This window comes from Pseudomonas sp. WS 5051, from assembly GCF_012985715.1.
Classification (GTDB): domain Bacteria; phylum Pseudomonadota; class Gammaproteobacteria; order Pseudomonadales; family Pseudomonadaceae; genus Aquipseudomonas; species Aquipseudomonas bubulae.
This window is the reverse complement of the sequence record NZ_JAAQWV010000001.1, coordinates 115344-171868: the sequence shown is the minus strand read 5'-3', so window position 1 is coordinate 171868 and position 56525 is coordinate 115344. Positions and strand designations below refer to the sequence as shown.

Annotated in this window: 53 protein-coding genes and 2 tRNA genes (2 of these 55 cut by a window edge); 27 read left to right on the top strand and 28 right to left on the bottom strand. The window is 59.3% G+C overall.

Features of this window, described 5'->3' with window-relative positions:
• Together HBN79_RS00740 and HBN79_RS00735 are read left to right on the top strand one after the other, a co-directional pair.
• A protein-coding gene (locus tag HBN79_RS00740) for an adenylosuccinate synthase (protein WP_016783309.1) crosses the window boundary here: on the top strand, nt 1-381 show its 3' portion. 909 nt of this gene lie to the left of the window's left edge; 381 of the gene's 1290 nt are visible here — the last part of the coding sequence; the start codon falls outside the window, past its left edge; it ends in the stop codon at nt 379-381.
• A 134-nt stretch (nt 382-515) separates the two neighbouring features.
• Nucleotides 516-2450, top strand: coding sequence for a methyl-accepting chemotaxis protein (locus HBN79_RS00735; RefSeq protein ID WP_095000957.1), 1935 nt, complete (start codon nt 516-518; stop codon nt 2448-2450).
• 125 nt (nt 2451-2575) lie between these two features.
• Here the strand turns inward: HBN79_RS00735 and HBN79_RS00730 are convergent, their stop codons facing one another.
• The 8 genes from HBN79_RS00730 to HBN79_RS00695 all read right to left on the bottom strand — a co-directional run bounded on the left by HBN79_RS00730 (nt 2576) and on the right by HBN79_RS00695 (nt 11403).
• The gene (locus HBN79_RS00730; protein WP_095017680.1) at nt 2576-4129 is read right to left on the bottom strand and encodes an iron ABC transporter permease; all 1554 of its coding nucleotides are present in this window, start codon (nt 4127-4129) and stop codon (nt 2576-2578) included.
• Complete coding sequence (locus tag HBN79_RS00725) at nt 4129-5154, bottom strand: iron ABC transporter substrate-binding protein (RefSeq protein WP_095000959.1); 1026 nt, start codon at nt 5152-5154, stop codon at nt 4129-4131. The genes HBN79_RS00730 and HBN79_RS00725 overlap by 1 nt, the downstream gene beginning before the upstream one ends.
• A 233-nt stretch (nt 5155-5387) precedes the next feature.
• Nucleotides 5388-6479 (bottom strand): cytochrome c peroxidase, encoded by a 1092-nt coding sequence (locus tag HBN79_RS00720; RefSeq protein WP_262372152.1) that lies wholly within the window; start codon nt 6477-6479, stop codon nt 5388-5390.
• Nucleotides 6476-9250, bottom strand: a complete 2775-nt coding sequence (locus HBN79_RS00715) for a TonB-dependent receptor (protein ID WP_262372151.1) — start codon at nt 9248-9250, stop codon at nt 6476-6478. The genes HBN79_RS00720 and HBN79_RS00715 overlap by 4 nt, the downstream gene beginning before the upstream one ends.
• A gap of 145 nt (nt 9251-9395) precedes the next feature.
• Complete coding sequence (locus tag HBN79_RS00710; protein WP_095017677.1) at nt 9396-10364, bottom strand: FecR domain-containing protein; 969 nt, start codon at nt 10362-10364, stop codon at nt 9396-9398.
• The gene (locus HBN79_RS00705; protein WP_095017676.1) at nt 10357-10863 is read right to left on the bottom strand and encodes a sigma-70 family RNA polymerase sigma factor; all 507 of its coding nucleotides are present in this window, start codon (nt 10861-10863) and stop codon (nt 10357-10359) included. Before HBN79_RS00705 ends, HBN79_RS00710 begins: the two co-directional genes overlap by 8 nt.
• Nucleotides 10864-11055: 192 nt before the next feature.
• Nucleotides 11056-11142, bottom strand: a tRNA-Leu gene (locus HBN79_RS00700).
• Between the two features lie 174 nt (nt 11143-11316).
• Nucleotides 11317-11403: transfer RNA gene (locus tag HBN79_RS00695), tRNA-Leu, on the bottom strand.
• Nucleotides 11404-11630: 227 nt separating this feature from the next.
• On the opposite strand from HBN79_RS00695, the gene rnr reads away from it, so the two are divergent.
• The 8 genes from rnr to HBN79_RS00655 all read left to right on the top strand — a co-directional run bounded on the left by rnr (nt 11631) and on the right by HBN79_RS00655 (nt 21499).
• The gene (gene rnr, locus HBN79_RS00690; RefSeq protein ID WP_095000963.1) at nt 11631-14294 is read left to right on the top strand and encodes a ribonuclease R; all 2664 of its coding nucleotides are present in this window, start codon (nt 11631-11633) and stop codon (nt 14292-14294) included.
• Complete coding sequence (rlmB, locus tag HBN79_RS00685; RefSeq protein ID WP_095000964.1) at nt 14291-15055, top strand: 23S rRNA (guanosine(2251)-2'-O)-methyltransferase RlmB; 765 nt, start codon at nt 14291-14293, stop codon at nt 15053-15055. Before rnr ends, rlmB begins: the two co-directional genes overlap by 4 nt.
• Nucleotides 15056-15361: 306 nt before the next feature.
• Complete coding sequence (gene rpsF / locus HBN79_RS00680; protein WP_003439045.1) at nt 15362-15787, top strand: 30S ribosomal protein S6; 426 nt, start codon at nt 15362-15364, stop codon at nt 15785-15787.
• Nucleotides 15788-15815: 28 nt separating this feature from the next.
• Nucleotides 15816-16046, top strand: coding sequence for a 30S ribosomal protein S18 (gene rpsR / locus HBN79_RS00675; protein WP_003171373.1), 231 nt, complete (start codon nt 15816-15818; stop codon nt 16044-16046).
• 36 nt (nt 16047-16082) lie between these two features.
• Entirely contained in the window at nt 16083-16979 is an 897-nt protein-coding gene (locus HBN79_RS00670) for a hypothetical protein (RefSeq protein WP_095000965.1), read from the top strand.
• A gap of 19 nt (nt 16980-16998) precedes the next feature.
• On the top strand, nt 16999-17445 hold the full coding sequence (gene rplI, locus HBN79_RS00665; RefSeq protein ID WP_003439047.1) for a 50S ribosomal protein L9: 447 nt from the start codon (nt 16999-17001) through the stop codon (nt 17443-17445).
• 120 nt (nt 17446-17565) lie between these two features.
• A complete protein-coding gene (dnaB, locus tag HBN79_RS00660) occupies nt 17566-18960 on the top strand; it encodes a replicative DNA helicase (RefSeq protein WP_016783319.1) in 1395 nt (464 codons plus the stop codon).
• A 232-nt stretch (nt 18961-19192) separates the two neighbouring features.
• On the top strand, nt 19193-21499 hold the full coding sequence (locus HBN79_RS00655; protein ID WP_095000967.1) for a YgiQ family radical SAM protein: 2307 nt from the start codon (nt 19193-19195) through the stop codon (nt 21497-21499).
• A 350-nt stretch (nt 21500-21849) separates the two neighbouring features.
• Here the strand turns inward: HBN79_RS00655 and HBN79_RS00650 are convergent, their stop codons facing one another.
• Nucleotides 21850-22050 (bottom strand): hypothetical protein, encoded by a 201-nt coding sequence (locus HBN79_RS00650; RefSeq protein ID WP_095000968.1) that lies wholly within the window; start codon nt 22048-22050, stop codon nt 21850-21852.
• A gap of 332 nt (nt 22051-22382) precedes the next feature.
• On the opposite strand from HBN79_RS00650, the gene azu reads away from it, so the two are divergent.
• A complete protein-coding gene (azu, locus tag HBN79_RS00645) occupies nt 22383-22829 on the top strand; it encodes an azurin (protein WP_095000969.1) in 447 nt (148 codons plus the stop codon).
• 57 nt (nt 22830-22886) lie between these two features.
• Here the strand turns inward: azu and HBN79_RS00640 are convergent, their stop codons facing one another.
• The 4 genes from HBN79_RS00640 to HBN79_RS00625 form a co-directional block, all read right to left on the bottom strand.
• Complete coding sequence (locus HBN79_RS00640; protein WP_095017675.1) at nt 22887-23909, bottom strand: DUF1338 domain-containing protein; 1023 nt, start codon at nt 23907-23909, stop codon at nt 22887-22889.
• A gap of 214 nt (nt 23910-24123) precedes the next feature.
• The gene (nadE, locus tag HBN79_RS00635; RefSeq protein WP_095000971.1) at nt 24124-24951 is read right to left on the bottom strand and encodes an ammonia-dependent NAD(+) synthetase; all 828 of its coding nucleotides are present in this window, start codon (nt 24949-24951) and stop codon (nt 24124-24126) included.
• Nucleotides 24952-24954: 3 nt separating this feature from the next.
• A complete protein-coding gene (gene pncB / locus HBN79_RS00630) occupies nt 24955-26169 on the bottom strand; it encodes a nicotinate phosphoribosyltransferase (RefSeq protein WP_095000972.1) in 1215 nt (404 codons plus the stop codon).
• 141 nt (nt 26170-26310) lie between these two features.
• Nucleotides 26311-27207, bottom strand: a complete 897-nt coding sequence (locus tag HBN79_RS00625) for a LysR family transcriptional regulator (protein WP_169916124.1) — start codon at nt 27205-27207, stop codon at nt 26311-26313.
• A 154-nt stretch (nt 27208-27361) separates the two neighbouring features.
• Here HBN79_RS00625 and HBN79_RS00620 point away from each other — a divergent pair, with 154 nt between their 5' ends.
• The 10 genes from HBN79_RS00620 (at nt 27362) to HBN79_RS00575 (ending at nt 38297) form a co-directional block, all read left to right on the top strand.
• Nucleotides 27362-28852: an aldehyde dehydrogenase family protein gene (locus HBN79_RS00620; protein WP_095000974.1), complete on the top strand. Its 1491-nt coding sequence runs from the start codon at nt 27362-27364 to the stop codon at nt 28850-28852.
• Nucleotides 28853-28994: 142 nt separating this feature from the next.
• A complete protein-coding gene (locus HBN79_RS00615) occupies nt 28995-30278 on the top strand; it encodes an FAD-binding oxidoreductase (protein WP_095024339.1) in 1284 nt (427 codons plus the stop codon).
• 363 nt (nt 30279-30641) lie between these two features.
• Nucleotides 30642-31778, top strand: a complete 1137-nt coding sequence (locus HBN79_RS00610) for a branched-chain amino acid ABC transporter substrate-binding protein (protein WP_095000976.1) — start codon at nt 30642-30644, stop codon at nt 31776-31778.
• Nucleotide 31779: 1 nt separating this feature from the next.
• Nucleotides 31780-31935 carry a hypothetical protein gene (locus HBN79_RS00605; protein ID WP_153327708.1) on the top strand — a complete coding sequence of 52 codons (156 nt, stop codon included), beginning with the start codon at nt 31780-31782 and terminating at the stop codon, nt 31933-31935.
• Nucleotides 31936-31944: 9 nt separating this feature from the next.
• The gene (locus HBN79_RS00600; RefSeq protein ID WP_095000977.1) at nt 31945-32859 is read left to right on the top strand and encodes a branched-chain amino acid ABC transporter permease LivH; all 915 of its coding nucleotides are present in this window, start codon (nt 31945-31947) and stop codon (nt 32857-32859) included.
• A gap of 2 nt (nt 32860-32861) precedes the next feature.
• Entirely contained in the window at nt 32862-34145 is a 1284-nt protein-coding gene (livM, locus tag HBN79_RS00595; protein WP_095000978.1) for a high-affinity branched-chain amino acid ABC transporter permease LivM, read from the top strand.
• Entirely contained in the window at nt 34142-35029 is an 888-nt protein-coding gene (locus HBN79_RS00590) for an ATP-binding cassette domain-containing protein (protein ID WP_095017673.1), read from the top strand. Before livM ends, HBN79_RS00590 begins: the two co-directional genes overlap by 4 nt.
• Entirely contained in the window at nt 35026-35742 is a 717-nt protein-coding gene (locus tag HBN79_RS00585; protein ID WP_095000980.1) for an ABC transporter ATP-binding protein, read from the top strand. Before HBN79_RS00590 ends, HBN79_RS00585 begins: the two co-directional genes overlap by 4 nt.
• An 811-nt stretch (nt 35743-36553) precedes the next feature.
• Nucleotides 36554-37321, top strand: coding sequence for an SDR family oxidoreductase (locus HBN79_RS00580; RefSeq protein ID WP_095017672.1), 768 nt, complete (start codon nt 36554-36556; stop codon nt 37319-37321).
• A 70-nt stretch (nt 37322-37391) separates the two neighbouring features.
• Nucleotides 37392-38297 carry a cation diffusion facilitator family transporter gene (locus tag HBN79_RS00575; RefSeq protein ID WP_095000982.1) on the top strand — a complete coding sequence of 302 codons (906 nt, stop codon included), beginning with the start codon at nt 37392-37394 and terminating at the stop codon, nt 38295-38297.
• A gap of 110 nt (nt 38298-38407) precedes the next feature.
• Here HBN79_RS00575 and HBN79_RS00570 read toward each other — a convergent pair whose 3' ends face one another.
• The 6 genes from HBN79_RS00570 to HBN79_RS00545 all read right to left on the bottom strand — a co-directional run bounded on the left by HBN79_RS00570 (nt 38408) and on the right by HBN79_RS00545 (nt 42751).
• Entirely contained in the window at nt 38408-39541 is a 1134-nt protein-coding gene (locus tag HBN79_RS00570; RefSeq protein ID WP_169916123.1) for an AGE family epimerase/isomerase, read from the bottom strand.
• Nucleotides 39542-39711: 170 nt separating this feature from the next.
• A complete protein-coding gene (gene ureG, locus HBN79_RS00565) occupies nt 39712-40323 on the bottom strand; it encodes an urease accessory protein UreG (RefSeq protein WP_095000984.1) in 612 nt (203 codons plus the stop codon).
• Nucleotides 40324-40332: 9 nt separating this feature from the next.
• Nucleotides 40333-41007, bottom strand: a complete 675-nt coding sequence (locus tag HBN79_RS00560) for an urease accessory protein UreF (RefSeq protein WP_169916122.1) — start codon at nt 41005-41007, stop codon at nt 40333-40335.
• Nucleotides 41004-41504: an urease accessory protein UreE gene (ureE, locus tag HBN79_RS00555; RefSeq protein WP_095017669.1), complete on the bottom strand. Its 501-nt coding sequence runs from the start codon at nt 41502-41504 to the stop codon at nt 41004-41006. Before ureE ends, HBN79_RS00560 begins: the two co-directional genes overlap by 4 nt.
• 161 nt (nt 41505-41665) lie before the next feature.
• The gene (locus HBN79_RS00550) at nt 41666-42298 is read right to left on the bottom strand and encodes a TetR family transcriptional regulator (protein WP_095000987.1); all 633 of its coding nucleotides are present in this window, start codon (nt 42296-42298) and stop codon (nt 41666-41668) included.
• A 180-nt stretch (nt 42299-42478) separates the two neighbouring features.
• On the bottom strand, nt 42479-42751 hold the full coding sequence (locus tag HBN79_RS00545; RefSeq protein WP_095000988.1) for a hypothetical protein: 273 nt from the start codon (nt 42749-42751) through the stop codon (nt 42479-42481).
• 253 nt (nt 42752-43004) lie between these two features.
• Here HBN79_RS00545 and HBN79_RS00540 point away from each other — a divergent pair, with 253 nt between their 5' ends.
• Nucleotides 43005-45071 (top strand): AsmA family protein, encoded by a 2067-nt coding sequence (locus tag HBN79_RS00540; protein WP_095000989.1) that lies wholly within the window; start codon nt 43005-43007, stop codon nt 45069-45071.
• Between the two features lie 148 nt (nt 45072-45219).
• Here HBN79_RS00540 and HBN79_RS00535 read toward each other — a convergent pair whose 3' ends face one another.
• The gene (locus HBN79_RS00535) at nt 45220-46095 is read right to left on the bottom strand and encodes a DMT family transporter (RefSeq protein WP_169916121.1); all 876 of its coding nucleotides are present in this window, start codon (nt 46093-46095) and stop codon (nt 45220-45222) included.
• A gap of 97 nt (nt 46096-46192) precedes the next feature.
• Between HBN79_RS00535 and HBN79_RS00530 the strand changes: the two genes are divergently transcribed.
• The 3 genes from HBN79_RS00530 (at nt 46193) to HBN79_RS00520 (ending at nt 48522) form a co-directional block, all read left to right on the top strand.
• Complete coding sequence (locus HBN79_RS00530; protein WP_169916120.1) at nt 46193-46978, top strand: helix-turn-helix transcriptional regulator; 786 nt, start codon at nt 46193-46195, stop codon at nt 46976-46978.
• A gap of 63 nt (nt 46979-47041) precedes the next feature.
• Nucleotides 47042-47323, top strand: coding sequence for a PsiF family protein (locus HBN79_RS00525; RefSeq protein WP_095000992.1), 282 nt, complete (start codon nt 47042-47044; stop codon nt 47321-47323).
• A gap of 188 nt (nt 47324-47511) precedes the next feature.
• Nucleotides 47512-48522 (top strand): AI-2E family transporter, encoded by a 1011-nt coding sequence (locus tag HBN79_RS00520; RefSeq protein ID WP_095000993.1) that lies wholly within the window; start codon nt 47512-47514, stop codon nt 48520-48522.
• Nucleotides 48523-48570: 48 nt separating this feature from the next.
• On the opposite strand, the gene HBN79_RS00515 is transcribed toward HBN79_RS00520, so the two are convergent.
• Nucleotides 48571-49836, bottom strand: a complete 1266-nt coding sequence (locus HBN79_RS00515) for an Hsp70 family protein (protein WP_095000994.1) — start codon at nt 49834-49836, stop codon at nt 48571-48573.
• A 269-nt stretch (nt 49837-50105) separates the two neighbouring features.
• Here HBN79_RS00515 and cbpA point away from each other — a divergent pair, with 269 nt between their 5' ends.
• Both cbpA and HBN79_RS00505 read left to right on the top strand, forming a co-directional pair.
• Nucleotides 50106-51017: a curved DNA-binding protein gene (gene cbpA / locus HBN79_RS00510; RefSeq protein ID WP_095000995.1), complete on the top strand. Its 912-nt coding sequence runs from the start codon at nt 50106-50108 to the stop codon at nt 51015-51017.
• Nucleotides 51018-51019: 2 nt separating this feature from the next.
• Entirely contained in the window at nt 51020-51325 is a 306-nt protein-coding gene (locus HBN79_RS00505) for a chaperone modulator CbpM (RefSeq protein WP_095000996.1), read from the top strand.
• 127 nt (nt 51326-51452) lie between these two features.
• On the opposite strand, the gene HBN79_RS00500 is transcribed toward HBN79_RS00505, so the two are convergent.
• From HBN79_RS00500 to HBN79_RS00470, 7 genes are all read right to left on the bottom strand, one after another.
• Nucleotides 51453-52586: a HAMP domain-containing sensor histidine kinase gene (locus HBN79_RS00500; RefSeq protein WP_095017665.1), complete on the bottom strand. Its 1134-nt coding sequence runs from the start codon at nt 52584-52586 to the stop codon at nt 51453-51455.
• A gap of 105 nt (nt 52587-52691) precedes the next feature.
• The gene (ureC, locus tag HBN79_RS00495) at nt 52692-54392 is read right to left on the bottom strand and encodes an urease subunit alpha (protein WP_095025263.1); all 1701 of its coding nucleotides are present in this window, start codon (nt 54390-54392) and stop codon (nt 52692-52694) included.
• 35 nt (nt 54393-54427) lie between these two features.
• Nucleotides 54428-54736 carry an urease subunit beta gene (locus tag HBN79_RS00490; protein WP_095000999.1) on the bottom strand — a complete coding sequence of 103 codons (309 nt, stop codon included), beginning with the start codon at nt 54734-54736 and terminating at the stop codon, nt 54428-54430.
• Nucleotides 54733-55266, bottom strand: coding sequence for a GNAT family N-acetyltransferase (locus HBN79_RS00485; protein ID WP_169916119.1), 534 nt, complete (start codon nt 55264-55266; stop codon nt 54733-54735). The genes HBN79_RS00490 and HBN79_RS00485 overlap by 4 nt, the downstream gene beginning before the upstream one ends.
• Nucleotides 55263-55796: a GNAT family N-acetyltransferase gene (locus tag HBN79_RS00480; RefSeq protein ID WP_095001001.1), complete on the bottom strand. Its 534-nt coding sequence runs from the start codon at nt 55794-55796 to the stop codon at nt 55263-55265. Before HBN79_RS00480 ends, HBN79_RS00485 begins: the two co-directional genes overlap by 4 nt.
• Before the next feature lie 8 nt (nt 55797-55804).
• The gene (ureA, locus tag HBN79_RS00475; RefSeq protein WP_016783355.1) at nt 55805-56107 is read right to left on the bottom strand and encodes an urease subunit gamma; all 303 of its coding nucleotides are present in this window, start codon (nt 56105-56107) and stop codon (nt 55805-55807) included.
• A gap of 81 nt (nt 56108-56188) precedes the next feature.
• Nucleotides 56189-56525, bottom strand: partial view of an urease accessory protein UreD gene (locus HBN79_RS00470; protein ID WP_095024333.1) — the final stretch only. It continues 503 nt past the right edge of the window; 337 of the gene's 840 nt are visible here — the last part of the coding sequence; its start codon lies beyond the right edge, outside the window — the gene reads right to left on this strand; it ends in the stop codon at nt 56189-56191.

The window sequence follows — 56525 nt, the reverse complement described above, 5'->3', positions numbered from 1 at the left end:
CGTGCCCGTCGTTGCGGCTGGTTCGACGCCGTTATCCTGCGTCGCGCTATCGATGTGAACAGCATCTCGGGCATCTGCCTGACCAAGCTGGACGTACTCGACGGTCTGGAAACCATCAACATTTGCGTTGGTTACAAAGACGCAAACGGTGTTGATGTTGCACCGACCGACGCTGACAGCTACGTAGGCCTGCAGCCTGTGTACGAAGAAGTGCCGGGCTGGACTGAATCGACCGTGGGTGCCAAAACCCTGGAAGAGCTGCCAGCCAACGCTCGCGCTTACATCACGCGCGTAGAAGAGCTGATCGGCGCTCCGATCGACATCATTTCGACTGGCCCGGACCGCAACGAGACCATCGTTCTGCGTCACCCGTTCGCTTAAGTCGCTGTTGATGTAAAACAAAAGGCCCTTCGGGGCCTTTTGTCGTTTCTGCCTGTTGTGCGGCACGACCCTTGCTGTGAAAACCGTCAATAAGCGTGCTATCAAAATAATGGCACCTAAGTGGAGGGTTTTCCGTGTCTGCCGTTCTCTCACTGTTACAAAGCCGTCTGCTGCGGCCTGTATTCGTTACCCTAGGTATCGCTCTTTTGGTGCAGGTTTTGGTGGCTGTTGCACTGACACGGAGCACGGTGACGGCGTTGGAGTCTGATCTGGATGCGCGTCTGGGGGCAGACAGCCAAAAGCTCACCGCGGAACTGGAGCAGGCCGGGCGTGAGGTTAAAAGCAGCCTGGATGCGTTGTCTGCCAGCACCCGGCAGCGTTTGACCGCGGGCCTGGAGCCACGCTTGAAAGACGAGCAAATGCAGCTCAGGCAATCGCTGGAGAAGAACCTGCAGGACTCGGCCAACGACATGGCGCAACTGCTGGCAGCTGTAGCGCCGCGTGCCATATGGGATAGCGATGTGCCCACGCTGTCCGATTTCGCCCGACGCGCTCAACGTAATCCTAATGTGTTATTCGTGGTGTACGACGATGCCACGGGGCAGCATCTGACCCGCTATCTCAATCGTGATAACCCGATCAACCAGGCGCTTTTGGCCAAGGGCAATGGCGAGCGGGCGCTGGATAAAGTGCTCGATGCGGCCCGCCATGATCCGTCTGTGTACTATCTCGAAGCCTCTATCAACCCCAATGGCGTCGAGATCGGCAAAGTGCTGATGGGGGTTTCCACCGCCTCGGTTGAGCAGGACCTGGCGGCCCTCGACCAGCGCTTTTCGACGTTGATAGCCAATAGCGGGCAACTGGTCGGCGAAAGCTTGCAAGGTGCTGCCAGCGACAGTTCGGCAGCACTGGGCGCGCGTTTGGAGTCGGCGCAGGCAGCGGCGGCGCAGATGCAGGCCAATACCGCGCAGACCGTGCGCGAGGCGGCGGACACCTTGCGCTGGCGTATTGGCATGGGGCTGGCGATTGTCGGATTTGGTGTGTTGCTGTTACTGGCGGTGGTGCTGGGGCGGCGGGTGGTCAACAAGTTGCTGCTGCTGATTGCCGCGCTGGATGACCTGGCCGCAGGCGAAGGTGATTTGACCAAGCGTGTAGGCCTGAACAGCAAGGATGAAATCGGCGATATGGCGGCGGCGGTTAACCGCTTTGTCGACAAGCTGCAGCCCATCGTGCGTGAGGCGGGTGATGTGGCGCAGCGCACCGGGGTGGAGATCGGTGTGATGACCTTGCGCAATGCCGGGGCCGATGCTGCCGCGCAGTTACAGCGCGATGAAGTAGCTCAGAGCCTGCATGCACTGTCGACCATGGCAGATGCAGCCCAGTCGGAAAGCCAGGCGATGCAGGCGGCGCTCCGGCAGGTGGTTGATATTCGTCAGGCTACTGATGAAAACACTCGCACCTCGGCCAAGGTCGGGGGGCTGATCGAGGCGCTGGCCGGACAGGTGGGCGAGGGAGCCAAGGTGATCGAGCGTCTGGCGCAGCAAAGTGAGCAGATTGAAGTGGTGCTGACGGTGATTCACGGCATCGCCGAGCAAACCAATCTGCTGGCTTTGAACGCGGCCATTGAAGCCGCGAGGGCGGGGGAGACTGGGCGTGGTTTTGCTGTGGTAGCCGATGAAGTGCGGGCTCTGGCCAGCAAAACCCAAAGCTCTACCGGTGATATTCAGGCGCATATCGTGGCCTTGCAGCAGGGAGCCAGGGAAGCCGTGGCGGCCATTGGCTTGGCGGGGCGTCAGGCCGATGAGGGCCTGGCGGTGCTGCGCGGCAGCGTGCAGTTGCAAAAGACCATGCAGGTATCGGTCGAGCAGGTGCATAGCGCGATTGGTGATGCGACCAAAGCTGCCGAGCATCAGGCGCAAGGAGCGTATGCGGTGCGTGGGCGGGTGGAAGTGATCCATGCCCAGGCCGAGCGTGCGGCCGAGGCGGTGACCCAGACCACGGCCAGCGGCAAGGTGCTGGACGGGTTGGCGGCGCAGCTCAAGGCGAGTCTTGGGCAGTTCCGGGCGTAGAGAAGCGGGGCTGCCCCTGTGGGAGCGGGCTTGCTCGCGATGCGGGCAGCGCGGTGAATCTGCATGCCCCCGTCGATGCCATCGCGGGCAAGCCCGCTCCCACACGGGGTATGCTGGATCCGCTGTCAGCGGCTCAAATACATCCTGGTGGTGAGCAAGTACACCGGCAGCCCCGACACCAGAATCAACAACGCCGCATAAGGCGCCGCTGCCGCAAACTCGATATTCGAAGTATGCGACCACACTTGTGTTGCCAGGGTGTTCAGCCCGGTCGGACTCAGTAGCAAGGTGGCGGTCAATTCCTTCATCGCATCCAGAAACACCAGGGCAAAGGCCGCCCCCAGCGCGGGGAAGATAATCGGCAGGGTCACCCGGCAAAATGCCGTAAACGAAGTGGCGCCCAGGGTCCGTGCTGCTTCTTCCAGTTGCGGAGCCGCCTTGTTCAGCGCCGTGCGGATGGGTGCCTGCGCCAGTGGCAAAAACAGCAGCGCATAGGCAATCAGCAGCAATGCCGAAGTCTGGTACAGCGCCGGCACATAATGCAGGGCGAAGTAGACCAGCGCCAAGGCAATCACCAGCCCGGGCAGTGCATGTAACAGATATGGCAAACGCTCCGCCCAGATGGCCAGCGGGCCTTTGTAGCGCACCACCAGCAATCCGACCGGCACAGCCAGCACCAGGCACAGCGCCGCACCGCCCAGGGCCAGTGACAGCGACGAGAACAGAGCCTCGCCAATCTCGGCCAGCGGGAATGCTGCCGAGCTGCCCTTGATCAGCCAGTACGCCAGCATGCCCAGCGGGATGCCGCTGCCAATCACCGCCAGCGCCAGGCAATACAGTTGCCCCGGTAGCGACCACTTGCCCAGGTTCACTTGTTCCGCATGCCGTGCAGCGCCCTGGCCGATACGAATATGCCGGCCTTTGCCACGAACCTTAAGTTCCAGCCATAACAGGCTCAGGCACATCACCAGCAGCACCGCAGACAGCATCGCCGCATTGGCATTGCTGAACTCCAGCTCGAACTGCTGATAAATGGCTGTGGTAAAGGTCTGCAGGCCGATGATCGACAGCGCGCCGAATTCCACCAGCATATGCAGGGCAATCAGCAACGAGCCGGCCAGCAGCGAAGGCCAGAGCAGTGGCAGGGTGATCTTGAAAAACACCCCCCAGCGGTTCTGCCCCAGGGTTCGAGCCGACTCTTCAAGGGCTGGGTCGAGGTTGCGCAGGGTCGCCGCCACCGGCAGAAAGATCAGCGGGTACTTGGACAGGCTCATCACCAGAATGGCACCGCCCAGGCCCTCGAAACTGGCGCTGAGCGATACCCAGGTAAAGCTGCTGACAAACGCCGGCACGGCAAATGGCAGGCACAGGATCACGCCCCACAGGCGCCGCCCCGCCAGGTTGCTGCGCTCCAGCAGCCAGGCCAGGCTCAGGCCGACCAGCGCGCAGGTCAGTGTGACGCCGATCATCAGCAGCAAGGTGTTGCGCATCAGGCCAAAGACATAAGGCCGCCACAACAGGTGCAGGGCTTCAGACCACCCGGCTTGCCAGGCCTTTGTGCCGACATACAACAGCGGCAACAGGCTCAGGCCCACCAGTAGCAGTACGGGCAACAACAGCCAGATCGAAGGCTTTTTGCGAGTGGGCGTAAAGCGTGCAGGTTGAGCGGCTGACAACATCAGAGCAGGCCTACATCACGTTCAAGGTCCAGCGCTTCTTCAGCGTTACCCAGGTCGGCAGGCGTCACTTTCGGCGGTTGCAGCTCTTCAAACGGTTTGAGGCCACGTTCCGAGACCATGCCTTTGCGCATCGGGTATTCAGCGGTGGTGTTGGTGATAACGCGCTGACCTTCTTCACTGGCCATGTAAGCCAGCAGTTGCTGGGCTTCCTTGGGGTGTTTGCTGGCCTTGATCACGCCGGCGCTGGACACGGTGATCAAACCGCCCGCATCACCATCGGTGAAGTAGTGCAGTTTGGAGTCCAGCTGGCCTTTTTCGCGTTGCAGGGCAAACCAGTAGTAGTTGTTGACCAGTACTGCGGCGACTTCACCGTTTTCTACGGCTTTGAGTGCCACCATGTTGTTGGTGTAGGTCTTGCCGAACGCACGCAGACCGGTCAGCCATTCTTCGGCGGCATCGCGCCCGTGCAGCTTGATGATTGCTACGGCCTGTTCCTGGAAGGCACCGCTGGTGGGTACAAAGCCGATCTTGCCTTGCCATTGCGGGTCAGCGAAATCCAGAACCGACTTGGGCAACTGGTCTTCGCTGATCTTTTTCGGGTTGAAGGCGACAACGCGGGTACGCGCAGTCACGCCGATCCAGGTGCCATTGGCGGCCACGTACTCTTTGGGCAGCGCTTGCAGGGTGCTGTCATCGGCCTTGGCCAGAAAGCCCTGTTCGCCCAGGCTGTTCAGAGGCGGCGACTCTTCGGCGTAGAACACGTCCGCAGGCGAGCGATCGCCTTCTTCCATGATCTGGCTGGCCAGCTGGTTGCTGCTGCCTTTGCGCACATTGACGTGAATGCCGGTCTTGGCTTCAAAGGCGGCAGCGAGGTTGTCGCCGACCTCTTTGTGCTGGCCGTTGTACAGGGTCAGCGTCACAGGATCGGCAGCGTAGGCGGCGGGAGCAAGCAGGGTCAGGCCAAGTGTTGCGATGGACAAACTGCGCAGTAGAAATGTCGCAAGCTGGGTATTTCGGAGCATCATTCGCTGGTTTCCTCGCTTGGGTACTACAAAACTTGTAACAATAATAAACGATATCGTTTCTCAAGTGCGCTTGACCCAGCGTCCAATTGCACCAGTGCGACGAAATGTGATGCTGCCGGCCTGTTCTGCTTTTGTGGGAGCGGGCTTACCCGCGATGGGTATGCTGCCGTTTTACCGGTACACCGTGTCGCCTGCATCGCGAGCAAGCCCGCTCCCACAAAGTCAGGCGCTGCCTACAGTGTGTCGAGAAAGCTGCGCAAGGCCCGCAGTTCGTCCTTGTCCATGTTCAGCGCCTTGAGCCGGTCGCTGGTGCGTGGGAACAACGGGTCGTTGACCTGTTGCGCGTTGGGGCGCGGGCGGGGCATGCCCATGTTGTAGAACGCCAGCGTGCCTTCCATGTTCACAAACAGGCCGTTGTGCATCCACGGTGCGGTTTTCATCACCAGGCGCAATGACGGCGTACGAAATGCCCCCACGTCTTCTGGTTTGCGCGTTACTTCGTAGCGCCCGAGGTCTTCGTATTTACGCCCGTAGTAACTCAGGCCGACGTTATGAAACTGCTCGTCGCTCAGCGCCGGGCCGAAGTGGCAGTTCATGCAGCGTGCCTTGGTGCGAAACAGATGCAGGCCATAGAGCTGCTCATCGCTCATGCGTTGCGGGCGCCCGCGCAGCAGTTGCTCGAAGGCGGTGTTGCGCGTGGAGCTGACCAGCGTGCGCTGAAAGGTGGCCAGGGCCTGGGCGGTTTGCTGTGGGGTGATCGGGCCTGGCCCGAAAACTTGTGCAAACTCCTCCCGGTAAGCGCTATCGGTATTGAGCCGTTGCAGCAGTTGCGGGATATCAAAGGCCATTTCCACCGGGTCGACGATGGGGTGCATGGCTTGCTGTTCCAGAGTGCCACCGCGCCCGTCCCAGAACAGCGCCGGGCTGTAGCCGCTCATTACCAGGCTGGGCGCATTGCGTCGGCCGCTCTGGCGGTCATGCCCGAACGAGACGCGGCGGCCATCGGCAAAGGCCATATCGGCTTCATGGCACGAAGCGCAGGCGATTTGCCCGGAGCGCGAGAGCTTGGGGTCGTTGAACAGTTTTTTGCCCAACTCGGCCTTGGCTTCGCTGAACGGGTTATCCGGCGGTGCGGGGGCGTGGGCGGGCAGGGCGGCCATTTCCTGCCATTGCACATCGGCATCTACCTGGGGTGAAGGCCATTGGGCGACGGGCTGGCGGTATTGTTGGGCGATGCAGGTTTTGTAGTCGGCGGCCTGTTCGTCGCAGGCGACTGCGTTCAGGGTCAGGGTGCCGAGGGTCAGGCCGAGGAATAGGGTCTTCAAAATTTATACCCCACTTCCAGCATGAACTGGCGGCCGACTTCATAGTTGAGTACGCCGTTGGTGTCGGTGGAGCTGACGATGGTCTTGTCCAGCAGGTTGCTGACGTCGAGATTGACGAAAACGGCCTGATCCTTGGCGGTGGGCATCTCCCAGGCAACACGGGTGTCCCATGTCAGTGCCCCGGAGAACGGGGTTTCTTCCCAGACATAGACACTGCTGCCTTCGTGCTCGACCTTTTTGTTGGTGGAGGCAATGCGCCGGTAGCCGTCGCGGTAACGCAGGAAGTTGGTCCAGGTCAGGTGCAGGGGCTCGACTTCGGTCACGGTGGTCAGGCGCGCGGTCCAGGGGCGGTTGTAGTTGCTGGCGGGCATGTCGGAATACTTCATGAACTTGCCGTCGTACTGGATCGTCGGGTCTTCTACGTAGATAGCGCCGATGCTGGCGCTGTAGCTGGACAGCCCGGTGTTGTTGATCTTGCTCCAGTCCATCGCAAACTGCGCAGTGGTGCGGGTGCTGCCCAGATTGAAGGGTTGCAGGGGGGTGATGCTCAGGGTGTAGATGTCGGCGTCGCTTTTGCCGCCGTTGTAGTAGGTGTAGTAGTTGGCAGCCAGGGTCGAGGTGTCTTCGGACGGTTCGCCGATTTGCGCGCCCCAGGCGCGGCTGATCTGGTCGCGCCCCTTACGGTTGACGTACTTGACGGCGAACTCGGTGTTCCACTGCACGTGGCTCAGGCCCAGGGTCAGTTCGTCGTCGTAAGGCACTTTGAGCTGGTTGAATTTGCTGTCATTGGCGATGTGCTTGCTCAGCTCCCAGTCAGACGTCTGCGTCTTGCGGGTGTATTCGGTGCTCATCGAGGCAATACCGTCGCGCAGGCGATAGGCGTAAAGGTTGCGTCCGTAGTAACGGTTGGCGCCGGCAGTGAGGCGGGTCTTGCCATCGCCAAACACGTCCAGCTCGGTGGCCAGGCGCGGGGCGAAGGTGATCTGATTCATATAGTTGTCGCCGTCCACCCGGATGCCGGGCCTGACGGTGAGGCGCTTGTAGTGCATTTCGTCTTGCAGATACAGCGCCCATGAACGCGTGTCGAAGGCAATTTTGCCCTGGGTAACGGTCATCTTGTTCGCATACTGGCCAGGCCAGCCATTGATCGTGGGCGCCATTGAGCACAGCGGGTCATTGCCGGTGCATGACGTGGCCTTGTCCACCGCATAGCTGCTGTAGGGTGTGCCGCGCTCATAGCTGGCCGAGTTCTGCGACAGCTCCAGGCCAGTTTGCAGCGAATGATCCACACCCAGCCATTTGAAGCTGTTCCAGTCGGCCTTGAGTTTGTAGGCCAGGGTTTTTTGGGTTTCTTCGATATCGCCAAAACCGCCTTCGGTGGCGAATGCCGAGGTGCTCCAGTCACGGCTGGCCGAAGTTCGCCAGAGGATCATGTAGTCGCGGTCGGAATAGCGTGAGGTATTCAGCTCGCTCCAGCTCAGGTTCTGCTCAACCCGGGCCAGGGGCGCGTTCCACACCAGGCGCGTACTGATACTGTCGCCACCGGCATCCATATCGCGGCCGGACACCAGCGAGTTGGGGCCGTAGGTGCGGGCGGTTTCCGGCGCGTGGGTCAGGGTGGTATCGAGCTTCCAGTCTTCGTTGATCTGCCAGGTGGCCTTGAGGAAGTAGTTGTCGATGCGCCGCGATTGTTCTTCGGTCTCCATTGCCGTTTCGGTCTGGTTGGCCACGGAAAACAGGCGGGTCGGCATGGTGGATTCTTTACGCGAGAAGGTGCCCAGCAAGCCGAAGTTGTCGGTCAGGTGGCCTTCGAGGGTGGCGCGGGTGATGACTTTTTCGAAGTCGGGCTGGTAGTTGTTGCCAAAGCCGGCCTTGAAATTTTCCAGGTCCGGGTCGTCTTTGTTCAGGTGATAGCGGGTCCACTCGGAGCGGGTCATTTGTACCGACACCTTGCCGTGCAGTTCCTTGCGGGGGTCGCGGGTATTGGCTTCGACTACACCGCCATTGAAGCCGCCAAATTCTACCGGCACGTTACTGTCGTAGACCTTGATGTTTTCCAGCAGGTCGGTGTCCAGCGCCAGGCCCTGGCTGCGCCCCGGTATCTCATCGAAGTCGTCGTTGCTGTTGCCCGGGTCCAGGTCGTTGTTCATGCTCATGCCGTCAACGATAAACAGGTTCTGCCAGGGCCGTGCGCCGTTGATGCTGATATCGGCGGGGGCGATTTCCCCCGGGTTTTTGCTGCTCAACTGGCTGTTGTCGAACTGCACGTTGGGGTTGGTGCGCAGCAGGCTGGTGATATCACCGTTGCCCGAGGGCAGGTCCTCGATCATCTGCCGGTCGATCACCTGTTCGCCCTGGAACAGCGGCTCCATCGCCGTGATGGGGGTACTTTTGATTTGCAGCACATCGCTTTGGGTGGGCGGCAGGATTGAGGCGCTGTCAGACGAGGTCACTTCCCATTGCATGCCCGTGCCGCGCAACAGGTGGGCCAGGGCTTTTTCGGGGCTGGTGCTGGCATCGACTGGCGAGCTGGTCAGGCCGTTGAGCACGGTGCTTTCCGCGCTGACCTGCCAGCCTGACTGCTGGGAAAACGCAATCAGGGCGCTGGCCAAAGGCTGGGCCGGGATCTGGAAGTGCAGTTGTTGACGGCTGATTGGCGTGTCGGCTGCCGGGCTGGCAGCGATGGCCAGTGCGGGCAGGCCGAGCAACAGGGCCAGGGACAACGATCGATAGCGAGCAACACTGACACAACGCAAACGCGAAGAAGGCATGAGGTGACCTACGAAATGAAACGCCATAGTCACTAATGCGAATCTTTATCAGTGACGTTCGTAGGTAAAGACTCCCGGGCCTTCAGGATTTCCAGAAATAAGTGAAAATAGTTTCGTTAGCGCAAGCCCGCGCCCGCAGGGAGGCTCAGGGCTTGGTCGAGACGATCAGGGTGTAGGGCACGCTGTCCTGCAGGCGTCCGCCCAATGGGGCAATGGCGGTTTGCAGTGCGCGTTTGGGGTCGCGCAGGTTCAGGGCTGCGGTGATGCGTCGTTGCCCCAGCGCCTTGTCCGTCAGCAGAATCAGGCCCGGCTGATAGCGGCGCAACTGGGTGATCACGTCATCGATCGATTGATCGACCGCCACCAGCTGCCAGCGACGCCAGGGCGCGATTTGCTCCTGGGGCAATTGCACGATGCGCGTGCGCTGGCCGTTTGCAGTGAAGTGCAGTTGGTCGCCATGGCCCAGCAGGTGCGTGGCCGAAACCGATGCTTGCGGCGTTTGTACCGCAACCGTGCCGCTCTCGACGCTGACGTCGACGCCGTTGTCGTCCAGGTTGACCGCAAACGCGGTGCCGGTCACCCGAACCCGCACGTCACCGGCGTTGACGTAGAAGGCGCGGTTGGCATCGTGGGTCACCGAGAAAAAGGCCTGGCCACGCAATAGCGTGACTTCTCGCTGATCGGGGTTGAACTGCACATCGGCAAGCGTATTGCTGTCGAGAAGCATCTGGCTGCCATCGCTGAGCGCCACTGTGCGGTGTTCGCCGGTGGGGCTGCGGTGGTCGGCTTGCATCGCCTGCCAGTCGGGGCCCCACATCAGCAGGGCGCTGGCGGCCACGGCGGCGCCGACCAGTGCGCGTTTGCGCCGGCTCAGGCGCTGGGGTGGGCGTGCCATCGGCGGGGCCGGTGCTGTTGTCGCCGGCAGGGTGAGCGCCTCGCCGCTCAGGCTCCAGACCTTAAGCGCCTTGCGATAAGCCGCGTCGTGCTCAGGGGCGCTGGCGCGCCAGTGGTTCAGGCGTTCGGTCAGTTCGGAGTCTTGAGGGTTCTCCTGGATCAGCAGCAGCCAGTCCAGTGCGGTTTCCCAGATCGGGTTCGGGGGCGGTTTTTCAGTCATCACTCAGTTGTTCCGCGCAGTAGGTCAGGGCGTCGCGGACCAATTGGTGGGCCAGGCTCACGGATATGCCAAGTTGCGTGCCGATTTGCTGAAACGTCAGGCCTTGCAGGCGATGCAATACGAATGCCTGGCGCGTGCGCTCCGGCAGGCGGGACAAAGCATGTTGCAATTTGCGCAATTCGTCCACATGCAAGGCTTGCTGCTCGGGCGAAGGCGCGTTGGAAATGTGTTCGTCCAATGATTCGCTATGGGTGGTGTGGCGGTTTTCCAGGGTTGCCCGGCGATTGAGGTCAAAGGCCAGGTTGCGCACGATACGGTAAAGATAGCCCACCGGTTGTGTCAGCGGGGCGAGGTTGTCCGCGCCCTGGCTGAAGCGCAGCCAGGCGTCTTGAACCACATCTTCTGCCTTGGCCCGGCAGCCCACGATGGGGGCGGCATAGTCGACCAGGGCGATACGATGCGTCAGGTAAAGCTGGAGCCTGTCATTGGTGTCGGGCACGGATATCCAGGAGGATGAGCCAGGGATCTGAAGTTGGCCGGATATTAATGCGGATGAGATAGATTATCAAATACGACCTTTAGGCCGCAGATAAAAGGTATCGAAGAGGGCAGGAAGGAATCCCGGAAACTAAAAAGCCCGCTTTCGCGGGCTTTTTGAGTGGTTGCACAGGGTGAACCTGTAAACCTGAATTGGTGCCCAGAAGAAGACTCGAACTTCCACGACCTTGCGGTCACCAGCACCTGAAGCTGGCGTGTCTACCAATTTCACCATCTGGGCAGTATCAGCAACGTTGCCGCTGTTGATGTGGCGCATAATACGTAGAGCTTTTCGATCTGTAAACCCCTGTTTTAATTTTATTAAATCAGGGGTTTAGCTGACCCGGAATGCAAAAACCCGCTTTCGCGGGTTTTTGTGTGAGGCTGAAGAGTGTACTACTCTGCAATCTCGAATTGGTGCCCAGAAGAAGACTCGAACTTCCACGACCTTGCGATCACCAGCACCTGAAGCTGGCGTGTCTACCAATTTCACCATCTGGGCAGTATCTTCAACGCTGTTGCCGTTGTTGATGGCGCGCATCTTACGGACGAACCTTTGACCTGTAAAGCGTTGTGTTTAAAAATAGTGAAAATATTTCGCGAACGGTTGGTCGACAGCAGCAAAGCGCGTCAGAAAGGACTAATAAGGCCCAGTGTGTGCCTGAAATTTCCCGTTTCAATACGCGTATGCCAAACTAACCCGCATATAGACAAGGTGAAAACTATCTAATGGCCGATTGGCAGACCCTCGATCCCGAGGCCGCACGTGAAGCGGAAAAATACGAAAACCCTATCCCTAGCCGCGAACTGATCCTTCAGCACCTGGCCGAGCGTGGCTCGCCTGCTGCTCGTGAACAGTTGGTGGAAGAGTTCGGTCTGACCACAGAAGACCAAATCGAGGCCTTGCGCCGTCGCCTGCGTGCGATGGAGCGCGATGCCCAACTGATTTACACCCGCCGTGGCACTTACGCGCCGGTGGACAAGCTCGACCTGATTCTCGGCCGTATCAGTGGCCACCGCGATGGCTTCGGCTTCCTGGTTCCGGACGACGGCAGCGACGACCTGTTCATGAGCCCTGCGCAAATGCGCCTGGTGTTCGATGGCGACCGTGCGCTGGCCCGTGTTTCGGGGCTGGACCGTCGTGGTCGTCGTGAAGGCGTGATCGTCGAAGTGGTTTCCCGTGCTCACGAAACCATCGTGGGTCGCTACTTTGAAGAAGGTGGTATTGGCTTCGTAGTGGCCGACAACCCGAAGATCCAGCAAGAAGTGCTGGTAACCCCGGGTCGCAACGCTGGCGCAAAAATCGGTCAGTTCGTCGAAGTGAAGATTACTCACTGGCCTACGCCGCGTTTCCAGCCGCAAGGCGATGTACTGGAGGTTGTAGGCAACTACATGGCTCCGGGCATGGAAATCGATATTGCCCTGCGTACTTACGACATTCCTCACGTATGGCCGGAAGCTGTGCTTAAGGAAGCAAGCCGTCTGAAGCCGGAAGTCGAAGAGAAAGACAAAGAGAAGCGCATCGACCTGCGTCATCTGCCGTTCGTCACCATTGACGGCGAAGATGCTCGCGACTTCGATGACGCCGTATTCTGCGAAGCCAAGCCTGGCAAGCTGCGCCTGTTCTCCGGCGGCTGGAAGTTGTACGTGGCAATTGCCGACGTCTCCAGCTACGTGAAAATCGGTTCGGCCCTGGATGCCGAAGCCCAGGTTCGCGGCAACTCGGTGTACTTCCCTGAGCGCGTGATCCCGATGCTGCCTGAGCAGCTGTCCAACGGCCTGTGCTCGCTGAACCCGAAAGTCGACCGTTTGGCCATGGTTTGCGAGATGACCATCTCCAAAACCGGCGAAATGACCGACTATCAGTTCTACGAAGCGGTGATCCATTCCCAGGCACGTCTGACCTACAACAAGGTCAGCACTATTCTGGAGCAGCCGAAAACCAGCGAAGCCAAGCAATTGCGCAGCGAATACGCTGATGTGGTGCCGCACCTCAAGCAGTTGTACTCGTTGTACAAGGTGTTGCTGGCAGCTCGTCATACCCGTGGCGCGATTGATTTTGAAACCCAGGAAACCCGGATCATCTTCGGTTCCGATCGCAAAATTGCCGATATTCGCCCGACCACCCGTAACGATGCGCACAAGCTGATTGAAGAGTGCATGCTGGCGGCCAACGTGGCCACCGCCGAGTTCCTCAAGAAGCACGAGATTCCTGCGCTGTATCGTGTCCACGATGGTCCGCCGCCGGAGCGTCTGGAAAAACTGCGTGCGTTCCTCGGTGAGCTGGGCCTGAGCCTGCACAAAGGTAAAGATGGTCCGTCGCCGAAGGATTACCAGGCATTGCTGGCCAGCATCAAGGACCGTCCGGATTTCCACCTGATCCAGACCGTAATGCTGCGTTCGTTGAGCCAGGCGGTATACAGCTCCGATAACCAGGGCCACTTCGGCCTGAATTATGAAGCCTATACCCACTTCACCTCGCCGATTCGTCGCTACCCTGACCTGTTGACCCACCGTGCGATCCGCAGCGTGATCCATTCCAAGATGGATACCCCGCACGTTCGCCGTGCTGGTGCGATGACCATTCCGAAAGCGCGCATCTATCCGTACGACGAAGCGATCCTGGAGCAGCTCGGCGAGCAGTGCTCCATGAGCGAGCGCCGTGCCGACGAAGCCACCCGCGATGTGACCAACTGGCTCAAGTGCGAGTTCATGAAGGATCGCGTAGGCGAGTCGTTCCCTGGCGTGGTAACGGCAGTGACCGGTTTTGGCCTGTTCGTGGAACTGACCGATATCTATGTTGAAGGTCTGGTTCACGTAACTGCCTTGCCGGGCGACTACTACCACTTCGACCCTGTGCATCACCGCCTGGCGGGCGAGCGCACCGGTCGCAGCTTCCGCTTGGGTGATACCGTTGAAGTGCGGGTCATGCGCGTCGATCTCGACGAGCGCAAGATTGACTTCGAAATGGCGGAAAAAACCCTCAGTGCGCCGATTGGTCGTAAAAATCGTACTGCTGATGCGCCTAAAACCAGGAATGCAGGCAAGGCCGGTACCAAGCCGACTGAAAAGCCGGTTGAGCCAGCCCCGGCTGCACGTCGCAGTGCGCCGGCCAAGCCCGCTAAAAAATCCTCGGATGATGCTTATCGCCCAAGCGATGCTGCGGCAAAAAACGCCGAGCTGCGCAAAAGCCGTGAACTGAAACAGGCGCTGCTGGCCGAATCGAAAAGCGGCGGTCGGACATCGGAGCCGGGAAAGTCGGGTAGGGGGGCGCCTGCAAAAGATGCGGGCAAGCCTTCCAAGCCGAGCAAACATCGTAAAGGCCCGCCAAAATCGGGCACCGCTCCAGCCGCCAAAAGCGGCGGGGCGCGCAAACCTAAGGCCAAGTCATGAGTCTGGAAAAAATCTATGGCGTGCATGCCGTAGAAGCATTGCTGCGTCACCATCCCAAGCGCGTCAAGCAGGTATGGCTGGCAGAAGGTCGCAGTGATCCGCGTGTACAAACGCTGATCGAGCTGGCCAACGAAAACCGTGTGGCTGTCGGCCAGGCCGAGCGTCGTGAAATGGACGTCTGGGTCGAAGGCGTGCACCAGGGTGTGGTGGCGGACGTGAGTCCGAGCCAGGTCTGGGGCGAAGCCATGCTCGACGAGCTGCTCGATCGCACTGAAGGTGCCCCGTTGCTGCTGGTGCTGGACGGCGTGACCGATCCCCACAACCTGGGTGCTTGCCTGCGTTCGGCGGATGCTGCCGGTGCGCTGGCTGTTATCGTGCCCAAGGACAAATCTGCAACGCTGACGCCGACGGTACGAAAAGTAGCCTGCGGTGCAGCGGAAGTTATTCCGTTGGTTGCCGTGACCAACCTGGCGCGTACCCTGGAGAAGCTCCAGCAGCGCGGCTTGTGGGTTGTCGGTACGGCCGGTGAGGCTGAAGTCAGTATCTATGACCAGGACCTGACCGGCCCGACCATCCTGATCATGGGTGCAGAAGGCAAGGGCATGCGTCGCCTGACCCGTGAGCACTGTGATTACCTGGTCAAGCTGCCGATGGCCGGCAGCGTCAGCAGCCTGAACGTTTCGGTGGCGACAGGTGTTTGCCTGTTCGAAGCCCAGCGTCAGCGCGGCGCCAAGGCCAAGACTTCTTCGAAGAAGAAGTAAGCTGGCTGGCTGTTAAATGTGGGAGCGGGCTTGCTCGCGATGCGTATCACGCGGTGTCTCTGGATGACCGCAGCGATGCCATCGCGAGCCAGCCCGCTCCCACATTGGTTTGTGGCGTATACAAGTAAAGATTGTTCAAATAATCACCAATTGCCTTGCGCCTCTGTTGTCCCTTCTCTACAATTGCGCCCCTTGCCGTCATGGCGGGCGCATATGTGCCTCTCTAGGCAAGACACACAAGTGTCATTCACTCCTTGTCTGACCGCTTTTTAGTTAGCGGCAGGCTACAACCCGTAAGGAGCATTCATGCGTCATTACGAAATCATCTTTTTGGTCCACCCGGATCAAAGCGAACAAGTCGGCGGCATGGTAGAGCGTTACACCAAGCTGATCGAAGAAGACGGCGGCAAAATCCACCGTCTGGAAGATTGGGGCCGTCGTCAACTGGCCTACGCAATCAACAATGTTCACAAGGCTCACTACGTGATGCTGAACGTTGAGTGCACTGGCAAAGCCCTGGCTGAGCTGGAAGACAACTTCCGTTACAACGATGCTGTGATCCGTAACCTGGTCATCCGTCGCGACGAAGCCGTAACTGGCCAGTCCGAGATGCTCAAGGCTGAAGAGAACCGCAGTGAGCGCCGTGAGCGTCGTGACCGTCCTGAGCATTCTGACAGCGCCGATGGCGATGACAGCGATAACAGCGACGCCAGCGATAACGCTGACGAGTAATCCACGGACCTTTTGAGGAGCCAATTACATGGCACGTTTCTTCCGTCGTCGTAAATTCTGCCGCTTCACCGCAGAAGAAGTGAAAGAGATCGATTACAAGGATCTCAACACTCTGAAAGCTTACGTATCCGAGACCGGCAAAATTGTTCCAAGCCGTATCACCGGTACTAAAGCTCGTTATCAGCGTCAGCTGGCCACCGCTATCAAGCGCGCCCGCTTCCTGGCCCTGCTGGCCTACACCGACAGCCACGGCCGCTGAGACCGGGCAGTCGACAAGTAGTAAAGGATTGAAAGCATGCGCGCCTTAGCTGAGTTCATCATGCGAGGCCGTGTGCAGGCCACGTTAATCGTGGCCGGATGTGCGGCATTGCCGTTCTTGTTCTGGTTGAGTGCTGCTGCAGGTAGCCTGGTGCTTCTGCGGCGCGGTCCGAGAGATGCCTTGAGCATTCTCTCATGGGCGTTACTGCCGGCCTTGGTCTGGTGGTTTATCGGAGAGCCCCGCACCCTTATGGTGCTGCTGGGAACTCTGGGGCTGGCGTTGATGTTACGCGCCGGTCAGTCCTGGAATCGCGTGCTGCTGGTCAGCGTAGCGTTGGGTGTGGTGTATGGCGTGGTCCTGGGTACGGTTTTCCGCGAACCCATTGGTGCGATGGCGCAGGAGTTGGAAAAACTTCTGCCGCAGGTCCTCAATGGTCTCTACGACAAGTTATCTGACGTAGAGCGAGCGCGCCTTGGAGCACTGATTGCACCCGTCCTCACCGGTTTGATTGCAGCTTTGATGCAGGTCGTCAGCGTGCTGAGCCTGATACTTGGGCGTTATTGGCAGGCGTTGTTGTATAACCCGGGTGGTTTTGCCAGCGAATTTCGCAGCATCCGCCTACCGCTGGGACCAGCGCTCGTATTGCTGGCGTGCATGCTTGTAGGGCCGAACTTCGGTCCCGAAATGGCCATGCTTACGCCGTTGTGCAGCGTAGCGTTGTTCTTCGCCGGGCTGGCCCTGATTCATGGGCTGGTGGCGCAAAAGCGACTGGCCAAGTTCTGGCTGGTGGGGTTGTACGTCACGCTGTTGCTGTTTATGCAGCTGATCTATCCGTTGCTCGTGGTCTTGGCCATTGTCGACAGCCTGATTGATTTTCGCGGACGTCTGGCGCCGAAAGGCACCGATAAAGACTCTGCGGACGGTGAAGGTTAAAAGTTAAGAGGATTTTCACATGCAACTGATCCTTCTGGAAAAAGTCGCGAACCTGGGCAACCTGGGCGACAAAGTAAATGTTAAGGCCGGTTACGGTCGTAACTACCTGCTGCCGTACGGCAAAGCTACCGCTGCAACCGCTGCCAACCTGGCTGCGTTTGAAGAGCGTCGTGCTGAGCTGGAACAAGCTGCTGCAGACAAAAAAGCTTCGGCTGAAACACGCGCTGCCCAACTGGCTGAGCTGGAAGTGACTATCACTGCCACCGCTGGCGACGAAGGCAAGCTGTTCGGCTCGATCGGCACTCACGACATCGCTGATGCACTGACCGCCTCCGGCGTTGAAGTTGCAAAAAGCGAAGTTCGTCTGCCGAACGGCACTATCCGCAACGTTGGCGAATTCGACGTGGCTGTGCACCTGCACGCCGAAGTTGAAGCAACCGTACGCGTTGTTGTGGTAGCTGCTTAAGCAGTCTTAACTGACTGGCACCTTGTGTGCCGGACGGTTAACATCGGGCACGATCCTGTTTACAGGTCGTGCCCTTTGTCTTTCTGCAGATCCTGATTTTCAAACTAATTCCAAGTGGCCATGAACGATATCTCCGCTCCTGAGCAATACGATCTACAAACCGCAGCCCTGAAGGTGCCTCCGCATTCCATCGAGGCCGAACAGGCTGTGCTCGGTGGTTTGATGCTGGACAACAACGCCTGGGAACGCGTGCTGGATCAGGTTTCGGACGGTGATTTTTATCGACATGACCACCGCCTGATCTTCCGCGCCATAGCCAAGCTGGCAGACCAGAACTCCCCGATTGACGTCGTGACCCTTGCCGAGCAACTGGACAAGGAAGGTCAGACTTCGCAGGTGGGCGGCCTGGGCTACCTCGGTGAACTGGCAAAAAATACGCCGTCGGTCGCCAACATCAAGGCCTACGCCCAGATCGTGCGTCAGCGTGCGACGTTGCGTCAGCTTATCGGTATCAGCACCGAAATCGCCGACAGTGCATTCAACCCGGAAGGGCGCAGCGCCGAAGAAATCCTCGATGAGGCCGAGCGCCAGATCTTTGCCATTGCCGAGGCCCGGCCAAAAACCGGTGGCCCGGTGAGCGTCAATGATCTGTTGACCAAAGCCATCGACCGTATCGACACGCTGTTCAACACCGACAACGCCATCACCGGCCTGTCCACCGGTTACACCGACCTCGATGGCATGACCAGCGGCTTGCAGCCTGCGGACTTGATTATCGTCGCCGGTCGTCCATCGATGGGTAAAACCACCTTTGCGATGAACCTGGTTGAAAACGCCGTATTGCGCAGCGAGAAAGCGGTACTGGTTTACTCCCTCGAGATGCCAGGTGAATCGCTGATCATGCGTATGCTGTCATCGCTGGGTCGCATCGACCAGACCAAGGTCCGGGCCGGTCGCCTCGAAGACGACGATTGGCCGCGCCTGACTTCGGCGGTCAACCTGCTCAATGACCGTAAACTGTTTATCGACGATACCGCGGGCATCAGTCCCTCGGAAATGCGCGCCCGTACCCGGCGACTGGTGCGTGAGCACGGCGATATCGGCCTGATCATGATCGACTACCTGCAATTGATGCAGATCCCGGGTTCCGGCGGTGACAACCGTACCAACGAAATCTCCGAGATTTCCCGCTCCCTCAAGGCGCTGGCCAAGGAATTCAACTGCCCGGTAGTCGCGCTGTCACAGCTCAACCGTTCCCTGGAGCAGCGGCCCAACAAGCGCCCGATCAACTCCGACTTGCGTGAATCCGGAGCCATCGAGCAGGACGCCGACGTCATCATGTTCGTGTACCGGGACGAGGTGTACCACCCCGAGACCGAGCACAAGGGCATTGCCGAGATCATCATCGGCAAGCAGCGTAACGGCCCGATCGGCACCACGCGCCTGGCGTTTATCGGCAAATACACGCGCTTCGAAAACCTGGCGCCAGGCAGTTACAACTTCGACGACGATTAACCTGTCCGGCTTCTGTGGGAGCTGGCCTGCCAGCGATAGCATCGACGCGGTCAATCAGATAGATCGCGCCGCCTGAATCGCGAGCAAGCTCGCTCCCACAGACAATATGCCTGCGCCAATCAATTCCGACCATTGCCGTCGGAATTGGTCATTTTTTGTGCTATATTCCGCGCCCGCGAATTTCTTAGTAAATGCCGCGCCCCCTTTTTTGCACTCAACACCGGTCATCGACATGCAATCAGCCAAGCCTCTATTTGACTATCCGAAGTACTGGGCCGAATGTTTCGGCCCAGCACCATTCCTGCCCATGAGCAGGGAGGAGATGGATCAGCTTGGCTGGGATTCATGCGACATCATCATCGTGACGGGTGATGCCTATGTCGATCACCCGTCATTTGGCATGGCCATCATTGGCCGTTTGCTGGAGTCCCAGGGTTTCCGTGTGGGCATCATTGCCCAGCCGAACTGGCAGTCCAAAGACGACTTTATGAAGCTGGGCGAGCCGAACCTGTTCTTCGGCGTTGCCGCCGGCAACATGGACTCGATGATCAACCGCTACACCGCTGACAAAAAGATCCGTTCCGATGACGCCTACACCCCCGGTGGCATGGCAGGCAAACGTCCGGATCGCGCCAGTCTGGTGTACAGCCAGCGCTGCAAGGAAGCCTACAAAAACGTACCGATCGTACTCGGCGGTATCGAAGCTTCGTTGCGCCGTATCGCGCATTACGACTACTGGCAGGACCGTGTACGCAATTCGATCCTGATCGACGCCTGTGCCGATATCCTGTTGTACGGCAACGCCGAGCGCGCCATCGTCGAAGTGGCCCAGCGTCTGTCCTACGGCCACAAAGTCGAAGACATCACCGATGTGCGCGGCACCGCGTTCATTCGTCGCGATACGCCAAAAGACTGGTATGAAGTCGACTCCACGCGTATTGACCGTCCGGGCAAGATCGACAAGATCATCAACCCGTACGTCAACACCCAGGACACCCAGGCCTGCGCCATCGAGCAGGAAAAGGGCCCGGTTGAAGACCCGAACGAAGCCAAGGTCGTGCAGATCCTGGCCAGCCCGCGCATGACCCGTGACAAGACGGTCATCCGTCTGCCATCGGTCGAGAAAGTACGTGCTGATGCGGTGCTGTATGCCCACGCCAACCGCGTGCTGCACCTTGAAACCAACCCGGGCAACGCCCGTGCGCTGGTGCAAAAGCACGGCGAAGTGGATGTATGGTTCAACCCGCCACCGATCCCGATGACCACTGAAGAAATGGACTACGTGTTTGGCATGCCTTACGCACGTATTCCCCATCCTGCGTACGGCAAGGAAAAAATCCCGGCCTACGACATGATCCGTTTCTCGGTGAACATCATGCGTGGCTGCTTTGGTGGTTGCACCTTCTGCTCGATTACCGAGCACGAAGGCCGCATCATCCAGAACCGCTCCGAAGAGTCGATCATTCGCGAAATCGAAGAGATCCGCGACAAGGTGCCTGGCTTTACCGGGGTTATTTCCGACCTTGGCGGCCCGACCGCGAACATGTACCGCATCGCCTGCAAAACGCCAGAAATTGAATCTGCGTGCCGCAAGCCGTCCTGCGTTTTCCCGGGCATCTGCCCGAACCTGAACACCGACCACTCGTCGCTGATTCAGCTTTACCGCAGCGCCCGTGCCTTGCCGGGCGTGAAGAAAATCCTGATCGCTTCCGGTCTGCGTTACGACCTTGCCGTCGAGTCGCCGGAATACGTGAAGGAACTGGTCACCCACCACGTCGGTGGTTACCTGAAGATCGCCCCGGAACACACCGAGGAAGGTCCGCTCAACCAGATGATGAAGCCGGGCATTGGCAGCTATGACAAGTTCAAGCGCATGTTCGAGAAGTACACCAAGGAAGCAGGCAAAGAGCAGTACCTGATCCCGTACTTCATTGCCGCTCACCCCGGCACTAAAGACGAAGACATGATGAACCTGGCCATCTGGCTCAAGACCAACGGTTTCCGTGCCGACCAGGTGCAGGCGTTCTACCCGTCGCCGATGGCTACCGCCACCGCGATGTACCACTCGGGCAAGAACCCGCTGCGCAAGGTCACGTACAAGAGCGACTCGGTGACCATCGTCAAGAGCGAGGAGCAGCGCCGCCTGCACAAGGCGTTCCTGCGCTATCACGACCCGAAAGGCTGGCCGATGCTGCGTGAGGCGCTGACCCGCATGGGCCGTGCCGACCTGATCGGTTCGGGCAAGGACCAGTTGATCCCGTTGCATCAGCCGGCGACCGACAGTTACCAGAGTGCCCGTCGCAAAAACTCGACGCCTGCCGGTAGCCACAAGGTCGCGGGTGAGAAGACCACCAAGATCCTGACCCAGCACACTGGCCTGCCGCCGCGTGCCAGTGATGGTGGCAACCCGTGGGACAAGCGTGAACAGGCCAAGGCTGCTGCGTTTGCCCGCAACAAGCAGGCTGCCAAGGAGCGCCAGGAAGCAGCCAAGGGCGGCAAGAGCCAGCGCCCGGCCCGCAAGCCGGTAGTGCCGCGCTAAGCCTGCCCTTGTAGATACTCTGTTGCAGGTCAAGCCCTATTGTGGGAGCGAGCCTGCTCGCGAACGACCTTCGCGAGCAGGCTCGCTCCCACAGTTGCAGTGTTCCTTCGGCAGCTGCTACGGTTTTGCGTAAATTGCAGTAAATCAACGCCAGCCTTAGGGCTGGCGTTGTGCTTTCTGCGCGCTGAGAGGCCTGCCACGGGCTTGTAGGCTGTTTGCTGTCGCGGAGTAAGGGAATGAGGTTTGAAGCGTCTGAGGGCGTTCAGGCTAACTGCGAGGATCAGCAGGCGGGCTGCTGATCCTGATCACAGATCCTGTGGGCCGGGTTGTGGATAACCGGGCCGAGGGGGTCAAGCAGTTGGAGCTTTGTCTTCTGGCGCGCCGGTATCTTCTGCGGCGTCTTCACTTTCGCTGTCGACTTCGTGGTCCAGCTCGGTATCAACAGTACCGCCTTCAGCAGCCGCTTTCTTGCGGGCAGCCTTTTCCTCTTTCTTCTGCTCTTTAGCCAAGTCTCTTTGACGCTTAGCGAAGTTATAGTTTGGTTTGGCCATGGGCGATCCTCTTGGGGTCGAAGGTGAGGTTGAGCGGCGCGTATTCTGCCCTGTATTAGTGCTTAGCCGTTAGCTGGGTTTTTGCAAGGTTGCACATTGCGCTAAAAATACGACTCTACACCCACGCAAAAGCCGGTTGTGGATTAAATCTAGTTACTTATTCCCCCAAAATTCAAAATGATGGCCTAAGGTTATAAGCCTGAAGTCCATTCTGGGATGGATTGTGTCGATTGTGGCGATAGACCATGACGCAGATCATATGAATCGATACAATTTTCAGGCAATCTGTATACAGATTTTTGCTTCCCCATACCCTGCCTTGGAGATACACCATGTTTGCCAAAGTTGTTGCGGTATCCCTTTTGACTCTGGCCAGCGGCCATTTGCTGGCGGCTGAGTGCGCTGTAACTGTCGATTCGACTGACCAAATGTCTTACAACACCAAAGAGATCGTCATCGACAAATCCTGCAAGACCTTCACCGTTAACCTGACGCACTCCGGCAATCTGCCGAAAAACGTCATGGGTCATAACTGGGTCTTGAGCAAAAAGGCAGACATGCAGGCAGTTTCTACCGACGGCATTGCCGCTGGCCTGGACAAAAACTATCTCAAGGACGGTGATGAGCGCATCATCGCCCACACCAAAGTGATTGGCGCCGGTGAGAAAGACTCCGTGACCTTCGATGTGGCCAAGCTGAAAGCGGGCGAAGAATATGAATTCTTCTGCACCTTCCCGGGCCACAACTCGATGATGAAAGGCGCTGTGGTTCTTAAATAACACCACGCAAGCCCTTAACAGCCCTGACGTGCCCTGCGCCGTCAGGGCTGTTTGCGTTCAGGCCCTGGAGTCGGTCATCTTGAAAATGCCCTGGGCGTTGCTGCTGTCGAAGTTCAGATCGATGTGGCCGGTATCAGGGTCGATCTTGCGTTGGATGAACTCCACAAATGACCCCGGCACTGCGTGCTCGCGGTACACCCCGGCAGCATCGACCAGGCCGCGGCTGACCGTGTTGGCGCGATAGGCGGTTTGCATCACCCGCCCCGAGGCGGACACTTCGATGCTGTCTTTCATGGGCCGTTGCAAGTCACGTTGTTGCGCCACACAGGCTTCGAGGTCCGGCACGCGATCGGTCAGATGGTTGAAGCTGTTGCCCTCGGTTGCGATCCAGGCCATCTCGGCGCTTTCAGCGAGGAGGCAGTTGTAGTCCGTTTCCTGTACCACGCCATGCTGCCGGCCGAATGCTTGATACAGCCCTGGCAACAGGGCCTGCGCCTGGCTCAGGCTGCAGTGGCGGGTGAGGCTCAGGGTCTTGAGGATGCTGTGGTGTTGGGCCTGCAGCGGGTCAAGGCTGGAACCGACCACGCGGCTGACGGCCTGTTGAAAAGCCTCGCTGAAGCGGCCGGGGTGCAGTTCCGAGACAAAGAACTGGGCGATGTCTTCGGGCAGATCCATTTGTCGGTATCCCCAGCCGGTCATGTTCAGCTTGGTCAGCGGGTAGGTTCGCACATCGGTAAAGCCCAGTGGCTCCAGCAAACGGGCAAATGCCTGGCGGCCGCGGGGCAGTTCGCCGTTGGCAGGCCAGTCCACCGTACGGAGGGCGCCATGGTCGAACACTACCTTGCGGCCATGCTGTGCCTGTTCCTGTACATAGCGTCGGCCTTCAGGCACGGCTTCCACCAGTTTGTGCAGCAGGCACAGGTTCAGTGCTTCGGCGAGCCACACCCGGTGCAGTGCCTGTTCATGCCAGTTGAAGCGCAGCAGCCCTTCAGGCACTTCGACATGCTCACGCAACCAGGCGGTGGCCGGTTGGCCGAGCACGGAATCGACAAGGGAGAACAAAGCATCGAAAGCAGGCATGGGGCAGGGCTCTGGCGACGAAATAGACGTCTATCAAAGCCTTTGGCCGTTGCGGCCACAAGCGAAAAAAATTGCGGGGTTCATTCCGTTTTTTCCGGGAAGGAAAAAGCCCCTCACCCTAGCCCTCTCCCGGAGGGAGAGGGGACGGATTGATGGTGTTCTTGAAACCGCGTGCGGTCTGCTCCCTCTCCCTCCGGGAGAGGTACGCACGGGCTCAAGGCGCGAACGGCATCTCACGCTTGTGGTGGGTCTTTTCGTACGTCTTGCAGATGATATTGAACGCTTCTTCGCTCACCGGCTCGCCATGCAAAAAGGCATCGATCTCGGCATAGGTCACGCCGTGGGACGCTTCGTCCGGTTTGCCGGGCTCCAGGTCTTCGAGGTCGGCAGTCGGGACTTTCTCCACCAGCGATTCCGGCGCACCAAAATGCCGCGCAATGGCCCGCACCTGATTTTTCACCAGCCCGCTGAGCGGCGCCAGATCACAGGAACCATCACCGAACTTGGTGAAGAAGCCCATTACCGCCTCGGCGGCATGGTCGGTACCGATCACCAGCCCGCCAGTCGCCCCGGCAATAGTGTATTGCGCCACCATGCGCATACGCGCCTTGGTGTTACCCAGTACAAAGTCCACGGTGGCGGCAGGCTTGCCTTCAAACGCGGTCACTTCAGCCGCCAGGGCCTTGACCGCAGGGCCGATGTTCACGGTCTGGCGCTCGTCCGGGTTGATAAAGTCGACCGCAGCCGTGGCGTCTGCTTCGTCATGCTGCACACCGTAAGGCAGGCGCACGGCAATAAAGCGATAGGCCTGGTCACCGGTCTGTTCGCGCAATTGCTGCACCGCACGTTGGGCCATCAGGCCTGCGGTCAGGGAGTCGACCCCGCCGCTGATGCCCAGTACCAGGGTCTTGAGCCGGGCGTTGTGCAGGCAGCACTGAATGAAAGTGATACGCCGGGCAATCTCGGCCTCAAGGGCTGCGGTGTCTTTGAACGGCGGCTGGACCTTGAGGTCTGCAGCAATCTGACGCTGTACGGCCTGCATGATTCACTCCTTGGGAGAATGTTCAGGAACTTGGAAAACGTGGCGTAAATAGGCGGCGAAGTTGGGGTCGGAGCAATGGGTCTTGCCCGGTTCATCGGAAATCTTGGCCACCGGCGAGCCATTGCAGGCGTTCATTTTAAGCACGATGCTCATTGGCTCAACCCCCGGAATGTCGCAGGTCAGGTTAGTCCCGATACCGAAGCTGACGTTGATCCGGCCGCGCAGCGACCGGAAAATCTCCAGCGCCCGGGGCAGGGTCAGGCTGTCGGAGAACACCAGAGTCTTGCTCATGGGGTCGATGCCCAGCTTGTGGTAATGAGCTATGCATTTTTCGGCCCACACCACAGGGTCGCCGGAGTCGTGGCGCAGGCCGTCGAACAGCTTGGCAAAGTACAGATCGAAATCTTTCAGGAAGGCATCGGTAGTAATGCAGTCCGTCAGCGCGATGCCCAACAAGCCGCGGTACTCGCGCACCCAGCAGTCGAGCGCGGCACTCTGGCTGTCGATCAGCCGTGGGCCCAGTTGCTGGTGCGCCATGATCCATTCGTGGGCCATGGTCCCCAGCGGCTTCATGTCCAGCTCGCGGGACAGGTTGACGTTGCTGGTGCCGACAAAGCGCCCGGGGAAGTCGTGCTTGAGCACACTGACGACTTCTTCTTGCACGCGGTACGAAAACCGTCGACGAGTGCCGAAATCGGCGACTTGCAGTTCAGACAACTCTTCTGCGCTGGCATTGGCCTGCAGCCAGTCAAACTTGCGATACAGCTGCTCCCGGGCCTGTGACAGCACGGTATCGGCATAGCGCGAACGGTTGCGTACTTCGCTGACAATCGCCAGTAACGGCACTTCAAACAGGATCACATGCAGCCACGGCCCGCGCAGGCGGATAACCAGTTCGCCGTTTTCGATGCCGGTGTGTACATAGCGCATATTGAAGCGAAACAGCCCCAAAAAGCGGATGAAGTCGGGCTTCATAAAGGTGATGCGTTCCAGAAACCCCAACTGGTCCTGAGTCATGCTCAGTTCGCACAGGCGTTCGATCTGGTGACGAATTTCGTTGAGGTATGGGCGCAGATCCTCACTGTTGCGGCAGCGGAATTCCCATTCGACTTCGACGTTGGGGTAGTTGTGCAGCACCGCCTGCATCATGGTCAATTTGTAGAAGTCGGTGTCGAGCAGGTTCTGCACGATGCGATCGGCAAATACACTCTCGCTCATAGCGGCAATCTCCATGCTGCCCGTGCCTGATAGCCACGGCGTTCAGCTTTTTCAATGAATGGCGCTAGTGGCGCATATCTGCAGGCGGTTTTGCCAGCGGTTTTTGTGGTCGTAGCCTGTTTCTGCCCGCTCCTACAGGTGTTATCGCGCATCCAGCTGCTCCATGAACCAGCTCACGAATGCCTTTACCTTGGGTACGCCTGCCGTATGTTCAGGATAGGCCAGGTAGTAGGCATCGCGGCTCGGCATCAAGTGCTGCCAGGCGATGACCAGTTTGCCGTCGGCCAATTCCTCTTCCACCAGGAACCTCGGCAGCAGTGCCACGCCACAGCCAACCTGGGCTGCGCGGATGCACATGTAGAAGGTGTCGAAGCGCGGCCCATGGTAGCTGTGATCGGTATGAAACCCCTGATGCTCAAACCACTCGTGCCAGGCCTGTGGCCGCGAAGCGTTCTGCAGCAACACCAGACCTGTGAGTTGGGTCGGGTCGGTCAGTGCCGTGCCCGGCAAGCTTGCTGGCGAACATACGGCGACCAGTTCTTCACTGAACAGCTTCAGGTTCTCGGTGCCGGGCCGTGAGCCCTGGCCGAAGTAAAACGCCAGATCGCTGCGCCCTTGCAGCAAATCGTCGCCTTGCTGCTCATTGCACAGATCCAGATGAATATGCGGATGGCGTATGCCCCAACCTTTGAGGCGCGGCACCAGCCAGCGGGCGCCAAAAGTGGAAGGGGTGGAGACCCGTAGCACTTCTGTTTCGCCGCCATAGGAACGCAGGGTATGGGTCGACATCTCGACCTGGGTCAGGATTTTTCGGACTTCTACCAGATACAAATCCCCTGCTGGAGTCAGCTGCAAGCGGCGGCGCACCCGGCGAAACAGCAAGTGCTGCAACAGCTCTTCGAGCTGCGCGACCTGTTTGCTGACTGCGCTCTGGGTCAGATTCAGCTCTTCGGCCGCACGGGTGAAACTCAGATGACGAGTCACCGCTTCAAAACACTGCAACGCCGTGATCGAAGGTAGATGGCGCTTGTTGAGCATAGAAGGCCTCTGATTGTTGTTGTCAGGCAACGTTACCAGTGCAGCATGAATTTTCGGAATGATATCTCGCTTAAAGGTCGTTTGTTGCCGCCATGCCAGCCAGCTACAACTAAAGGCCTGTGAATCATTTTTTAAAGCTCAAGGAGTGCCTTCAATGGTTGCTGCATTACTGGATCGTCTTGGTGTGAACCCCGCGCTGTACCAGCAGGGCAATCAGCCGGTGTATACGCCGATTGACGGTAGCCAGATCGGTGCCGTGCACTGGGAAGGGGCTGCCGAGGCCGAGCAGCACGTGACCCGCGCCGAACACGCCTTCGAGGCATGGCGCAAGGTGCCTGCCCCGCGTCGTGGGGAACTGGTGCGCCAGTTCGGCGATTTGCTGCGTGAGTACAAGGCCGATCTGGGCGAGCTGGTGTCATGGGAAGCGGGCAAGATCACCCAGGAAGGGTTGGGCGAAGTGCAGGAAATGATCGACATCTGCGACTTTGCAGTTGGCCTGTCGCGTCAGCTCTACGGCTTGACCATCGCCTCGGAGCGACCAGGCCACCATATGCGTGAAACCTGGCACCCGCTGGGTGTGGTGGGTGTGATCAGCGCATTCAACTTTCCGGTGGCCGTGTGGGCGTGGAATACCGCGTTGGCGCTGGTATGCGGCAACGCGGTGATCTGGAAACCATCGGAAAAAACCCCGCTGACGGCGCTGGCCTGTCAGGCCTTGTTTGATCGTGTGTTGAGCTCGTTTGAGGGCGCGCCCAAGTACCTGGCCCAGGTGGTGATTGGTGGTCGTGAAGCGGGCGAAGCCCTGGTTGACGATCCGCGAGTCGCGCTGATCAGTGCCACCGGCAGCACGCGCATGGGCCGCGAAGTGGCACCTAAAATCGCCGCACGCTTTGCCCGCAGTATTCTGGAGCTGGGCGGCAACAATGCGATGATTTTGGCGCCGAGTGCCGACCTGGACATGGCCGTGCGTGCCATCCTGTTCAGTGCTGTCGGTACTGCCGGGCAGCGCTGCACCAGCCTGCGCCGGCTGATTGCCCACGACTCGGTCAAGGAAGAAATTGTCACCCGGCTCAAGGCGGCCTATTCCAAAGTGCGTATCGGTCATCCGCTGGAAGGCAATCTGGTGGGGCCGCTGATCGACAAAAGCAGCTTTGAAAACATGCGTGATGCGCTGGAGCAGGCCCTTAGCGAAGGCGGGCGGGTATTTGGTGGCGAGCGGCAATTGGCGGGCCAGTACCCTGGCGCTTACTACGTGGCCCCGGCGATTGTGGAAATGCCCGAGCAAAGCGACGTGGTGTGCAGCGAGACCTTCGCGCCGATTTTGTATGTGGTCGGTTACAGCGACTTTGCCGAGGCCTTGCGCCTGAACAACGCGGTGCCGCAGGGGCTGTCGTCGTGCATCTTCACCACCGATGTGCGCGAGGCCGAGCAATTCATGTCGGCCACTGGCAGTGATTGCGGGATTGCCAACGTCAATATCGGGCCCAGCGGTGCGGAAATCGGGGGTGCCTTTGGTGGTGAGAAAGAAACCGGGGGCGGTCGCGAGTCGGGCTCGGATGCGTGGCGTGGATATATGCGCCGGCAGACCAATACCGTCAACTACTCACTGGAATTGCCGTTGGCGCAAGGGATTACGTTCGATTGAGGTGATGCAAGCCCTCACCCCCAACCCTCTGCCGGAGGGAGAGGGAGCTGATCTGCTTTTGCCTTTAGTCCCCTCTCCCTCCGGCAGAGGGCCAGGGTGAGGGGCTTTGATTTTGGTTGGGTTTCATTTCTGGAGCTTGGCAATGCCTTTACAAGAACAATGTCTGTGGGAAACCCTTACCCCCCAACGCCCCCAAGCGCCAACCTTCAAGGGCGAGTTGAGCGTTGATGTGTGTGTGATCGGTGCCGGCATCACCGGTTTGTCCGCCGCCATCCATTTGCTCGAGCAGGGCAAAAGTGTCTGTGTGCTCGAAGCCTATCGCACCGGTCATGGCGGCTCAGGCCGCAACGTAGGATTGGTTAATGCCGGGATGTGGATACCGCCCGACGATATCGAAGCCGGTTTCGGCGAGGCTGTCGGCAGCCAGCTCAACCGCATGCTCGGTGCCGCCCCGGGACTGGTGTTCAGCCTGATCGACAAATACCGCATCGACTGCCAGTTGCGCCGTGAAGGCACCCTGCACATGGCCCATAATGCCCGTGGCGAAGCCGATTTGCGCAGCCGTGAAGAACAATGGAAGCGCCGTGGCGCCCCGGTTGAACTGCTCACCGGCGCCGCCTGCGAAGCCGCTACCGGCACCACAAAAATCGCCGCCGCCTTGCTCGACCGTCGCGCCGGCACCCTCAACCCTATGGCCTACACCTCGGGCCTGGCCAAGGCAGCCTGTGATCTGGGCGGGCAGCTGTTCGATCATTCCCCGGTCACCGGACTTGAACGCCAAGGCCTACGCTGGTCAGTGCAAACGGCCCACGGTGCGGTAAGTGCAGAGCAGGTGGTGCTGGCGTCCAATGCCTACACCGAAGGCGAGTGGACTGACTTGCGACGTAACTTTTTCCCCGGTTATTACTACCAGGTCGCCTCCAAACCTCTGACCGACGCCAGCGCAGCGCGAATCTTGCCAGGCGGCCAAGGGTCGTGGGACACCCGCCAGGTATTGAGCAGTATCCGTCGCGATGCCGACGGCCGTTTACTGCTCGGCAGCCTGGGCAACGGCAATCAGAAGCCTGCGTGGTTTCTCAAGGCCTGGGCCGACCGCGTGCAGCAGCATTATTTCCCGTACCTCAAGGGCGTGGAATGGGAATGCACCTGGACGGGCTGCATCGCATTTACGCCCGATCATCTGATGCGCTTATTTGAACCGGCGCCCGGTTTGGTGGCAGTCACCGGCTATAACGGTCGCGGTGTAACCACAGGCAGCGTGGTCGGCAAGGCCTTTGCCGACTATTTGTGCAGTGGCGATGCCAAGGCCTTGCCAATCCCCTTTGCACCGATGCGGCCGCTGTCTGGCACGGGGTTGCGCAGTTGTTTATACGAAGCCGGTTTTTCGCTGTATCACGCCGGCCAATGTTTAAGAATTGTGATCTGACGCGGTTTTTTTCTGGGCGCCCCGACGTTTTGCCTGGCAGCGGCTAGCCTTAAGTGGTGCGGCCTGTAGCAGTCCTGCACCGAGAGTGTGCAGTTCGGTGACGCAAGTGGTTACAGGACGTTTGCGCAACCCGGGGCAACCTGGTTGCAATACCGGCTGCGGCAGGTGGCGCCTGTAGAAACATAGCGGTTTTACCTTCCTCGGTTTAGACGGTTGCACGCCCAATGAAAATGGGCTCGAAACAGTCGATATAACAACAATAGAACGACTTTTTTAAGAATAAAAAGCCAATGGCACGCGGCTTGCTCAGCGCTTTAGGTGAAGTCGAAGTGCCATCTAATAAAACCTCAGGAGCACCACCTCATGTCGCAGACGTTCTACAAGAAAGGTTTTCTGGCCCTCGCCGTAGCAGCTGCATTGGGCGTTTCTTCGTTTGTTCAGGCTGATCTGAAAATTGGTGTTGCCGGCCCGATGACTGGCGCCAACGCAGCTTTTGGCGAGCAGTACATGAAGGGTGCCAAGGCAGCGGCAGACAAGATCAACGCCGCCGGTGGGGTCAACGGCGAGAAGATCGTTCTGGTGGCCGGGGACGATGCCTGCGAGCCGAAACAGGCCGTAGCCGTCGCCAACCGTTTGGTCGACCAGGACAAAGTGGCCGGTGTAGTAGGGCACTTCTGTTCTTCATCGACCATTCCGGCGTCTGAGGTGTACGCCGATGCCGGTGTGATTGCGATCACTCCTGGCTCCACCAACCCGGCGGTGACCGAGCGTGGCCTGAGCGCGATGTTCCGCATGTGTGGTCGTGATGACCAGCAGGGCATTGTGGCGGCGGATTACATTGTTGATGTGCTCAAAGGCAAGAAAGTGGCCGTTCTGCACGACAAGGACACCTATGGCCAGGGCCTGGCGGACGCCACCAAGGCGCAACTGATCAAGCGCGGCGTGACCCCTGTGTTGTACGAAGGCCTGACCCGAGGCGAAAAAGACTTCAGTGCCGTGGTGACCAAAATCCGCTCCAACGGGGCCGACGTGGTGTATTTCGGTGGCCTGCACCCGGAAGCCGGCCCGCTGGTACGCCAACTGCGTGAGCAAGGCCTCAAGGATGTGAAGTTCATGTCCGATGATGGTGTGGTCACCGACGAACTGGTTACCACCGCAGGCGGCCCGCAGTACGTTGACGGCGTTTATATGACCTTCGGTGCCGACCCGCGCCTGTTGCCAGACAGCAAGGTGGTGGTTGAAGAGTTCCGTAAGGCTGGCACCGAACCAGAGGGCTACACCCTGTACGCCTATGCTTCGGTCCAGGCCCTGGCTGACGCCTTTGCCGGCGCCAAATCCAACAAGGGTGAAGATGCTGCCAAGTGGCTCAAGGCCAACCCGGTTAAAACCGTGATGGGTGAGAAAGCCTGGGACAGCAAAGGTGACCTTAAAGTCTCCGACTACGTTATGTACCAGTGGGACAAAGACGGTAAATATCACCAACTGGAAAAACAGAAGTGAGATGAGTCACCTACCTGATGCCAGCTTCGGCGGGCATCAGGTAGGGATGGATCTGCACCACCTGTCTTCTTTTCCAGGAGTCGCGCACACCCTGCCAGCCAAGCTGTCCTGTGACGGCGTGGATGGCTTGCGTCTGCGCAAAGGCTCCAGTGCGTGAGATTGCGTTATGGATGGTATTTTCCTACAGCAACTGCTGAACGGCCTGACCCTCGGGTCTGTCTACGGCCTGATCGCCATCGGCTACACAATGGTCTACGGCATCATCGGCATGATCAACTTCGCCCACGGCGAGGTGTACATGATCTCTGCTTACCTCGCGGCGATCAGTCTGGCTCTGTTGGCATACTTCGGTATCGAATCCTTCCCGTTGTTGATGTTGGGCACCCTTATTTTCACGGTGGTGGTCACGGGCGTGTATGGCTGGGTGATCGAGCGCGTGGCCTACAAGCCGCTGCGCAATTCCACACGGTTGGCGCCGCTGATTAGCGCCATTGGTATCTCCCTTATCCTGCAGAACTATGTGCAAATCGCCCAAGGCTCACGTCAGCAGGGCGTACCGACGTTACTTAGCGGGGCGTGGCGGGTCGATATCGGCTCAGGCTTCGTACAGCTGACCTACACCAAAGTCTTTATTCTGCTCGCCGCCTTTGTGGGCATGGGCCTGCTTACTTACATCATCAAGTACACCAAGCTGGGCCGCATGTGCCGCGCCACCCAGCAGGATCGCAAGATGGCGTCGATCCTGGGGATCAATACCGACCGGGTGATTTCCTACGTGTTCGTGATCGGTGCCGCCATGGCCGCGCTGGCTGGTGTGCTGATTACCATGAACTACGGCACGTTCGACTTCTATGCCGGTTTCATCATCGGGATCAAGGCCTTCACCGCAGCGGTGCTCGGCGGCATCGGTTCACTGCCGGGGGCCATGCTCGGCGGGATCATCCTGGGTATTTCCGAGTCGCTTTTTGCCGGGTTGATTAACTCGGATTACAAGGATGTATTCAGTTTCTCACTGCTGGTGCTGATTCTGATTTTCCGTCCTCAAGGCCTGCTGGGTCGTCCTCTCGTGGCGAAGGTGTAAGTATGTCTGTAGCCATTAATAAACCGATTGATATCAAAAAAAGCGTAGTCGACTCGATCCTGGCCGGGTTGATTTCATTGATTGTGTTCGGGCCCATCGTAGGGGTGGTGCTCGACGGTTACAGCTTCAACCTGCAACCGGCCCGGGTAGGCTGGCTGGTGGCTATCGTTATGGTCGGGCGCTTTGCCCTGAGCCTGTTTTTACAGACTGCCAAAGGGCTGAAAATCCTGCAGGGCTTTGAGTCCACAGGCTCGGGCGTGCATGTGCTGGCACCGGACTACAAGTCGCGGCTGCGCTGGATCGTGCCGTTGCTGATCGTGATTGCCATCGTGTTTCCGTTTTTCGCCAATAAATACATTCTGACCGTGGTCATCCTTGGGCTGATTTACGTGCTGCTGGGCCTGGGGCTGAATATCGTGGTCGGCCTGGCGGGGTTGCTCGACCTGGGGTATGTGGCGTTCTATGCCATCGGCGCTTATGGTCTGGCGCTGGGCTATCAATACTTGGGGCTGGGTTTCTGGACGGTGCTGCCGCTGGCGGCCATTGCGGCGGCGATGGCGGGATGCATTCTGGGGTTTCCGGTGTTGCGCATGCACGGTGACTACCTGGCCATCGTGACCCTGGGCTTTGGTGAAATCATCCGTCTGATCCTCAACAACTGGCTGTCGTTTACCGGCGGGCCAAATGGCATGCCGGTGCCATCGCCGACCTTTTTCGGCCTGGAGTTCGGCCGGCGCGCGAAAGATGGCGGGGTGCCATTTCATGAGTTCTTCGGCCTGGAATACAACCCCAATATCAAGTTCCTGTTTATCTATATCGTGCTGTTTCTGGTGGTGCTGCTGGTGTTGTACATCAAGCACCGCCTGACCCGCATGCCGATCGGCCGCGCCTGGGAAGCGCTGCGCGAAGACGAAATTGCCTGCCGTTCCATGGGCCTCAACCATGTGCTGGTCAAGCTGTCGGCGTTCACCATTGGTGCCTCCACGGCTGGCCTGGCCGGGGTGTTCTTTGCCAGCTACCAGGGTTTTGTTAACCCTTCCTCGTTCACCTTCTTCGAGTCGGCGCTGATCCTCGCCATTGTGGTGCTCGGCGGCATGGGCTCGACAGTGGGCGTGGTGATCGCCGCATTCGTGCTGACGGTGGCTCCTGAACTGTTGCGCAGCTTTGCCGAGTACCGGGTGCTGCTGTTTGGTGTGTTGATGGTGTTGATGATGATCTGGCGACCGCGAGGCCTGATCCGCATCAGCCGTGTCGGAGTTGCGCCACGCAAGGGGGTTGCGCCATGAGCGAATTGTCAAAAGACGACGTGGTGCTCTCGGTCGACAAACTGATGATGCACTTTGGCGGGATCAAGGCCCTGAGCGATGTCAGCCTCAAGGTCAAACGCAACTCGATCTTTGCCCTGATCGGCCCCAACGGTGCCGGTAAAACCACAGTGTTCAACTGCTTGACCGGCTTTTACAAAGCCAGCGGCGGCAGGATCGAACTCAATGCCCGCGGTACTCGTACCAACGTGATCAAGCTACTGGGGGAGCCGTTCAGGCTGAGCGACTTTGTATCGCCCAAGGCGTTTGCCAGCCGGCTGTATTACAAAATGTTCGGCGGAACACATCTGGTCAACCGCTCGGGTCTGGCGCGCACGTTCCAGAATATCCGCCTGTTCAAGGAAATGTCGGTACTGGAAAACCTGCTGGTGGCCCAGCATATGTGGGTCAACCGCAACATGCTCGCCGGCATCCTCAATACCAAGGGCTATCGCAAGGCTGAAAGCGATGCGCTGGATCATGCCTTCTACTGGCTGGAGGTGGTTGACCTGGTGGACTGTGCCAATCGCCTGGCCGGTGAATTGTCCTATGGCCAGCAGCGACGCCTGGAGATTGCCCGGGCCATGTGTACGCGGCCGCAAATCATCTGCCTGGACGAACCGGCGGCAGGCCTCAACCCGCAGGAAACCGAAGCGTTGAGCGGGATGATCCGCCTGCTGCGCGACGAACACGACCTGACGGTGGTGTTGATCGAGCACGACATGGGCATGGTCATGAGCATTTCCGATCACATCGTGGTGCTCGACCACGGCAACGTGATTGCCGAAGGCGGGCCTGAGGCCATCCGCAACGACCCCAAAGTGATTGCGGCCTACCTTGGCGCAGACGAAGAGGAGCTGATATGACGGGCACGATCCTCGAGCTCAAGGAACTGGACGTTCACTACGGGCCGATCCAGGCCCTGAAAAAAGTCTCGATGCATATTGAGGAGGGCGAAACGGTAAGCCTGATCGGCTCCAACGGCGCGGGTAAATCCACGTTGCTGATGTCGATTTTTGGCCAGCCCCGGGCCAGCGGCGGGCAAATTATCTACCAGGGGGTGGACATTACCCACAAGTCCTCGCACTACATCGCCTCCAACGGTATCGCCCAGTCGCCGGAAGGCCGTCGCGTGTTTCCGGACATGTCGGTGGAAGAAAACCTGCTGATGGGCACCATCCCCATTGGCGACAAATATGCCGACGAAGACATGCAGCGCATGTTCGAGTTGTTCCCCCGGCTCCTGGAGCGGCGCAATCAGCGGGCCATGACCATGTCGGGTGGCGAACAGCAAATGCTCGCCATTGCCCGAGCGCTGATGAGCCGGCCCAAGCTGCTGTTGCTGGATGAGCCCAGCCTGGGGTTGGCACCGATTGTGGTGAAGCAGATTTTTGCCACGCTGCGGGAGCTCGCAGGCACTGGCATGACCATCTTTCTGGTGGAGCAGAACGCCAACCATGCCCTGCGGTTGTCGGACCGGGCCTATGTGATGGTCAACGGTGAAATCCGTCTGACCGGCACCGGCAAGGAACTGCTGAGTAACGAGGAGGTGCGTAACGCTTATTTGGGCGGGCATTAACAGGCATTTCACATCTCTCTGTGTGGGAGCGAGCCTGCTCGCGATGGCATCACTGCGGTTTGTTTGAATCACCGCGTCGATCCCATCGCGAGCAGGCTCGCTCCCACATGTCTTTTTGTCAGACAATTCCACCCCGCCCGCCCTCGCCGCAAATTGTGGAAAACAATATTACAACGCTGTGAAAGCGCGACATAAAGCCGCTGCAATTACCTGTTTTGTCATCATTTTGACTTGTCCCCGTTTGCTGTGGAGGTGGCTGTGGGTAACGTGGGAGTAGTTGGCTGTAGCCCTTTATTTACAAGGTGTCCAGCTGGGTGGTTATTTTTCGACCAGCGGCTTTTGCGCAGCCGTTGCGCCGATTTGTCAACAGGTTTGTACGGGTGTAAAGAGCGTCTGGAAATAATGACTAACCTGTGGATAAGTCTGTGGTTAAACTCTGGAAAGAATGCTCCAGGCAGCGTAATTACTGGCCTCTGGCTATCTGGCGGATTTTCCACGGTTGCACCTTTTTGGGGCGTCTGCATGCGGGGTGTGCCCGGGTCAAGTTAAAAAGTCTTACCGATGCTCTCTATCCCTTGTGGATCGGGGCTTTGCGCTTTTTGGAGTTGCCCCCAAAGACTGTGGACGGGCCTGTGGATAAGGTGAGCGCATATGGCTCCAGCCCTTGTTCGTCGTGGCTTGTCGCGTGCTGGTTGTTTTTTGTACAGACTTGTTGCGAAAACACCGCAGGTTGCCGCTGAACGCTAGCCGGGGCATTCTGCTCAACGTCCAATTCAACGGCGGCCGATGCCCGCCAGCCAAGGAGAACATGATGACTTCCACCCTGTTTATTACGGGCGCGACTTCCGGATTTGGTGAAGCATGTGCACGCAAGTTTGCACAGGCAGGCTGGAAACTGGTGTTGACGGGGCGACGCGAAGACCGTTTGAAAGCATTGTGCGAAGAGTTATCCAAGCAAACCGAAGTACACGGCCTGGTGGTGGATGTGCGCGACCGTGCCGCGATGGAAGCGGCGATTGCCGGTTTGCCTCCTTCGTTCAGCACATTGCGTGGGCTTATCAACAACGCGGGCCTGGCCCTGGGCACCGACCCTGCGCCCAAATGCGATCTCGACGATTGGGAGACCATGGTCGACACCAATATCAAGGGCCTGCTCTACACCACCCGCCTGCTGTTGCCACGACTGATTGCCTACGGCCGTGGTGCCGGGATCGTTAACCTGGGTTCCATCGCGGGTAGTTATCCTTACCCCGGCAGCCATGTGTATGGCGGTACCAAGGCGTTTGTAAAACAGTTCTCCCTGAACCTGCGCTGCGATTTGCAGGGCACGGGCGTGCGGGTCAGCAACGTTGAGCCGGGCCTGTGCGAGAGCGAGTTCTCGATGGTGCGCTTTGGCGGCGACAAGGCTCGCTACGACGCGACCTATCAGGGCGCCGAACCGATTCAGCCAGAAGACATCGCCGAGACCATTTTCTGGGTGCTCAATACTCCGGCCCACGTCAACATCAACCGCCTTGAGCTGATGCCCGTCACGCAGTCCTGGAGCGGTTTTGCCATCGAGCGCCACGCCAAGGAGTAAACTCACCCCTGGCAGCCCACCTGCGACCTCCTGAGGGGGTCGCATTCAATCGGGCTGAAAAGGAGTTTGTGTGAGTAACCGTGGTGAGCAGAAACTGCTCAAGCAATCGACCGTTCTAATGTTCGCGGTGGCCATTGCCGGCATCGTGACGGGTTTTATTTCGGGTTCCGAATCCATCATGTTCGATGGGTTTTTCTCTCTGATCGCGACTTTTATCAAAGTGCTGATGCTGATTACGGCGCAACTGATCGCCAAGGAAAGCAACCAGCGTTTCCAGTTCGGTTTTTGGCACCTTGAGCCCATGGTGCTGCTGATTGAAGGCAGCTTCCTGTTGTTGATTGCGATCTACGCCTTTCTCAATGGCGTGTTCGGCATTATCAATGGCGGGCGCGATATCGAGCTGGGGCTGGTGATCGTCTATGCGGCGGTGTTCACCGTTGTTGAATTTGCCTACTACTTCTGGGTAAAGCGCAAAAATCGCAAGCTCAAGTCAACCCTGATCCAGTTCGATAATGTCAGCTGGCTGGTGGATGCCATGTTGTCGGTGGGGCTGTTGATAAGTTTTGTCACAGCGTTGCTCTTGAAGCAGCAGGGTTATGCACAGTGGGCCGCTTATGTTGACCCGGCGATCCTGATTTTGCTGGCGCTGAGCATGCTTGCGCCGGCGTTCAAGATCCTCAAGCCGGCCTTGCGTGATGTGCTCGGGATTGTCCCGGACGCGCTGGATGACAAGGTGCGGGATGTGCTCGAGGAAATGTCGGCGCGGCATGGTTTTGAAGGCTACAAAACCTATGTGCAGAAGCACGGGCGGGCACGGTTTATAGAGATTCATATCGTGTTGCCGGCAGGTTATCCACTGACCAGCGTGAAGACCCTTGATGCACTGCGCGAAGAGATCTCCGGGTTGCTGGGTGCCGCGGACAGTGCGCGCTGGCTGACCATCAGCTTTACCGGTGATCGTAAGTGGATTGCCTGAGCCAGCCTTGAGTGGTGGGAGCGGGCTTGCTCGCGATTCAGGCGGCGCGGTTTGTCAGGACTATTTCGGTGATGCCATCGCGAGCAAGCCCGCTCCCACAGCTGTTGGTGTTAGCCGAGGTATTGCGCCAAACCGCTGTAACAGGTGGCCAGATGATAAGGCGTGGTCGACGGCATATCCTCGCGGCTGACCTTGCCCGCGCCATCGCGGCATTCGTACCAGCCACCGGCATGTAGAAACTTCTGCTGCAGCGCCAGCAATTGACGCTGCACCTGTGCCTGGCTGTTCGGGCGCAAGGTCAGGGCGCGCAGGTACTCGGCCTGTGCCCAGATACGCTGGGTACCATCGCGCAGGCTGCCATCAGGGGCCAGCATGCCGCACACCGCGCCGCTCTGCGGGTCGAGCCCCACCTGCTCGGCAAACCCGAACGCCCGCTCCAGCGAACCGTGCAACGGCGTCTGGCGCAGCAGTGGCGAAGACTCCAGCAAAAAGAACCACTCGAATTGATGCCCCGGTTCAAACCAGTTATCCACAGCTCCGAGCGGTTTTTCCAGCATGATGTTATGCACAGGCTCGATAAAGCGCTGTTGCATACCCTCGGCCAGGGCCAGCAAGGCCGTCTGCACTGGCTTATCGTCACGTACCGACAAAGTGGCCAGGAACGCTTCGGCCAGGTGCATCAACGGGTTTTGCAGCGGGCCGCTGCCCAGTGGCGACCAATCCCGCTCCAGGCTGGCTTCATACAGGCCGTTGCCGTCATTGAAACGTTCAGCCACCACTGCCAGTGCGCCATTGAGCGCCGACGCCACCTGTGGCTCGCGCACTTTCGCCCAGTAATGGGCACAGGCAAAGATGATAAAGGCGTGGGTGTAGAGGTCTTTGCGTTGATCCAGCGGCGCGCCATCGGGGCCGATGCTGTAGAACCAGCCACCGTGCTCGGCGTCATGAAAATGCAGGTGCAGCGAGCGGAACAGTTCAGCAGCGCGTTCGGCGGCACCGGGGAACGCCGGGTCGTCGATCAGGCTGGCGAACAGGTACAGCTGCCGTGCGCAAGCCATGGCGCGATAGCGCTGGGGTGGCAGCGGCTGGTGCGCGGGGCTCAAGGCCTCGAAGGGCAGTGCGAGTTCGGCATTCCAGCCGGGGCCTTGCCAGAGCGGCACGATGACCTGGCGAAAATGCTGCTGTACTGCCGCAAATTGGGCGGTCAGTTCAAGCGGGAAGTCGGAGCTGGCTACATCAGGCATCGGTGGGTGTCGTCACGGCTGGGGCGATTGCGCGACATGATACACCGTGATTCCCCGGATGATCTCAACTCTGTGGGAGCGAGCCTGCTCGCGATGGCATCGCTGCGTTTTTCTGATGTACCCCGTCGCGGCCATCGCGAGCAGGCTCGCTCCCACAGATGATTTCACCGCTATTGGATCAACAATCCCTGACGCTCGATAAACGCCACGATGGTGTCCAGGCCATGTCCGGTCTTCTGGTTGCTGAACACAAAGGGTTTTGCACCGCGCATGCGCTTGGTGTCGCTGTCCATCAGTTCCAGCGATGCGCCCACCAGCGGCGCAAGGTCGATTTTGTTGATCACCAGCAGGTCTGATTTGCAGATCCCCGGCCCGCCCTTGCGCGGTAACTTGTCCCCGGCGGACACGTCGATCACGTAAATCGTCAAATCGGACAGCTCCGGGCTGAAGGTGGCCGACAAGTTATCCCCACCCGATTCCACCAGAATCAGATCAAGGCCGGGAAAGCGTCGGTTCAACTGATCCACAGCCTCCAGGTTGATCGACGCATCTTCACGAATCGCTGTGTGCGGGCAGCCGCCGGTTTCTACACCGATGATCCGCTCTGGAGCCAGCGCCTCATTGCGCACCAGAAAGTCAGCATCTTCACGGGTGTAGATATCGTTGGTGACGACGGCCAGGTTGTACTTTTCCCGCAGGGCCAGGCACAGGGCCAGGGTGAGCGCAGTTTTGCCGGAGCCTACCGGGCCACCGATGCCAACACGCAAAGGCTGTGTGTTCATTGCTTTCTCCTAGGAACGAAACAGGCGGCTGTACTGGCGCTCGTGGGCCATGCTCGCCAAAGACAGGCCGAAAGCGGCACTGCCAATGTGGGATAAGTGGAGGCTACTGGCGTGTTGCTGGGCCTGCTGCAACGCAGCCAACAGTTCGCTGGTCATGCGCTGGGCCGCTTGCTGGCCCAAGGGCAGGGTTTTCATCAGCACGGCCAACTGGTTTTCCAGCCAGCTCCAGAGCCAGGCGGCCAATGCGTCCTGTGGGTCGATGCCCCAGGCACGGGCGGCCAATGCCCAGCCCAGCGCCAGATGGGGCTCGGCCTGTTGTGCGAGAAACTCGCGTGCGGGCTCGTCCAGCTCCGGTAAGCCGGTGAGTAACTGTTGCAGGGAATACCCCATTTGCCGGCTTTCCTGATGCAGTTCGCGGGTTTCACGGCTGGCGCGATGCTCGTCACACAAACGCTGCAAAGCGTTCCAGTCTTGATCCGCTGCGGCCTGACAGTGGGCGAGCAACAAGGGCGCCTCGAAGCGGGCGAGGTTGAGCAGCAATTGATCGCGGATCCAGCGCGCTGCCGTGGCCGGGTCAGCCACGCGGCCGTTTTCAACGGCCATTTCCAGCCCCTGGGAATAGCTGTAGCCGCCAATGGGCAGCTGCGGGCTGGCCAGGCGCAAGAGCGCCCAGGCCGGGTTCACAAGCGCACACCAAACTGATGCAACCGCGGGGCGTAGTTGAAGTCCTCTTCGCCCGCACGGGAGTGGTGATGGCCACCGCCATAGGCGCCGTGTTCGGGCTGAAACGGTGCTTCGATGGCCTCGATATGGGCACCCAGTTGCTCCAGCATGGCCTTGAGCACGTAGTCGTCAAGCAGGCGTAACCAGCCATCACCCACTTGCAGGGCGACGTGGCGGTTGCCCAGGTGATAAGCGGCGCGGGTCAGTTCAAAAGCATTGCAGCAGGTGACATGCAGGAGCTTTTCGGGGCTGGCACAGACGCGCACGATGCGCCCGTCCTGAGCCTGCAGAAATTCGCCATCAACCAGCGGTGACTGGCCACGGTCAAGGAACAGGCCGACATCTTCGCCGCTGCTGCTGAAACAACGCAGGCGACTTTTGCTGCGGGCTTCGAAGTTCAGGTGTAACTCGGCGCTCCACACGGGGTGGGACTGGACTCTGCGATGAATCACCAGCATCGGAAGGCTTCCTGCAATGGACATTACTCCAACCACAGCAAGGGGCTTGCCAACCCGGTCGGAGGCTGCAAATGCAGGCCCAAAAAGGGTGCAGAAAGATGAAGATGTTCTATATAAGTGCGCAATCTGCGCATCGGCGCACCAATGGGGTGCGCTTGCGATTACTCGGTACTGCCCAGGCCTTTCCAGTGCTTGAGCCCGATAAAAATAAAGCGCAGTTGCTGACTGATCTTGGCCTGGGGCTGCAGGTGATCGGGCAGTGAATCTGCAGGCGGGTCGATCACGTCGGGCAAGGCGGCAAATACGCTTTTGACCACCAGATCGGCGATCACGGTAAGGCCGGCATGATTCAGGTGCGCTAACTTGGGCTTGGAGCCAAGGTCGGCCGCCAGATCCGAAGTGATGTCTTCGCGCAGGGCGCCAATGGCCTGGCGAACCGGTTGCGAACCGCCGTATTGCTCGCGGGCCAGAAACAGAAACTGCGAGCGGTTGGCTTCTACCACGTCGAGAAAAATTCGCACCGAGGCGTTGATCACACCGCCCATAAACAGTTCGTTGTGACGCACCAGGCGAATGGTTTCACGAAAGGTCTGGCCGACTTCACTGACTAGGGCCAGGCCCAGTTGGTCCATGTCGCTGAAGTGGCGATAAAAACCGGTCGGCACGATGCCAGCGGTCTTTGCGACTTCGCGCAGGCTCAGGCTGCCAAAGCCGCGACCCGACTCCATCAAGTGGCGGGCAGCATCCATCAGCGCAAGGCGGGTTTGTTGCTTCTGTTCGGCACGAGGCAGCATCGGGGCTGGTATTCCAGACAAGTACAGCGGCGCACTCTAGCAAATCGGCTTTGATGACGTCGAACGGTGTACTGCACAAAGTGTGGGGGCGGGCTTGCTCGCGATGCAGGTTACGCGGGCTAGCGGATCAGCGGCAGGGATGCATTGGCGAGCAAGCCCGCTCCCACACCTGCGAAAGGCTTAGCTCGCATGCTTGTTGCGTTCTGCCAGACGATCGGCGCCACCTTCGGCGACAAACTGGCTGCCCGGAGTGCGATCGTAGCCATCTTCGGCATAGCTGTTTTGTTGGTCCAGGGTACGTTGTGCGCCGTCTTCGGCAACCGGGTTGAGCGGCTGGCTCAAGGAGCTCGATGCTGGTTGGGCCATTGGGGTGGGCTCTTCATCGGCAGGCATGGCGAAGGCGTTGAAGGCCATCAGTGAAAGGGAAAGACCAAACAGGACTGGGCGTTTCATGGTGTGTGCTCCGTAGCAATGCAACTAAGTAGGTGTGATGGCAATGCTACGCTTGGCTGCCGGATATCAAAGTTCATACGGCCAATGGTGATAATCGACAAAATTGATTGTTCAGGCTGGGAGGCTCTAGCCCGGAGCTTTTGAAATTTTTAATACGAAAGCCGTACCGGGGTTAAACCTTCCGGCGTCTTTGCCAGTCGTACATTTATGGCGTCGTAACTGGGACGTTCTGTGGAATTCAAGGAGCCGTGACATGACGCGCACCCGTAAGACCCTTGCCTGGGCAGGCGGTATTTTCGTTCTGCTGGTGGCCGTGCTGGTGGTGATCCTCGCTACCTTCGACTGGAACCGCATCAAGCCGACCATCAACAGCAAAGTGTCTGAAATCCTCCACCGCCCGTTTGCTATTAACGGTGACCTGGCTGTGCGCTGGCAGCGCGAAGAGGATCAGGGCGGCTGGCGGGCCTGGGTGCCGTGGCCCCATGTGATTGCTCAGGACCTGACCCTGGGCAACCCCGAGTGGGCGAAAACTGCGCAAATGGCCAGCCTGAAAAGAGTCGAGCTGCGCCTGTCGCCGCTGGCGCTGTTGACCCAAACCGTGGATATCCCGCGCATCAATCTGACAGAGCCCAGCGCCAGTCTTGAGCGCCTGGCTGATGGCCGGGCGAACTGGACCTTTACCTTCGACCCCAAGGACCCGGATGCCGAGCCTTCAGCCTGGACGCTGGACATCGGTGCTATCGGCTTCGACAAGGGGCATGTGACCCTCAATGACCAGACCCTGAAAACCCGACTGGACGTGCTGATCGACTCGCTGGGCAAACCCATCCCGTTTAGCGAGATCGTCGGCGAAAAAGACGCGAAAAAGGCCCTGGAGAAGGGCGGCAAACCGCAGGACTATGCGTTCGCCCTCAAGGTCAAAGGCCAGTACCACGGTCAGCAGCTCAACGGCAGCGGTAAAATTGGCGGTCTGCTGGCATTGCAGGACGCGACTCAGCCTTTCCCGTTGCAAGCCCGGGTCAGCATTGCCGACAGCCATGTCGAGCTGGCCGGGACCTTGACCGATCCGCTCAATCTGGGTGCCCTGGACCTGCGCCTGAAATTGGCCGGTACCAGCCTGAGTAACCTCTATCCGTTGACCGGCGTGACCTTACCGGATTCGCCGCCGTACTCCACCGACGGCCATTTGACCGCCAAACTGCGTGAAGCCAGTGGCGCGACCTTCAGCTATGAAAATTTCAACGGCAAAATCGGCAGCAGTGATATCCATGGCGATCTGAAATACGTGGCCAGCCAGCCGCGGCCCAAGCTGTCCGGCAAGCTGGTGTCCAACCAGTTGCTGATGGCTGACCTGGGGCCGTTGATCGGTGCCGACTCCAACACCCAGCAAAAAGCCCGGGGCAGCGAGAGCAAGCAGCCTGCGGGCAAGGTGCTGCCGGTGGAAGAGTTTCGCACCGAGCGCTGGCGCGATATGGACGCAGACGTAGAACTCACCGGCAAACGTATCGTGCAAAGCGCCGAGCTGCCGTTTACCGACCTCTACACCCATGTGGTGCTCAATGATGGCGAACTGAGTCTTGAGCCGCTGCGTTTTGGCGTGGCAGGTGGCAAGCTGGATGCGCAGATTCGTCTCAACGGCCGTGCTGCGCCCCTAAAAGGCAGCGCCAGGCTGACCGCGCGCAACTTTAAACTCAAGCAACTGTTTCCCACCTTTGAGCCGATGAAAACCAGCTTCGGCGAACTCAATGGTGATGCCACGATTACCGGTACCGGCAATTCGGTGGCCAAGTTGTTGGGCACCGCCAACGGTGATCTGAAGATGATCATCAATGACGGCGCTATCAGTCGCAGCCTTATGGAAATTGCCGGCCTGAACGTAGGCAACTATGTAGTGGGCAAGATTTTTGGCGACGAGGACGTGAAGATCAACTGCGCGGCAGCGGACCTGGGGATCAAGAACGGGCTGGCCAGTACCCGATTGTTTGTTTTCGATACCGAGAACGCGATTATCTATATCGATGGCACGATCAACCTTGCTACCGAGCAGCTGGACTTGAAGATCACTCCAGAGTCCAAGGGCTTGCGTCTGTTTTCGTTGCGTTCACCGCTGTATGTACGCGGTACCTTTGCCAACCCTTCAGCGGGTGTGCAAGCCGTGCCGCTGCTGTTACGTGGTGCGGGCATGGTGGCATTGGGTGTGATTGCGGGGCCGGCGGCGGGATTACTGGCGTTGGTCGCCCCAAGCGGTGGCGAACCCAACCAGTGCGCGCCGCTGCTGCAACAAATGCAGCAGGGCAAGGTGCCGAAGACGGTGAAGTAGATCAAAAGTCCCTCACCCTCTCCCGGAGGGAGAGGGGACTAAAGGCAAAAGTGGATCCGGGCAACGCCACCAGTTGACTCCCTCTCCCTGCGAAGGCTTGAGCCGGACATCGAAAGCGGGCAGGGAGAGGGCTGGGGTGAGGGCTAAATCACGCCGCCCGCAACGGCGTAGTCCAGCGCTCCGACAGAATTACCCCTCCCAGAGTCAGCGCCCCGCCAATCAGGTGATAGGCATGTAGTTGCTCTTTGAGCACCACCGCTGCGATCAGCGCGGTAATCAACGGCAGCAGGTTGAAGAACAGCGTGGTACGGCTCGGGCCAAGGTTGGCCACGGCTTTCATCCAGGCCAGCGGTGCGATCATCGACGCCAGCACACAGGCATAAAGCACCAGCCCCATGTTATGCACCGTCGGGCCGACCTTAGGTGAGGCCAGGTACAGCGGAAACAACACCACAATCGCCACCAGCACCTGCATATACAGCATCTGCAGCGGCGGCAGGCGCAGTTGCCATTTTTTCAGCAGGGTGCTGTAAACCGCATAGGCCAGGGTGGCGACCAGCATCATCGCGTCACCCAGGTTGAGGCCATGATCAAGCAAGGCCGCCAGGCTGCCGCTCGACACCACCACCAGTACCCCGACAAACGATACGACCGCGCCCACCAAGGCCCCGGCAGTCAGGCGCTCCCCCAGGCTGATAATCGACATGCTCAGCACCATCAGCGGCATCAATGACAGGATAATGCCCATATTGGTCGCCGACGTACGGGCCGCCGCGTAGTAGGCCAGGCTCTGGTACACCGCCATGCCGAGCACGCCGAGGATGAAAATCTTGCCCAGGTTGGGGCGGATGATCGGCCAGTTGCTCATCACCGGCTTGAGCATAAAGGGGGTAAACAGCAGGCCAGCCAGCAGCCAGCGATAAAAGCCGATCTCGGACGGGAAGATCGCTCCCACCGCAAGCTTGTTGATAACGGTATTGCCGGCCCAGATCAAAATGGCCAGTAGCGGGTAAGCGTATTGCATCGGTGACAACCACAGGGTTAATAAGCGGCGATTATCCGCTTGTCTGTCTGCGAGCCTATACTGCGATCCAGCCAACCTCACCCCGTATCCAGACAGCATGCACAAGAATCTGATCAACGTCCCCGAGTTCGACGGTCTGCCAGCGCCGGTTTACTTTCGCTATGCCGAGATTGAGGCCCACAGCCATGCCGTGCCCCATACCCATGCCTGGGGCTCACTGGATTATGTGGCCCACGGTGTGATGCGCTTTGAAGTCGATGGCCGGCGCTTTATGTCGCCGCCGCAATACGCGGTCTGGGTGCCGCCCAACACCGAGCACAGTGCCTACAACGCCCAGGCGATTGTTTATCGCTCTGTGTATCTGGATGCCGTGCATTGCCAGCACTTGCCGACCACCCCGGTCACCCTGGCTATCAGCGATATTCTCAAGGCCATCCTCAGCGACTTTGCCCGCCGCGATATCAATATCCCGCAAAGCGAAGCCGATATAAGGCTGGCCCGGGTGCTGGTCGATCAATTGCGCCAGGCACCGGTGCATCAGTGCTTCTTGCCTTATGCCAGCCATCCGGGCCTGTTGCTGGTGTTGGAAGCGCTGCAACAGAACCCAGGCGACAACCGCCCGTTGGGCCAGTGGGCGCAGCAGGTGCATGTCAGCGAACGTACATTGGCGCGGGTGTTTGTGCGGGAACTGGGCATGAGCTTTGGCGAGTGGCGTCAGCGTCTGCGGTTTCTGGCCGCGATTGAGGCGCTGGAATCGGCGCGCAGCGTGCAGGACGTGGGCTTCGACCTGGGTTACAGCACCTCGTCGGCGTTTATCGCAATGTTCCAGCGCCAGGCCGGATGTACCCCGGAGCAGTATCGACGTCAGGCACGAGTGCTGTAACAGAGTTTGTCTACACTTCAGGAATCGCGCTGCCCGTTGGCGCGCCAACAAGGAGAAAACTCCATGAAGATGCTGCGTGTTCCTTTGCTGATGATAGGTCTGCTCCTGTGTTCCCAGGGCTTTGCGGCCACGGCCCAACAAAACAAAATGACCACCTGTAACGCTGACGCCAGTGCCAAGGCCCTCAAGGGCGATGAGCGCAAAGCCTTTATGAGTACCTGCCTCAAAGCCAAGCCGGCGACGCAGCAGGACAAGATGAAAACCTGCAATGCCACCGCCGGCACCCAGGCCCTCAAGGGCGATGCGCGCAAAGCCTTTATGAGTGATTGCCTGAAGAAAAAATGATCGGCACTGTGGGAGCGGGCTTGCTCGCGATGGCCTCACTGCGGTTTAACTGACATACCGCAGCGCCTGATTCGCGAGCAAGCCCGCTCCCACAGGGTGTATGCCCTCCCGCCAGTCACAAATTCTAGTGCTCGCAGCTGAAGGCTGGCAGACTGCTTGTCCTTTCACGCTGTCAGTTTTGAGGCTGTATGCCATCGTTTTCTCAGCGTCACATCGTCTTGGCCAGCTACATCATTATTGCTGGCGGCCTGCTATTGGTTTTCCCGTTGCGTTTGTTGCCCAGCCTGCTGGCGGGCTTGTTGGTGTTCGAACTGGTCAATATGCTCACCCCGCAATTGCAGCGTCTGATTGCCGGGCGCCGTGCGCGCTGGCTGGCGGTGGCTTTGCTGGGTACGGTGATTGTCAGCGTACTGGCGCTGATCTTTGCCGGTGCCATCAGTTTTCTGTTGCATGAGGCGGAAAACCCCGGCGCTTCACTGAATAAATTCATGGCCGTAGTCGATCGGGCCCGCGGCCAGTTGCCGCCGTTCCTGGACAGCTACCTGCCAGCCAGTGCTGCCGAGTTCCGGATTGCCATCGGGCAATGGATGAACAAGCACCTCAGCGATCTGCAACTGGTGGGCAAAGACGCCGCGCATATGTTCGTGACCCTGCTGATCGGCATGGTGCTGGGGGCCATCATGGCCTTGCAGACCATTCCTGATATCAGCCGCCGCAAGCCGCTGTCGGCTGCGCTGTTCGAGCGTCTGCACCTGCTGGTACAAGCCTTCCGCAATATCGTTTTTGCGCAAATCAAGATCGCGCTGCTCAACACGGTATTTACCGGGATCTTTCTGGCTGTAGTCCTGCCGCTGCTGGGCGTGCATCTGCCGCTGACCAAAACCCTGATCGTGCTGACCTTCCTGCTGGGTTTGCTGCCGGTGATTGGCAACCTGATTTCCAACACCCTGATCACTATCGTCGGTTTGTCGCTATCGATCTGGGTGGCGATCGGGGCGCTGGGTTATCTGATTGTTATCCACAAGCTGGAATACTTCCTCAACGCCAAGATCGTCGGCGGGCAAATCAGTGCCAAGTCGTGGGAATTGCTGCTGGCGATGCTGGTATTTGAAGCAGCCTTCGGCCTGCCGGGCGTGGTGGCGGGGCCGATCTACTATGCGTATTTGAAGAGTGAGTTGAAGCAGGTGGGGTTGGTGTAACGGCTTGCCCCAACCCTCTCCCGGACGGAGAGGGTTGGGGCGAGGGTTTTAGCCGTAACGCTTTTTGGCCTCAATCGCCAGACCGCTGCCGATGCTGCCGAAGATGTTGCCTTCAACATGCTGCGCATTCGGCAACATGGCCGCGACGCTCTGGCGCAAGGCCGGAATCCCGCTCGAACCACCGGTGAAGAACACCGTATCCACCTGCTCGACACCCACGCCGGCATTGCCCAGCAATTGCGTCACGCTGTTACGGATGCGTTCCAGCTGGTTGTCGATGGACTCTTCAAACATCGCCCGGCTCAGGTTTACGCTCAACCCCGCTTCAACCCGGTCCAGCGGCACATGGCGGCTGTCGTTGTGGGTCAGTTCGATCTTGGTCTGCTCGATTTCCATCGCCAGCCAGTGTCCGGCACGCTGCTCGATCAGTTTGAACAGACGGTCGATACCGCCGGTATCCTCAATGTCGTAACGCATGCTGCCCAGCGACAGCTGGGATTTTTGCGAGTACACGGAGTTGATGGTGTGCCAGGTCGCCAGGTTCATATGATGGCTGGTAGGCATGTAGGCGCCGCTTTTCATGCGGCTGCCGTAGCCGAACAATGGCATCACGCCTTGCAGGCTCAGCTGTTTGTCGAAATCGGTACCGCCCACGTGTACGCCGCCGGTGGCCAGAATATCGTCCTGGCGGTTGTCCAGGCCACGGCGCTCGGGCGACAGGCGCACCAGGGAGAAGTCGGACGTACCACCGCCGATATCGACAATCAGCACCAGCTCTTCGCGCTCGATGGTGGACTCATAGTCAAATGCCGCGGCGATCGGTTCGTACTGGAAGGACACTTCCTTGAAGCCGATGGCGCGGGCCACGTCAGTCAGGGTGTTTTCGGCTTCCTGGTCGGCCAGGGGGTCGTCGTCGACGAAAAATACCGGGCGACCGAGTACCACTTCTTCGAATTCACGACCGGCGGTCGCTTCGGCGCGCTTTTTCAGCTGGGCGATAAACAGCCCCAGCAAGTCCTTGAACGGCATCGCCGTGCCCAGAACGCTGGTGTCGTGCTTGATCAGCTTGGAACCCAGCAGGCTTTTGAGCGAGCGCATCAGGCGGCCTTCGTAGCCTTCCAGGTACTCATGCAGCGCCAGACGGCCGTACACCGGGCGGCGTTCTTCCATATTGAAGAACACCACCGAGGGCAGGGTGATCTTGTCGTCCTCCAGCGCAATGAGGGTTTCCACGCCTGGACGCAGCCAGCCGACGGTGGAGTTTGACGTGCCGAAGTCGATACCGCAGGCACGTGCTGGAGAGGCGCTTTTCATGTCTTTCGTGTTCCGGTCAAAAAACGGCCGCGCAGTGTATGTCAGACCGCCGCAGAATCGAAGCACGACTAATCGTTAAATCGCAGGTTTTAATCCACTTGAAAGACTATCCTTGATCCCCAAACTTCCAGTCATTGGCGTGGCAGTCTTTAGGCTGCCGATAAACATTGGCAGCGCTGTTCTTGAGGCCGGTCAAATGACAGGCCGGGCAACCGGAGCATTCTGGTGACCTGAGCTGCGCGATATTGATAACGGATGGTGATCCTTACATGGACTTCAAAGACTATTACAAGATCCTGGGTGTCGAGCCCACGGCGGACGATAAGGCGATCAAGACCGCCTATCGCAAGCTGGCGCGCAAGTATCACCCGGATGTGAGCAAGGAAAAGGACGCCGAGAGCAAGTTCAAGGATGTCAACGAGGCGTATGAAGCCCTTAAAAGCGCCGAAAAACGCGCTGAATACGACGAAATTCGCAAATACGGCCAGCATGGCCAGCCGTTCCAGGGGCCGCCGGGCTGGCAAGGCCGTTCCAGCGGCGGTTTCGAAGACAATGGCGATTTTTCGGACTTCTTCAGCTCGATCTTCGGTTCGCGTGGTGGCGGTTTTGGTGGGCAATCAGGCCGCAGTGCGGGCCGTCGCGGGCAGGATGTTGAAATGGAATTGCCGATTTTCCTTGAAGAAACCCTGTCGGGTGAGTCCAAGCCCATCAGCTTTCAGATAGGCGGGGTCAGCAAGACCCTGAACGTGAAGATCCCGGCCGGTGTGACCGACGGTGAGCGCATCCGCCTTAAAGGCCAGGGTGGCCCGGGCGTGGGTGGCGGGGCCAACGGTGATCTGTACCTGATCATCCGTTTTGCACCGCATCCGAAGTTCGATGTTGAAGGCCATGACCTGGTTATCACGGTTCCTCTGGCGCCGTGGGAAGCTGCGCTGGGCACCAAGGTGGCGATACCGACCCTGACCAGCAAGGTGATGATGACCATTCGCCCTGACAGCCAGAGCGGTCAGCGCATGCGCATCAAGGGGCACGGCCTGGTGGACAAGCAAGGCCAGCGCGGTGATTTGTATGCGCAACTGAAAGTGGTCATGCCGACCCATGGCGACGAGGCCACCAAGGCCCTGTGGCAAGAACTTGCCGACAAAGCAGCATTTGATCCGAGAGCCCAATGGAGTAACTGATCATGAGCAGCACCCTGATCGTTCAGCTGGACATGGAAAGGTTCTGCGAAGAGGCCAATATCCCGGCCACTTACGTGATAGAGATTGTCGAACACGGAATTATCGAACCTCAGGGCCGCACGCCTGACGTGTGGCGTTTTGAAGACTACGAACTGGTCATCGCCAGACGCGCGGCCAAGCTGCGTGATGATCTGCAGATGGAATGGGAGGGTGTGGCGCTGGCGCTGGACCTGCTCGAAGAAGTGCAGCAGTTGCGTGCTGAAAATCAGCGATTGAAGCAGCAATTGGGGCGGTTTGTGACGCAATAGATGAAGCCTGCCTAAAGGCTCTGTGGGAGCTGGCTTGCCTGCGATGGCCCCGGCGCGGTGTTCCTGATAGACCGCGGCGACTGCATCGCGAGCAAGCCCGCTCCCACAGATTGTGTTTGCCCAGGGCTCAGGCGTTTTTGGGCAACACCACCGTAAACGTCGTGCCCTCGGCTTCGGTCGAGGTCACGTCGATGCTGCCCTGGTGGGCGTCCACCACTTCCTTGATGATAAACAACCCCAGGCCCAGGCTGGTGGATGTACCCGGCTGGGTCAGGTCTTCGCTCGGGCTGCGCACCAGCGGGTCGAACAGGGTGCCCAGGGCATCTTCGGCGATGGGCATGCCCAGGTTGTGCACGCGCAAGGTCACCGCTTCGCTGTCCCCGCTCAGGTGCAATGTCACCTTGCCCCGGCGCGCACCGTGCTGCAGGGCATTGCCGATCAGGTTTTGCAGCAGTTGCCCCAACCGGCGCGGATCCCAGTGCCCTTGCACATCACCTTCGACCTGCAGTGCCGGCGCGCAATCCGGTTGCCCGGCGCAGGCTTCATCCAGCGCCGCCTGGCAGGCCTGGGCAAGGTCCATCGGCTCGGGCTCGATCGGCAGGCTGGTGCCCAGACGGCTGCGCACAAACTCCAGCAGGTCATTGACCATCGCGCCCATATGCCGCGTGCCGTTTCTGATGGCCAGCAGATAAGGCTGCGCCGCAGGGTCAAGGCTGGTTTTGCGCTCCAGCATTTCACTGGACATGCTCACTGCTTGCAACGGTGCGCGCAGGTCATGACCCAGGATGGCAAGGAAGATGTCGCGTGAGCGATTGACCTGTTCGGCATAAGCCGCGGTGGACTCGGCCAGGGCCTGGTCAATGGCTTCGTTGAAGCGGATCATGTCGAGCAGGTGCTCGTGGGCCGGGGCCTGGATGCTGGCGACCCACAGGCGGATGACGCAGGCGCGCAGGTGGCGGAACTCCGAAGTCATCTGCACCAGATCAAAACCCACGGTATGGCGCAGTTCGCCGTGGCTGGCAGCTGCTTCATCCAGCGCAGGGCTCGTTTCGGGGCCTTCACCCTCGGCCTTGGCCTGCTGCTCGCTGGCCGTTTGCGCGGTGTTCATGTCCCGCGAAGCAGCCAGCAGGATTTCCCTGGCATGGTCGCGCAGCGCGACGCTGTTCATGGATTCGGCTGCCGGGGTAATGGTTTCGGCAAACTGCTCCCATTCATCGACGATGCGATCTACATTGAGCACGATGAATTCAGATAGGCCCATGGCCACACGCCTTGCTGCAAGAGCGGTTGTAAAAAATGGAGCCGCATCTTAACGCCAAATGCAGCGTTCCAGTACAACCGCCAATCCCCCTGCAAATACGGGGTGTCAGAACAGGAAGTAGCGCTGTGCCATCGGCAGGACCTCGGCCGGTTCACACCACAGCAATACACCGTCGGCCTTGACCTGATAGGTCTGCGGGTCGACTTCGATCGCGGGCAGATAGCCGTTGTGGATCAGATCCTTTTTCTGCACATCCCGGCAGCCCTTTACCACCGCGATTTGCTTTTGCAAACCCAGCGCTGCGGGGACGCCCGCGTCAAACGCGGCCTGGCTGATAAAGGTCAGGCAGGTGGCGTGGCGCGAGCCGCCGTAGCTGGCGAACATCGGGCGATAGTGAACCGGTTGCGGCGTGGGGATCGAGGCGTTGGCATCGCCCATCAGGCTTGCCGCAATGGCCCCGCCCTTGATGATCAACGTCGGTTTGACGCCGAAGAACGCCGGGCGCCACAGCACCAGGTCGGCCCACTTGCCGACTTCGATCGAGCCCACTTCATGGCTTACGCCATGGGTGATCGCCGGGTTGATGGTGTATTTGGCGATATAGCGCTTGGCGCGGAAGTTATCGTTGCCCGGTGCATCCTCAGGCAGCGGGCCGCGCTGTTTTTTCATCTTGTCGGCAGTTTGCCAGGTGCGCGTGATCACTTCGCCCACCCGGCCCATGGCCTGGCTGTCGGAGCTGATCATCGAGAACGCGCCCAGGTCATGGAGGATGTCTTCGGCGGCGATGGTCTCGCGGCGGATCCGGCTTTCGGCGAAAGCCACGTCCTCGGCGATGCTCGGGTCGAGGTGATGGCAGACCATCAGCATGTCGAGGTGTTCGTCGATGGTGTTGCGCGTAAAAGGCCGCGTCGGGTTGGTGGAGCTGGGCAGCACGTTGGTCAGGCCGCAGGCCTTGATGATGTCCGGCGCATGCCCGCCACCGGCACCTTCGGTGTGATAGGTGTGGATGGTGCGGCCCTTGAAGGCGGCGAGGGTGGTTTCGACAAAGCCCGACTCGTTCAGGGTGTCGCTGTGGATCGCCACTTGCACGTCATAGAGATCGGCAACGGTCAGGCAGTTGTCGATGGACGCCGGGGTGGTGCCCCAGTCTTCGTGCAGCTTGAGGCCGATGGCTCCGGCTTCGACCTGTTCGATCAGCGGTTGCGGCAGGCTGGCGTTGCCCTTGCCGGTAAAGCCCATGTTCATCGGGAACGAATCGGCGGCCTGAAGCATGCGCGCCATGTGCCACGGCCCCGAAGTGCAGGTGGTGGCATTGGTGCCGGTGGCCGGGCCGGTACCGCCGCCGATCATGGTGGTCACGCCGCTGTTGAGCGCTTCTTCGATCTGTTGCGGGCAGATAAAGTGGATATGGGTGTCGATGCCGCCTGCGGTGAGGATCATGCCTTCGCCGGCGATCACTTCGGTGCTGGCGCCGATGGCGATGGTGACGTTGGGCTGGATATCCGGGTTGCCGGCCTTGCCGATGGCGTGGATGCGCCCGTTCTTGAGGCCCACATCGGCTTTGACGATGCCCCAGTGATCGATAATCAGCGCATTGGTGATCAGCGTGTCGACCACTTCACTGGCGAGCAGTTGGCTCTGCCCCATGCCGTCACGAATCACCTTGCCACCGCCGAACTTCACTTCTTCGCCGTAGGTGGTGAAGTCGTGCTCGACCTCAATCCACAACTCGGTGTCGGCCAGGCGGATCTTGTCGCCGACGGTGGGGCCGAACATGTCGGCGTAAGCCTGACGGGAGATTTTCATGGTGAGTTCCTAAAAATTGGTTCGGACCCTGTGGGTCAATCCAGATTGCCCATCACCCGCCCGGCGAAGCCGAACACCCGGCGCAGACCGGCCAGTTCCACCAGTTCGACTTCACGGGTTTGCCCCGGCTCGAAGCGCACGGCGGTGCCAGCCGGAATGTTCAGGCGCATGCCGCGACTGTCGCCACGGTCAAACATCAGGGCGTCGTTGGTTTCAAAAAAGTGATAATGCGAGCCGACCTGGATCGGGCGGTCGCCACGATTGGCTACGCTCAGGACCAGGGTGCGGCGGCCGACGTTCAGTTCGATCTCGCCCGACTCAATGCGGTATTCGCCCGGGATCATTGCGGCTCACTCAGGGTCTTGAAGTAGATGGCCGTGGGGCTGTAGTGGCCGTCGGGGCTTTGGCAGTAGTTGGGCAACTCGCCCACGCGGGTGTAGCCCAGGGCACTGTAGAAGTTCTCCGCCGGGGAGCCGGCTTCGGTGTCCAGGTGCAATAGGCCGCGCTTTTGCTCGCGGGCGCCTTGCTCCAGGGCGTGGATCAGTACCTGTCCCAGGCCGCGGCGACGCACTTCATTGAGCACCAGCAGTTTTTGCACCTCGGCACGGTTCAGGCCGTTGGCCTTCTGGCACAGCACCAGTTGCACGCTGGCCAGCACGCGCTGGTCTTCGACCAGTACCCACAGCAGCAGATTGCCTTGTTCCAGTTGCCCGTGAACTTCGTTGAAGTAACGGCTGGCCTGAGGCTGATCCAGGTCGCTCATGAAACCCACCGATGCACCGTGCCCGACCGCATCGAGCAGCAGCACAATCAAGTCATCGCGGTATTGAGCAAAGCTCTGCGCCGTCACGCGTACCACCTGTTCGGCGTTCATTGTGCGAGCTCCTTGGGCGGCAGGGCGCCGGGGTTAAGCATCAGTTGCATAAAAGTCAGGTCTAGCCAGCGGCCGAACTTGATCCCCACTTGCGGCATGCGCCCGCTGGTGACAAAGCCCAGTTGCCTGTGGACATGGATCGAGGCCGCGTTGGCGCCTTCGATGGCGGCGACCATCACATGCTTGTCGCAGGCACGGGCGCGTTTGATCAACTCGGCCAGCAACTGTGGCCCGAGTTTTTTGCCGCGCTGCTCGGGGTGGATATACACCGAGTGCTCAACGGTATGGCGAAAGCCCTCGAACGGCCGCCAGTCGCCGAACGAGGCATAGCCCAGGGCGATATTGGTGTCGTCGACGATCACCAGAATCGGGTAACCCTGGGCCTGGCGTGCGTCGAACCACTGCTGGCGGTTGTCCAGGTCTACGGTGTTTTCGTTCCATATGGCCAGGGTGTTGAGCACCGCATCGTTGTAGATATCGCGAATCGCCGGCAGATCCGCCGCGACTGCATCACGAATGACATAAGACATGCTCGGCCTCAGGCGATGGGTTGGTGGACGGTGACCAGCTTGGTGCCATCCGGGAAGGTGGCTTCGACCTGGATATCGGGGATCATTTCCGGAATGCCTTCCATAACCTGGTCGCGGGTCAGCAGGGTGGTGCCGTAGTGCATCAGCTCGGCGACGGTGCGGCCATCGCGGGCACCTTCGAGCAGGGCTGCGGAGATATAGGCGATGGTTTCCGGGTAGTTGAGAATCACACCGCGGGCCAACCGCCGCTCGGCCAGCAGGCCGGCGGTGAAGATCAGCATCTTGTCTTTTTCGCGTGGAGTCAGGTCCATGGTCGGGTCCGTGTTCGGCAGTTAAAAATGAGTCGGGCCATGGCCCTCACCCTAACCCTCTCCCAGAGGGTGAGGGGCTCTTCAGGTACTCCAGATGCGTGGCGCCAACGCCTCGCGCCCCAGCAATGCCGGGCGCAGCAAGCGCCATAAATCGATCAGCCAGCTGCGCGCCTGCAAGGCTTCACTGGCCAGGCAGCGCGCTACCAGTAAACCCGGTAATTGAGTCAAATCACCGCGTACCGGGTTGGCCAGCGCGCGGCAGCGTTCCAGCAGCTCGGCACTGACTTCACCCGTTACCAGCAAGGTGGCAAACACCGGGTTGCCATCCAGGCCGATGGGCGAGTCCAGCAGCCCGTCGCCGCCTGCAATGCGCTGGCGTTCATGCCAGAGCAACTGGCCGTCGCGGCGGATATCCAGG

What these genes read in the sequence shown, in the direction of transcription:
- rpsF (WP_003439045.1), top strand. Translation starts at nt 15,362, where the DNA reads ATGCGTCATTACGAAATCATCTTTTTGGTCCACCCGGATCAAAGCGAA.
- HBN79_RS00585 (WP_095000980.1), top strand. Translation starts at nt 35,026, where the DNA reads ATGACGGGCACGATCCTCGAGCTCAAGGAACTGGACGTTCACTACGGG.
- HBN79_RS00615 (WP_095024339.1), top strand. Translation starts at nt 28,995, where the DNA reads ATGCCTTTACAAGAACAATGTCTGTGGGAAACCCTTACCCCCCAACGC.
- rplI (WP_003439047.1), top strand. Translation starts at nt 16,999, where the DNA reads ATGCAACTGATCCTTCTGGAAAAAGTCGCGAACCTGGGCAACCTGGGC.
- HBN79_RS00590 (WP_095017673.1), top strand. Translation starts at nt 34,142, where the DNA reads ATGAGCGAATTGTCAAAAGACGACGTGGTGCTCTCGGTCGACAAACTG.
- HBN79_RS00710 (WP_095017677.1), bottom strand. Translation starts at nt 10,364, where the DNA reads ATGACTGAAAAACCGCCCCCGAACCCGATCTGGGAAACCGCACTGGAC.
- HBN79_RS00505 (WP_095000996.1), top strand. Translation starts at nt 51,020, where the DNA reads ATGAGCAGCACCCTGATCGTTCAGCTGGACATGGAAAGGTTCTGCGAA.
- HBN79_RS00655 (WP_095000967.1), top strand. Translation starts at nt 19,193, where the DNA reads ATGCAATCAGCCAAGCCTCTATTTGACTATCCGAAGTACTGGGCCGAA.
- HBN79_RS00550 (WP_095000987.1), bottom strand. Translation starts at nt 42,298, where the DNA reads ATGCTGCCTCGTGCCGAACAGAAGCAACAAACCCGCCTTGCGCTGATG.
- ureE (WP_095017669.1), bottom strand. Translation starts at nt 41,504, where the DNA reads ATGCTGGTGATTCATCGCAGAGTCCAGTCCCACCCCGTGTGGAGCGCC.
- HBN79_RS00525 (WP_095000992.1), top strand. Translation starts at nt 47,042, where the DNA reads ATGAAGATGCTGCGTGTTCCTTTGCTGATGATAGGTCTGCTCCTGTGT.
- ureG (WP_095000984.1), bottom strand. Translation starts at nt 40,323, where the DNA reads ATGAACACACAGCCTTTGCGTGTTGGCATCGGTGGCCCGGTAGGCTCC.
- HBN79_RS00570 (WP_169916123.1), bottom strand. Translation starts at nt 39,541, where the DNA reads ATGCCTGATGTAGCCAGCTCCGACTTCCCGCTTGAACTGACCGCCCAA.
- HBN79_RS00520 (WP_095000993.1), top strand. Translation starts at nt 47,512, where the DNA reads ATGCCATCGTTTTCTCAGCGTCACATCGTCTTGGCCAGCTACATCATT.
- HBN79_RS00670 (WP_095000965.1), top strand. Translation starts at nt 16,083, where the DNA reads ATGCGCGCCTTAGCTGAGTTCATCATGCGAGGCCGTGTGCAGGCCACG.
- HBN79_RS00725 (WP_095000959.1), bottom strand. Translation starts at nt 5,154, where the DNA reads ATGATGCTCCGAAATACCCAGCTTGCGACATTTCTACTGCGCAGTTTG.
- pncB (WP_095000972.1), bottom strand. Translation starts at nt 26,169, where the DNA reads ATGAGCGAGAGTGTATTTGCCGATCGCATCGTGCAGAACCTGCTCGAC.
- HBN79_RS00485 (WP_169916119.1), bottom strand. Translation starts at nt 55,266, where the DNA reads ATGAACGCCGAACAGGTGGTACGCGTGACGGCGCAGAGCTTTGCTCAA.
- livM (WP_095000978.1), top strand. Translation starts at nt 32,862, where the DNA reads ATGTCTGTAGCCATTAATAAACCGATTGATATCAAAAAAAGCGTAGTC.
- HBN79_RS00610 (WP_095000976.1), top strand. Translation starts at nt 30,642, where the DNA reads ATGTCGCAGACGTTCTACAAGAAAGGTTTTCTGGCCCTCGCCGTAGCA.
- azu (WP_095000969.1), top strand. Translation starts at nt 22,383, where the DNA reads ATGTTTGCCAAAGTTGTTGCGGTATCCCTTTTGACTCTGGCCAGCGGC.
- cbpA (WP_095000995.1), top strand. Translation starts at nt 50,106, where the DNA reads ATGGACTTCAAAGACTATTACAAGATCCTGGGTGTCGAGCCCACGGCG.
- HBN79_RS00530 (WP_169916120.1), top strand. Translation starts at nt 46,193, where the DNA reads ATGCACAAGAATCTGATCAACGTCCCCGAGTTCGACGGTCTGCCAGCG.
- HBN79_RS00480 (WP_095001001.1), bottom strand. Translation starts at nt 55,796, where the DNA reads ATGTCTTATGTCATTCGTGATGCAGTCGCGGCGGATCTGCCGGCGATT.
- nadE (WP_095000971.1), bottom strand. Translation starts at nt 24,951, where the DNA reads ATGCAGGCCGTACAGCGTCAGATTGCTGCAGACCTCAAGGTCCAGCCG.
- HBN79_RS00605 (WP_153327708.1), top strand. Translation starts at nt 31,780, where the DNA reads ATGAGTCACCTACCTGATGCCAGCTTCGGCGGGCATCAGGTAGGGATG.
- HBN79_RS00625 (WP_169916124.1), bottom strand. Translation starts at nt 27,207, where the DNA reads ATGCTCAACAAGCGCCATCTACCTTCGATCACGGCGTTGCAGTGTTTT.
- rpsR (WP_003171373.1), top strand. Translation starts at nt 15,816, where the DNA reads ATGGCACGTTTCTTCCGTCGTCGTAAATTCTGCCGCTTCACCGCAGAA.
- HBN79_RS00490 (WP_095000999.1), bottom strand. Translation starts at nt 54,736, where the DNA reads ATGATCCCGGGCGAATACCGCATTGAGTCGGGCGAGATCGAACTGAAC.
- HBN79_RS00620 (WP_095000974.1), top strand. Translation starts at nt 27,362, where the DNA reads ATGGTTGCTGCATTACTGGATCGTCTTGGTGTGAACCCCGCGCTGTAC.
- HBN79_RS00500 (WP_095017665.1), bottom strand. Translation starts at nt 52,586, where the DNA reads ATGGGCCTATCTGAATTCATCGTGCTCAATGTAGATCGCATCGTCGAT.
- HBN79_RS00715 (WP_262372151.1), bottom strand. Translation starts at nt 9,250, where the DNA reads ATGCCTTCTTCGCGTTTGCGTTGTGTCAGTGTTGCTCGCTATCGATCG.
- HBN79_RS00535 (WP_169916121.1), bottom strand. Translation starts at nt 46,095, where the DNA reads ATGCAATACGCTTACCCGCTACTGGCCATTTTGATCTGGGCCGGCAAT.
- rlmB (WP_095000964.1), top strand. Translation starts at nt 14,291, where the DNA reads ATGAGTCTGGAAAAAATCTATGGCGTGCATGCCGTAGAAGCATTGCTG.
- dnaB (WP_016783319.1), top strand. Translation starts at nt 17,566, where the DNA reads ATGAACGATATCTCCGCTCCTGAGCAATACGATCTACAAACCGCAGCC.
- ureA (WP_016783355.1), bottom strand. Translation starts at nt 56,107, where the DNA reads ATGGACCTGACTCCACGCGAAAAAGACAAGATGCTGATCTTCACCGCC.
- HBN79_RS00640 (WP_095017675.1), bottom strand. Translation starts at nt 23,909, where the DNA reads ATGCCTGCTTTCGATGCTTTGTTCTCCCTTGTCGATTCCGTGCTCGGC.
- HBN79_RS00515 (WP_095000994.1), bottom strand. Translation starts at nt 49,836, where the DNA reads ATGAAAAGCGCCTCTCCAGCACGTGCCTGCGGTATCGACTTCGGCACG.
- rnr (WP_095000963.1), top strand. Translation starts at nt 11,631, where the DNA reads ATGGCCGATTGGCAGACCCTCGATCCCGAGGCCGCACGTGAAGCGGAA.
- ureC (WP_095025263.1), bottom strand. Translation starts at nt 54,392, where the DNA reads ATGAAAATCTCCCGTCAGGCTTACGCCGACATGTTCGGCCCCACCGTC.
- HBN79_RS00730 (WP_095017680.1), bottom strand. Translation starts at nt 4,129, where the DNA reads ATGTTGTCAGCCGCTCAACCTGCACGCTTTACGCCCACTCGCAAAAAG.
- HBN79_RS00540 (WP_095000989.1), top strand. Translation starts at nt 43,005, where the DNA reads ATGACGCGCACCCGTAAGACCCTTGCCTGGGCAGGCGGTATTTTCGTT.
- HBN79_RS00580 (WP_095017672.1), top strand. Translation starts at nt 36,554, where the DNA reads ATGACTTCCACCCTGTTTATTACGGGCGCGACTTCCGGATTTGGTGAA.
- HBN79_RS00650 (WP_095000968.1), bottom strand. Translation starts at nt 22,050, where the DNA reads ATGGCCAAACCAAACTATAACTTCGCTAAGCGTCAAAGAGACTTGGCT.
- HBN79_RS00545 (WP_095000988.1), bottom strand. Translation starts at nt 42,751, where the DNA reads ATGAAACGCCCAGTCCTGTTTGGTCTTTCCCTTTCACTGATGGCCTTC.
- HBN79_RS00600 (WP_095000977.1), top strand. Translation starts at nt 31,945, where the DNA reads ATGGATGGTATTTTCCTACAGCAACTGCTGAACGGCCTGACCCTCGGG.